Below are 57,671 nucleotides of genomic sequence, written 5' to 3' on the forward strand. Positions count from 1 at the left end.
GGCAATCTCATAGTTCATCACCGGATGTTCCGCAACAGGCAAGAAGTCCCACTTGCCCAACGTGGAAAGCATCATGTCGGGGGCCAGTTGCGTGCAATGGCGAAAATCCTTGGGCACGGCGAACGAAACATCAAATGTATCACCAACAGCAGGAGACCGCAGATGGATGAGCTGAACATCGCTGCGCCCACGCGGTCCTAACACGGCCGTATAGCGTTCACCGTGAATGTCGTAGGTTTTTACGCGCTGTGCTGCATCCGGTAGCAGACCCCAGCGGCCGAGCTTGGAGCGCATCATGTCCGGCGCAGGCTGTGTGCCATGGGAGAAATCCTCGGGAACGGTCAAGGACGCATCAAAGCTCTCGCTGGCTACGGCGGAGGTCGGATCAAGCGTGGCCGGGACCGCAGCATCTCGATCCATCATCCGTCCAAAGTCTTCTTCAAAGAGAGGATTCTGCGGCCGTGAGCTGGGCTGCCAGATCGCGGCATCGAAAAGATCCGCTCGAAGAACGCTTTGCACGGGCAGTTGGGTGGCTGGTCCCATCGCCGCCCAAACCTCGGATGCATCGAGACCGAGAGCAGGCACAGCGCCGTTCCGATCCGCGGCATCGAACAGCTCTCCTTGAGCGACACTTTGTGCGGGAGGGCAGGCAGCTGAGTTGGTCCCTGGCCAAAGCCCACGAGCGCCTGGTTGATTGAACGGCGTGGCTGGCAGCAGGCCCTCGCGATCTGCGGCATCGAAAAGCTCGTCCTGGGCGACACTTTGCACGGGCGAGTGGGTGGCGTAACGCATTCCCTGCCAAGGGACCGGCGCATCGAAGGTAGCGTCCGGAAGCACGCTGCTCCGATCCACAGCGTTGAAAAGCACATCCCGGGCGCCACGTTGCGCGGGAGAATGAGCGGCTAAATCCATTCCCTGCCAAGCCTGCGGAGCATTGAAATCGTCGGCCAGCATGGGGCCGTCTTGGTCTGCAGCGTCCCCCGAAGACTGCGCACGATCAAAAAGCTGCACGGGCAAATCGGCGGTAGGCTGCATTGGCAGGCGCGAGACGCCTCCTTCGCCACCCAAATTGTCCGGTCCGGCGATCGCGCGGTACTCGCTCAGCCTATTCAACGCGTAGATGACTTTCTTGTCATTCGGAAATAAAGCGTCGGCATGGCCGAGCAGCGCTTTGTCGCTGAGCTTGGCAATTGACAAAGGTCGAAGGGCTGCTGCTAGCTTCCGAAGGCAGCTAGCATAATTTCCGGCAGTCTTTGCGTCGATGGTTCGACCAAAGCCTGCTGCGGTCGCCTCTCTGATGAGCCGAGCGTCTTCCTTGGACGGACGGTAATGTGTTGCGAGAGCGCTGGCGCTCCGCTCGCGGTACTTGCTAACCAGCGACAATGCGGCAACGATGACCTTGTCTGTTGGCAGTAGCTTCTTGGAGCACTCAAGCAACGTATCGTCATCGAGCCCAGCAATCGACTGGCCAGACTGCTTCAGCGCCTCGGCCAATTTGCGAAGCCGACGGTCGTAAATTTCGACGGTGGTCGCATTCGGCGGTGGCCCTCGCTTGAGAGCAGCGCCAGAGGCTGCTTGGATGAGGCGATCGTCTTCTTCAGTGATGTCATGAAGCTCCCTATGAGGATATATCGGGCCGAGCTGTCGCGCCTCTCCCAAGTGTTGCTCAAACGCCACTTGCGGTCGTTGCGACTGTTCCACGGTGGCATCGGACGCAACGGAATCGTTATCGGCAGGATTGATCGTGTTGTATCGGTCCATGGTGCATTCAGTCCGCTGGCATCGCTTCCTCGTTCTTTCGCTACTCACGTTAGCTTTCCAAAACCTGACGTGGCCGAGCGGAAAGATAGAATGAATGATGGCCAGCAAGTGCCTTCTCCAAAGCGTAGCAGCATCGTGCGTGCCGCCAGAAAAAGCGCCAGCTGCCAAAAGAGCGTCTTCAACTGAAGATTTGAGGCATTGGCTCCTGACGATGGCGATCGCCTTGATCTCGATTGCGGCGATCACAGGGCTATGATCGCGACGACTGGGATGTCACTCGGCGGGCTTTCGAGTGGTCGGAGGTCCGGGCGGGGCGACGTATCGCTCGCGCCTTCAAATGAATTAGATATTCATTCCGGTGGCATCGGAACCGTGAATTGAGCGCACTCTTGTGCGCTCCTGACCAGTTTTCGTAGAAATGTGAGTTTTCAATGAAGCTCGCAAATTCCGCTTTCTGGTCGATGGCCGCGAGAATAGTCGCGTAACGAAGCCATTCTTATACCAAGTCGGTCATTACGTGTTCGGTTTTTGACGCCGGTGCCGACACACAGGGCAGAACGGCAGCAGCCATCGGAGCAGTCTCCGCGGCGGCCAACCTCGGGCCTCTCTCGACCTCCAACCCGCCGCAAAGCCGGCGCAGCCTCCCTCTTTCTTTTTCCGGCGGCTTTACAAAATCACGGCGAAGACACGCGTTACTTTGGGAGGCCTCGGACCGAGTTTGCAGCAAGCGGTTGAAGGTGATTGTTCCGGTGCTGATCGAGGCGATGGAACGACATGGTCAGCTAGTCGAAAATCCGGCGTGTGAAGACCGGCGTCTCCATCGAGGAGCTGGCAGAATATCCCCCGCTGTACCTTGCTCCACGCTACTCGCCATCTTCACCATCGGCTTGTTCTGTTGGCTGGTGTTCCTGTTTGCTGCTTTCGCACTACCAGCAACGGTGTGTTGATCGGAGGCCGGAAATGAGCCTGATCCCCTATTCCCAGAAAGATACGCCGCCGGGCTCGAAATACGTTGTCCCGACGGCGCCCTGTTTCAAAGCTGGACGTGCAATTCCAGCAGCGAGAGATTCAGCAAGGGATATGCCACGCGTTAACTTCGCCTGATGTGAGGGCTGGCGGGCCAGAACGTTTGCTTGCGTCAGGCTGGAACGAAGTACCGCGCGAGTGCAGTCTCGGCTCTGGCCCCAAGCCACGCAAACTCTCCTGGCGACGATAGAATCTACTGCCGAGGTCCGGGGTTCAGGCGGCCAATGAGAGCGTTTCAGGTTTGATAGAAGCGTATCCTGCATTTTGGAAATAGTTGCTGCATTCGTTGGGCTGGATGGTTGAGATAAGGCCGCCGATATGGCGGCAAATATCGTCGATCGCGAGCTTCTGGGCGGAACGCATCCAGTGCTTGATCTTGGCGAGGGTCTGTTCGATCGGATCGAGGTCTGGCGAGTATGGCGGCTGGTACCAGAGTCTGGCGGCGGCGGTTTGATCAGGCTGCGCAGGACAGCGGACTTCTGGCTGCCGAGTTGTCTGAGAGGGCAGCCAGATCGGTTCCGGAGCGAGATCGTAGCCGCAACCGGTCCTGCGGACGCTGCTGAGTACCATTGAACAGAGCAGACCAGCGCGTCTCGGGCAGGCGGGCAAAGCGAAGATCAAGGACGTCTACGACATCCAGGCATTAGGGGGCTACTACAAGATTCGGTAGATGGCTAAGGCCAACTTGAGGTCCTAGGGTCCGGCCGCCTTCCCCGCCGATCATCATCGATGAACAGAGTGAAGGCAACTGCACGTGAAGCCGCTGCCCGTAGCGCCTGCCGGTCACCTTCCGCCCTTCGACCGCTTAGAGAGTGAAGTGCCACCGTGTCCGAACAACCCTTGCCGACGCTGCCGATGTGGCGCGTCGATCACATCGAGCCCTCGCCCGAGATGTTGGCGCTACGCGCCAACGGTCCGATCCATCGCGTGCGTTTCCCGTCCGGGCACGAAGGCTGGTGGGTGACAGGCTACGACGAAGCCAAGGCGGCGCTATCCGACGCGGCGTTCCGGCCGGCGGGAATGCCGCCGGCGGCATTCACCCCGGATTCGGTGATTCTCGGCTCGCCGGGGTGGCTGGTCTCGCACGAGGGGGACGAGCATGTCCGGTTACGCACGATCGTGGCGCCGGCCTTCAGCAACCGCAGGGTAAAGCTGCTGGCGCAGCATGTCGAAGCGATCGCCGCGCAATTGTTCGAGAACCTGGCGGACCAGCGCCAGCCCGCCGACCTAAAGCGCCACGTCTCGTTTCCGCTTCCGGCCATGGTCATCAGCGCGCTGATGGGCGTGCTCTACGAGGATCACGCCTTTTTCGCCCGGCTATCCGACGAGGTGATGACGCATCAGCATGAAAGCGGCCCGCGCAGCGCGTCGCGCTTGGCCTGGGACGAACTGCGCGCCTACATTCGCGGCAAGATGCGGGACAAGCGCCAGGATCCGGGCGACGACCTGCTGACGGATCTGCTCACGGCGGTCGACCAGGGCAAGGCAACCGAGGAAGAAGCGATCGGCCTGGCGGCGGGCATGCTGGTGGCGGGGCACGAGAGCACCGTCGCGCAAATCGAATTCGGCCTGCTGGCCATGTTCCGCCATCCGCAAGAGCGCGAACGCCTGGTCGGCGATCCATCCCTGGCGGATAAGGCGGTGGAGGAAATCCTGCGCATGTACCCGCCGGGCGCGGGCTGGGACGGCATCATGCGCTATCCGAGGACCGACGTGACCATCGCGGGCGTGCATATTCCCGCGGAGAGCAAGGTGCTGGTCGGCCTGCCGGCAACGTCGTTCGATCCGCGCCATTTCGACGACCCGGAAATGTTCGACATCGGCCGCGAAGAAAAGCCGCATCTGGCGTTCTCCTACGGGCCGCACTCCTGTATCGGCGGGGCGCTGGCCAGGCTGGAACTCAAGGCGGTGTTCGGTTCGATCTTCCAGCGCTTTCCCGCGCTGCGCCTGGCCGTGGCGCCCGAAGAACTGAAGTTGCGCAAGGAGATCATCACTGGCGGGTTCGAGGAGCTCCCGGTGCTCTGGTGATGCGCGGACGCCGCCGGGGATCGCGATCTTCTCAGCGATTTGCCGGCGCGCCTGCCGTGCGCCGGTCAGACCAGCCAGCCAACAGATAACCAAGATGGACGTGCAAGAAACCACGGCAGCATGCGCCGACGCCTTCGCCGAACTGGCGTCGCCGGCGCGCATCCAGGACCCCTATCCATTCATGCGGTGGTTGCGCGAGCACGATCCGGTGCATCGCGCGGCGTCGGGCCTCTTTCTGTTGAGCCGCCACGCCGACATCTACTGGGCGCTCAAGGCAACGGGCGATGCGTTTCGGGGACCGGCGCCGGGCGAACTGGCGCGCTATTTCCCGCGTGCGGCGACCAGCCTGTCGCTCAATCTGCTGGCCTCCACGCTAGCGATGCAGGACCCACCGACGCATACGCGTCTGCGCCGGCTGATCTCACGCGATTTCACCATGGGCCAGATCGACAACCTGCGGCCGAGCATCGCGCGCATCGTCTCAGCGCGCCTGGATGGCATGGCGCCCGCGCTGGAGCGCGGGGAGGCAGTGGACCTGCATCGGGAATTCGCGCTGGCCTTGCCCATGCTGGTCTTCGCCGAACTGTTCGGCATGCCCCAGGACGACATGTTCGCCCTCGCCGCCGGCATCGGCGCCATTCTGGAAGGCCTGAGCCCGCACGCCAGCGATCCCCAGCTCGCCGCGGCGGACGCGGCCAGTGCCAGGGTGAAGGCCTACTTCGGCGGCCTCATACAGCACAAGCGCACCGATCCCCGCCACGACATCGTGTCGATGCTGGTCGGCACACACGACGATGATGCCGACATGCTGTCGGATGCGGAGTTGATCAGCATGTTGTGGGGCATGCTGCTGGGCGGCTTCGCCACCACTGCTGCGACCATCGACCATGCGGTCCTGGCGATGCTGGCGTATCCCGAACAGCGACACTGGCTGCAGGGAGACGCCGTGGGGGTGAAGGCGTTCGTCGAAGAAGTCCTGCGCTGCGACGCGCCCGCCATGTTCAGCTCCATTCCGCGTATCGCCCAGCGCGACATCGAACTGGGCGGCGTGGTGATCCCGAAGAACGCGGACGTGCGCGTGCTGATCGCGTCCGGCAATCGTGACCCGGACGCTTTCGCCGATCCCGACCGCTTCGATCCCGCGCGGTTCTACGGCACCAGTCCTGGCATGTCGACCGACGGGAAGATCATGCTGAGCTTCGGCCACGGCATCCACTTCTGCCTCGGTGCGCAACTGGCCCGGGTGCAGTTGGCCGAGAGCTTGCCGCAAATTCAGGCGCGCTTCCCCACGCTGGCATTGGCCGAGCAGCCGACGCGGGAGCCCTCCGCGTTCCTTAGGACGTTCCGCGCGCTGCCGGTGCGGCTGCGTGCGCAGGGGGCTGAGATGCGCGTCATGGTCGACCAGGATCTGTGCGGAACCAGCGGGCAGTGCGTGCTGACGCTGCCGGGCACCTTTCGCCAGCGCGAATCGGACGGCGTGGCCGAAGTGCGCGGGGCGACAGTCCCGCAGGCGCTGCACGCCGCCGTGCGGCTCGCAGCCAGCCAGTGCCCGGTCGCCGCCATTCGGGTCATCGAAAGCGATGCTGGCGATGACGAGCGCGCCAGCGCCAACAATGCGCCTTCTCCGACGAAGGCCGAGCGGCATGCCGCGAGAGACCAACGCAATCTGGAAGGACATGATGGGACGATTTGAAGGCAAGGTGGCCGTGGTGACCGGCGCCGGCGCCGGCATCGGCAAGGCATGCGCCCTCGCCATCGCGCGCGAGGGCGGCAGAGTTGTGGTCGCCGACATCGATGGCTCGGCGGCCACCGCCTGCACCGCGCAGATTGCGACCGAAGCGGGCCACGCGCTGGCTCTCGCCATCGACATCGCTGATGCGCAGGCGGTGGCAGCGCTGTTCGAGAGGGCGGAGCGGCACTTCGGTGGGGTCGACCTATTGGTGAACAACGCGAGCGCCATGCATCTGACCCCGCGCGACCGCGCAATCCTCGACCTGGATCTGGCGGTCTGGGATCAGACCATGGCGACCAATCTGCGCGGCACGTTGCTCTGCTGCCGGCAGGCCATCCCACGCATGATCGCCCGCGGCGGTGGCGCGATCGTCAACATGTCGTCGTGCCAGGGGCTTAGCGGTGACACTGCGCAGACGTCCTACGCCGCGTCGAAGGCGGCGATGAACATGCTATCGACCTCGCTCGCCACCCAGTACGGTCATGCGCAGATCCGCTGCAACGCGGTTGCGCCGGGTCTCATCATGACCGAGCGTCTCCTCGCCAAGCTGGACGAGTGCATGCAACGGCATCTGCGCCGGCACCAGCTCCTGCCGCGCGTCGGCCGCCCCGAGGACGTATCCGCGCTGGTGGCGTTCCTGCTCTCCGACGATGCTGCGTTCATCACCGGCCAGGTCGTGTGCATCGACGGCGGCATGCTGGCACATGTGCCGACATACGCCGACGGTGGCAACAGCCGCGCCGCGCGGCCTTCCGGCGAGACCGCCGAAGCGGCCGCCTCGCCGCGCTGCTGATGGACATGCTGCTCAACCCGCTGAACCGTCGGCATCGGCTGCGGCACGACATCCCGGTCGTGCCCGGCGCTTTCCCGCTGGTCGGGCATCTTCCCGCCATCGTCTGCGACCTGCCGCGCCTGCTGCGGCGCGCGGAACGGACGCTGGGCACCCACTTCTGGCTGGATTTCGGCCCTGCCGGACAGCTGATGACCTGTCTGGATCCGGATGCGTTCGCAGTACTCCGGCACAAGGACGTGTCCTCGGCGCTGATCGAAGACATCGCTCCCGAATTGTTTGGCGGAACGTTGGTCGCCCAGGACGGCGGCGCGCACCGGCAGGCGCGCGATGCGATCCAGGCGCCATTCCTGCCCACGGGGCTGACCCAGGCCGGCATCGGCGAGCTGCTCGCACCTGTCATCCAGGCGCGGGTGCAGAGGTGGCGCGACCGCGGCGACGTAACCATCCTGCGCGAAACCGGCGATCTGATGCTCAAGCTCATCTTCAGCCTCATGGGAATCACTGCGCAGGATCTGCCGGGATGGCGTCGCAAGTACCGGCAACTGCTGCAGTTGATCGTCGCGCCGCCGGTCGACCTGCCCGGACTGCCCTTGCGGCGCGGCCGCGCCGCCCGCGACTGGATCGATGCGCGGTTGCGTGAGTTCGTCCGCGACGCGCGCGAACATGCCGCGCGCACCGGATTGATCACCGACATGGTGAGTGCCTTCGATCGCAGCGACGATGCGCTCTCCGACGACGTCCTGGTCGCCAATATCCGCTTGCTGTTGCTTGGTGGTCACGACACCACCGCCTCGACGATGGCCTGGATGGTGATCGAGCTGGCGCGGCAGCCTCTTCTGTGGGACGCCCTGGTGGAGGAGGCGCAACGCGTGGGCACGGTGCCGACCCGGCACGCGGACCTGGCGCAGTATCCGGTCGCCGAGGCGCTGTTCCGCGAGACGCTGCGCGTGCATCCGGCGACGCCGCTCCTGGTGCGTCGTGCAGTACGTGAATTGCAACTCGGCCAACGGCGCATTCCCGCGGGCACCGATCTGTGCATCCCGATTCTGCATTTCTCGACCTCGGCGCTGCTGCACGATGAGCCTGATCAGTTTCGCCTGGCGCGATGGCTGCAACGCACCGAGCCGATCCGGCCGGTGGACATGCTGCAGTTCGGTGCCGGCCCACACCTGTGCATCGGCTACCACCTGGCATGGCTGGAACTGGTGCAGTTCTGCATCGCCTTGGCGCTGACCATGCACGAGGCCGGGGCGCGGCCGCGGTTGCTGAGCGACGCCGAAAAAGGCCGGCGCTATTACCCGACCGCACATCCATCCATGACCGTTCGCATCGGATTCTCATGAGCTGGCATCGCATGCCCCTGTGGCGAGGCAGCGGTGCCGGCGATGCGCGGCATTGCTGCACTCGGCGTGCGCGGTGTGACGCCGACAACACCGCGGCGGCTCGCCTGTCAGGCACAAGGACATGATGCCGACCGGTTCGACGCCACAGGACGACAGAACTGGTGATTCCGCGCTCGGCGGATTGGGCGCGCAGGCGCGCGGCGCATCCACCGGGCTGCTGCCCGAAATCTGGATGCAGGACGGCGCAAAGCGGGTCGAACAGGTGCTGGCGCGTCTTCTCTGCGCCGAACATGGTGGTGAGACCGAACTGATGACGGCGATGCGCTACGCCACCTTGCATGGCGGCAAGCGCACCCGCGCCTTGCTCTGTCTGGCTGCCGGCGCACTGGCCGACGCGCCGGCGCAGATGCTCGACGACGTCGGCGCCGCCATCGAGATGATGCACGCCTGTACCCTGGTCCACGACGATCTGCCCGCGATGGACGACGACGTGCTTCGCCGCGGCCTTCCGACCGTGCACGTCAAGTTCGGCGAAGCTACTGCGATCCTGGTCGGCGATGCGCTGCAGGCGCACGCCTTCCTGACCCTGGCGAGCCTGGATGCGCCGGGCGACAACCGTATCGCGCTCGTGCGCGAACTGGCGCAGGCGGTGTCCGCCGAGGGTGCGGCAGGCGGGCAGGCCATGGATCTGTCGCTGGTTGGAAAGCACGTCGAGCTGGACAGGATCGTGGCGATGCACCGGATGAAGAGCGGAGCGCTCGTGCGCGCGTCCGTTCGCATGGGCGCGCTATGCGCTGTCGTGGAAGATGCCGCGCACGCTGCGCTGTACTGTGCGCTCGATCGCTACAGCGCCTGTTTCGGCCTGGCCTTGCAGGTGATCGACGACATTCTCGACGTGACAGCGGATACCGCGACGCTGGGCAAGACCCCCGGCAAGGACGCGGCGGCGCAGAAGCCGACCTGCGCGTCGATCATGGGAGTTAAGGCCGCACGCCAGTTCGCGCTGGATCTGTTGCGCGATGCCGGGGAGGCCATCGCGCCGCTGGGGCCGGGTGCGGAACGGTTGGCGCAAATCTTACAGCGGGCCCAGGCGTATCTGTTCAAGCACGCGCCATGCACATGAGCGCGCCCGTCCGCATGGAGACGCCCCTGTGCCGCGGCGATCGGCTGGCGGCAGCGGTGCATGCTGCACTGTGTCCGAGTCCGCCGCGCCGATCGAAGCGGTTGCCCAGCATGGCCCTCCGGGCCCACGCGGCGCGCTGCGCGCAAGCCTATGCGGCGGACCGGTGCCAGCATCGGGCGCCTCGCCGCGCCGGAGCAGGGCGGCCGTCCGGCGCTGCCTATGCGAGGGCCCTGCGGCGACATGCGCGGCGTCTGCCCGATCCCGGCTCTCGTCAACCGTTTGCAGAAGGAACATCCCGCGTGAACGCGCTGTCCGAACAGACCCTTTCGGAATTGCGCCGCCTGCTGAGCGAAATGAGCGATGGCGGCAGGGTCGGTCCATCCGTCTACGATACGGCGCGAGCGCTGCGGTTCCACGGCAACGTCGCCGATCGGCAGGATGCATACGCGTGGCTTATCGCGCAGCAACAGGATGACGGCGGATGGGGAAGCGCGGACTTCCCGCTGTTCCGCCATGCGCCCACGTGGGCGGCGTTGCTGGCATTGCAACGTGCCGATCCTCTTCCCGGCGCCGCCGACGCGGTTAAGGCTGCAACCTGGTTCCTCCAGCGCCAGCCCGATCCCTACGCGCATGCGGTGCCGGAAGATGCGCCAATCGGCGCGGAGCTGATCCTGCCGCAGTTTTGCGGCGAGGCCTCATCCTTGCGGGGCGGCCAGGCGTTTCCGCGCCACTCTGCGCTGTTGCCGTTGCGGCAAGCGCGCCTCGCCAAGCTTGGGGCGGAGGCGAGGTTGCCGAGCGGCCATCCGTTGCTGCACTCCTGGGAAGCATGGGGGACGTCGCCCCGCACCGCATGCCCGGATGAGGACGGCAGCATCGGCATCAGTCCGGCGGCCACTGCAGCGTGGCGTGCGCGCGCCGTGGCACAGGGGAGTACGCCGCAGGTCGGGCGCGCCGACGCCTATCTGCAGGCGGCATCGCGGGCGACGCGCAGCGGCATCGAGGGTGTCGTTCCCAATGTCTGGCCGATCAATGTGTTCGAGCCATGCTGGTCGCTGTACACCCTGCATCTGGCCGGGCTGTTCGCGCATCCCGCGCTCGCCGAGGCGGTGCGCGTGATCGTCGCGCAGCTCGACGCCCGCCTGGGCGTGCGCGGTCTCGGCCCGGCCTTGCACTTCGCGGCCGATGCGGACGACACCGCCGTTGCGTTGTGCGTCCTGCGCCTTGCAGGCCGCGACCCGGCGGTCGATGCCTTGCGCCATTTCGAAATCGGCGAGCTGTTCGTCACCTTCCCCGGCGAGCGCAATGCCTCGGTGTCGACCAACATCCATGCCCTGCATGCGTTGCGACTGTTGGGAAAGCCCGCCGCGGGCACCAGCGCCTATGTCGAGGCCAATCGCAATCCGCACGGTCTATGGGACAACGAAAAATGGCACGTTTCGTGGCTGTATCCCACCGCGCATGCGGTCGCTGCGCTGGCGCAAGGCAAGCCCCAGTGGCGCGACGAGCGCGCGCTGGCGACGCTGCTGCAGGCGCAGCGCGTCGACGGCGGCTGGGGCGCCGGTCGCGCGTCCACATTCGAGGAAACCGCCTATGCGCTGTTCGCGTTGAATGTGATGGACGGGAGCGAAGAGCCGACAGGCCGCCGGCGCATCGCGCAGGCGGTGGCGCGTGCGCTGGAGTGGATGCTCGCCCGCCACGCGGCGCATGCATTGCCGCAGGCGCCGCTGTGGATCGGCAAGGAACTGTATTGCCCCACCCGGATCGTGCGCGTGGCCGAACTCGCCGGCTTGTGGCTGGCGCTTCGTTGGGAGCGGCGCGTCCTCGCCGAAGGAGCAGGAGCGGCGCCATGATGAAGACCGAACGCGCGCTGCAGCAGGTGCTGGAGTGGGGCCGTTCCCTGACCGGGTTCGCCGACGAGCACGCCGTGGAAGCGGTCAGGGGTGGCCAGTACATCCTGCAGCGCATCCAGTCGGGCCTGCGCGACACCAGCGCCCGCACCGGCCGCGATCCGCAGGACGAAACGCTGATCGTGACGTTCTATCGCGAGCTGGCGCTTTTGTTCTGGCTTGACGATTGCAACGACCTCGGCCTGATCGCGCCGCAGCAGCTCGCCGCGGTGGAGCAGGCACTGGGGCAGGGCGGGCCGTGCGCGCGACCCGGATTCGAGGGCTGCGCTGTGCTGCGCGCTTCGCTCGCCGCGCTCGCCTACGATCGTCGCGACTATGCTCAGCTTCTCGACGATACCCGCTCCTACTGCGCGGCGCTGCGCGCCGGACGCGCGCAGGCGGCAGGGCCGGAACGCTGGTCCTACGCCGAGTACCTCCACAACGGTATTGATTCGATCGGCTACGCGAACGTGCTCTGTTGCCTGTCGTTGCTGTGGGGGTTGGACATGGCGACCTTGCGCGCGCGTCCGGCGTTTCGCCAGGTCCTGCGGCTCATCTGCGCGATAGGGCGCCTGCAGAACGATCTGCATGGACGCGACAAGGACAGGTCGGCCGGCGAGGCTGGCAACGCGGCGAACCTGCTACCGCAGCGCTATCCGGCTATGCCAGTGATGGAGTTCCTCAACGACGAGCTGGCCGGTCATACGCGCATGCTGCACCGGGTGATGGCGGAAGAACGCTTTCCCGCGCCGTGGGGATCGTTGATCGAGGCCATGGCGGCCATCCGCGCACAATACTACCAGACCTCGACCGGCCGCTACCGCAGCGACGCTGCGGGGGAAGGCCAGTGTGCGCCGGCCTGAACGCCGGCAGGCGGCGGCATGCGCGCGCTGCCGTCTGTCCGATCCGACGCAGCGCCGTCGCCCGATGCGACGTATGGAGCGAGCATGAGCGAGACCGCCCTGAGCCGGCGCAAGGACCACCATCTGGACATCGTGCTGGATCAGAGCACGCGCCGGGCACGATCGCCGCCGGCATGGCGAAGCGACACGAGCTGACGAATGCGCAGTGGCGGGGGGTGGCTCCTTTTGCAAGGAGAGCGGTCCCGGACGCAGTGCGGCCGACAAACGCCTGTGTGTGAATGCCTGCCTCTAAGTGCCGCGCTCGCGCCGGAAGCGCAGGAACAACTTGCCTTCGCCGACATCATTCTCGTCAACAAGGTCGACCTCGTCGATGCGTGCGGCCTCGCAACGGTCGAACGACGCATCGAAACATCAACCCATAAGAGCTGCCTCGTGGTTAGAAGACGGGCCTGTCATGACCGTGTGAAGGGCGGGACTAAGGAACCGATCCTTCAGAAGGCCATGGCGATACGACGTCTTAAAGCTGACACACGCCGCGTACTTTTCGCGGGCGGCGAGGCTCGGAAGGTTGAACGGAAGCGCGACAACGACTTCACCAATTCGGCGTGACCTTGATGCCGTTCTAAGTGTCGACATCATCGAAGATCGAACGAGAACTTGGAGTCGCGACTTCTCCGCTGCTTCGATTGTAATAGTCGCCGTAATCGGGTTCTTCCGATCCCCGGGTCTCGAGAGTAGTGATCGCCTCGTCGACGGCTGCAAGAACGCGCTCGACGCGGGAAACCACGTCCAGGTCGTCCGCCATTGCGGTTTTGAACGCCGACAGTGCGCTCCTGAACGGTTCAAAGTAGTCGCCCGGGGTCTCGCGCGAAGAATAATTGTCTTTCCAATTTTCTATGTCGATGTCGACGAACGGAAGTAGCTAATCGCGGAAATCGGCAAGAATATCCTCTATCTCCTCCTGTTTTACGAACGAGATGATGCGACGGTCGAGAAATCCCGCATCAGGTGTCTAGATAGCAAATTTTCGGACGGTTGAGGCATGCACAGGCCAATGCCGAGGCCATCAAAGAGGCACAACGCGGCGGCATCGCCCTCGCGAAGGCGACAGCAGGTGAGACGAAGTACCGGGGGCGCAAGCCCAGCTACACGCGCGATCAACTGAGCCTTGTTTCGGACATACTCAGCCGGAGCGCACGGATTGGAGAGATTGCAAGGAGCACCGGACTGAGCCGTCAGGCGATCTATCGTATCAAAGCTGATCCTGCATCGGCTGAGGCTGCTCTCACGAGCTGGGCTGGGTGACCGGCCGGTCTGCGGCTATAGTACTTTTCAGGCCAGATCAGTGTTTTCCGCGTCGGTGCATGAGGGGGGGGCCATGGATGATGTAGTGAAGCTGGTGAACTTGCCGTGGGCGACACTTGTAACCCTCGCAAGCGGGTATGCTGCGTACTACATCGCCAATGTAGGCGTGAGGGATCACCACAAACCCATCGACGTGGCCTTTTCGACCCTCGTATTCGGGTTCTTCTCGGCGTTCGCGTATGCGGTCTGCCGCAGACGATACGGTGCCGACCTGTTGGCGGCTTCGGTCTTCGCCTTTGGGGCCGCTCTCGTGATCGGGGCGTCGTGGAGCCTATTCGGCAGAGCAACGTTCGAGCGCCTATTGCGAAGATCGCAGGTTAGTCTTTCGGACGATCTTCCGAGCGCTTGGATGGCGCTCTTCAGAGCAAAGACCTACGCTACGCAACTTTCGGTCAAACTCAAGGATGGCTCTTGGGTCAAATGCGAGGACCTGAACGCCTTCACCGAGTGTCCGAACGGACCGTGCGTTCTCGGCGCTAAGGGCGACGTTCTAATGTACGTCACCCACATCAAGAGCCCAAGCGACGAGGACTTCGAGCCATGCACCGGACTGATCGACAAGGAGTGGGGAGATGAGGTGACCTACATCCCCGCCGATCAGATCATGATGATTGACTTCAGACGCCGAAAGAAGTGATCACTTCTTCTTCGGGCTCGGCGGCGGTGTGCTTGGCCTCTCGTTAGTAGTCGGAATGTGGTTGCCCTGCACTTCACGTCCGGTTTGCGGAACGAAGTTCTTCTTGATCGTTTCGGAGGTGTGGTTCCTCTGTGCGGGTGACGGTGTCGGTATCTGTGGCTTCTTCTCAGTCATCGGTCAGTTTCTCGGCTGGAATGGAAAGGTGAAAATCGGATCGAACTTGCCGTCCGTCAAAAAGCCTACACGCCAGCCGGCAAACACAAGGGCTCTCGCATGCGCTGGCGGCCTCTCCAACGCGCCGCTACGAACATTGAAAGTGTAGTAGTCGCCCAAGTTCAGGTAAGCACGCATGTAGAACTCGCCGGCAGCACTGATGATTGCTCCAGGGACAGACTGGTTGTCTGCTATGCTGGAGAGATCGCCTCTCATCACGGCCCGAGGGAAGCTGACGATCAGGTCATTCGGCAAGCCACCGACCGCGAGCGATACGGGTCGGCCGTGCTTTTCAGAGGAGAATACGATCGCGCTCTTGGTGTGGCCGTCAGTGACGCACATCCCGAAGACTGGTTCACTGCGCCTCGCCATGAAGAACCCGCCGAGCGGAAGATCGTCGAAACCGCAGCCCACGCCGGGAAGGTCGATATCCATCGCAAATTACCTCAAAATGACGAGCTACAATCGCACGGGAACGGGAGCAGATCGCAACTTGGGCGGGCATACAAGGGAATTGGCGGACGTGTTCTGGTTGTCCACCGAACTCATGACTTGATCACTTCGGGCGTTTACTCAGCCGCGTCAAGAATGCGCGATTCTTGGGCTATTTGGTAGCGCCGCAGCTTGCAAACCTCGGCGTACAGACCTGCGGGATCGCCGTATACTCGCTCGTCTACACGCTCGCCAGCGTGGTCGGTGATCATGCGTCGCTTTTCCTGATCCAGTCCATGCTTTCGGCTCTTTGTGCTGAAGCGATGCCGCCAGCCGTGGTTCGGTGCGACACGCTTATCGGAGACGATACCCCGCACGAACTCCCCGAGCCGGTTCTTCAATGCCCGCAGCTTACCCTGCACTTCCGCATTCTTGGCGACAGTCAGGAATAGATAGCCTTTGGCCGACGACGTAACGAACTCGATGAAGCCCAACTCGATGAGATGGGGATGCAGCGGCACCTCCCGCGCCTCCTTGTTCTTCACCGGGCCAGCCTCTGGCGTGATCGTCGCCACCCAGTGATCACCCTCGCGGCGAACGTCTCGCGCCGGAGCTGTGCCATCTCGCCAATCCGAGCGCCGCCGTAAGCGCACAGCCAAGGAAGCCACCGCTTTGCCGCAGCAGTCTTTGCGTGCTCTTGCGCAGCCCCACTGAGCGCCTTGGCTTGCCTCGCTTTGGCTTCCCGAGGATCGTGGGTCCGTAGCGACACCTTGATTGTAGCGGTGCGGCCGACCTGCACCGCCGCATTTCTCATTCCCCACGGGGACGCGCAGCACCAAGCCGACCGCCTTGTCGATCAGATCAGCGGGAACGCGCTTTCGGAGGTAATGAACGGATGAGCCGTCGCGGCAGTTCGGAGAGGCCATTCGCAGAAGCATTGTGTACCGTCTCTGTGTACCAGTTGAGACGGTCGATCACCCTTGAATAACAAGGACTTCAGCGAAACCAACAACATCGCGGAGCGATGGTGCCCAGGAAAGGATTGGGGGACGATCCGTCAAACTGCAGCAAAAACAGCCACTTGCCTCTGCGCCAAGTGCGACGCTTGTACCACTGGACTGTGCTCGTGTCGACCCTGCTCTGATCGCCAACCCAGACGCACGGCCGGGGCAGCGAGACTGCGCCTGAAAGAGCGGCTTGGGACAGTCTGGCCTGGCTCGGCTCACTTCGTCCGAACGGTCTTCGCGCTCGCACCCTTCAGGATCTCGGCGATCCTCTCGGAATCCTCGCCAAGGAAGTCGACCGACACCCTGAGCGACCCCTCCAACTTTCTGGTGTTCCTCCGGCTCCGGCGCGGTCTTGGCCTCGGTGCCCGCAGGACGCGTCCCGGCCGAGTTCGTGCCGCCGGCGGGCTGAACGAAAACATCGCTTCGCGGCACGCCGCACTCCCGCATTCGAAGCCTCGCGCTGCATCGATGTATTTCCGTCACCGCCATGCGATCAGTATTCGCTCCTGGCCTGCAGGAAAGGCAGGATTCCCGGCCTGGCCAACGCGTGCCGACGGCCTGTCGCACGACGACAATTGACCAGCGTCACATCGGCCAGATCGAAGAAGCCGCCGTCGCGCACGGCCTGGCAAGCCTGTGCCACCTGGATCGCGGCCGCGGCGGCCGCGGTCGAAGGCACTGCAAGGCTGCGGCCGGCGATGGTGACGGCGGCGCATCGATCGATGCGACCAGCATCGACGAGCTCCTGAAGGGGCGGGTCGAGAGGCATTTCCGGTCGGGAGTCGGGTTCGGGCCACGCCTGCTTCGGCGAGCGCGTCCCCGGAAAGCCGTGGATGCGAATGTCGAAAATCTCCGAAGGCGTGGCGCCGAGGCCGGCATCGAGCACGAGGTTGAAGTTCGAACCCGCCGCGGCGTGCCGCGCCGCCAGTTGTCCACTCCGACGCCAAGCCCGACTCTTCGGTCGAACGTTTCGTGCCCTCGACGAATCTGCTTTCGATTATCGTTGTCCGGAAACCGCGCTTCTCCCCCCACACCGCTGCGCTGCAGGCCTTCTTGCGGCCGATCCAACCCGGCTTGGTCAGGACCTGAATGGCGACATGGCAATTTTAGATTGAGCATCACGCATTTCGCGTGTATCTTGGTTGCCTTCATTTCGTACTAGCTGTCTTTCGAATGACGCAGAATTTTTTGAGGATTGCAGTTACGGTTTTGAGCTGAGGTGATTGAAGAGTCCGGATCGCCAATCGTGTTCGAGCGATCGCGCTCGGTTTTGATTGATCCGGCATCATCGTCCGGGTCGCGAGCGCCGGCTCGATCCATTTGAGAAAGCGCAGGTGGTGAGCCGGCGAATTTCGCCGCGCGATACGCGGCGTATGCACAGATGAATCGCGAGACGATGAATGTTCGATTTTCAGCGCGCCAGAAACATATCTGAAACGGCATCGAATCAAGTCCACGATATCCTGCCCACGCTTGCGAATGAGATACCGGAATGTCGGTATTTGCCCGTTGCAAGACTTTGTAACGAAAGGAGGTGAATAAGATGGCAGAAGCGATCAAGAGTGCGATTGATATTCTTTCCGCCAAGTCCGTCACACAAGTGATGACAGAAGCCGTCACAAGAGACGTGACAGCCTCGGCGACAAAGAGCGCGACACTGGCTTTGACATCCGTCTTGCAGACAGCGTCCGTGACACAGAGCGTTACAGCCAGCGTTACACAATCCATGACACAGGGCTTCACACAGGCGTTGACACAGGCGCTGACACAGGCGTTGGCCACAATGGCCAAGCTGCCTGAGCTGGCTCTGACACTCGCTACAGAGATGTCAAACACACTGGCGGGCATGTTGCCGACCCGCGTGTCCGAAGCCCTGACATCGGAAGCTGTGACAGCTGCGATTCGTCGCTAGTCATCTTAGCCGCGGCCGATCGATCAGCCGTTATCGACAGGCCAAGGCGCAACAGACGAGATCGATCCGAGCGCCGATGGATCGACTCAAGAACAAGTCGAACGGTGCATCACCGCGCCAAGGTTGCACCGTTATCGCCTAACAAAGGCGAACTCCACCAGTTGCGGAAGTTTCGCCGCGAAGATCAATGCTCTGGAACTATACGCCCATAGCTCAATGGAAACGAGACGAGGCAAGAACATTCGGGTCGCTTCAACAATTTGGCCAGCTTTCGATGACTGGGCCCCACCCATGCTAGCTGGGTATCGAAGTCATCGTTGAGGGAACTCGCAGCTGGCGCGGCGCAATGCTGGAAGACTCGAAGCCTATTTCGACGCCAAGTCTCCAAGAGCCACGGTCTTGTAAACCGTAGATGCGGGTTCGAGTCCCGCTGGGCGTGCCAACATCGACGTAGTTCGCCACTGGCTGTGGAGTCGACGAGGATGTCTGTCCCGAGAGTAAAGTCGAGGACGCCATATGTGGAAGCGCCGCACCCGCTCGAGATTGCGGGCTGCCGGGCACTCGTTGGAGAGACTGTTACCCTCCACGGCTTTCTCGCGGATATTAGGCGATACCCGAAGGTCACCTTCCTGTCGCTCCGCGACCGTACCGGCGCGATCCAGATCGTATGCAAGCGACAGGATTTGCTGGAAGAAGTCCACTCACTGACCCGCAACAGCGCGATTCGTGTCAACGGCATCATTAAGGCCGGGCGCGGCGAGGAGATCGAACTCGAGGCGTTAGGTATTGCGGTGCTCACCGTAGCCGAGCCATGCGCGCTCCGCGAAGCATCAGCTAGGTCTCCCGCAATGCGGTTCCTGACGATGCGTGAACCGCGTGAGCAACTTATTTGCGCGGTCCGAACCACGCTGCTCAATGTGCTGCGCGGGACGCTGCTAGAGCAGGGGTATCGCGAGATCCAAACACCGAAGATCACCGCCGCTGGAAGCGAGTCGGGAGCGGCTGTGTTCAATCTCAGTTTTTTCGGAGAACCCGCCTGCCTCGTGCAGTCCCCCCAGTTCTACATGCAAATGGCGATGGCTGCCGGGTTTGGCCGCGTGTTCGAGATCGGTCCGGTCTTCCGCGCAGAGCCGTCGCAGACAAACCGGCACGCGGCCGAATTTTCCTGTCTCGACGTCGAACTGTCCTGGATCTCCTCGCATCACGACCTGATGGACGTCGAGGAGAGCCTGCTTTGCGGACTACTGGAGGAACTCGCGCGGCTCCATGGTCACGATATCGAGCGCCAGTTCGAAATACCGGTGAGCCGCATCGATGCGCCGATTCCGCGCATCTCGTTCGAAGAGGCGCTGTCGATAGCGCGCAACGGTTCACTCGCGCTCCGCACCGATCGACTGTCGCCTCAGGACGAGCAAATCATTTGCAAGAAGCTGAGCCAGCGTACTGGCTCCGACTTCGTGTTTATCACCGATTATCCGGCGGACGACCGGCCTTTCTACACGATGCGCGACGATGGCTCGCGCAAGGCGAGCCGCAGCTTCGATCTGCTCTGGCGCGGCGTGGAGATCACCTCGGGATGTCAGCGCGAGCATCGCTTCGGCAATCTAGCGACGCAAATCGAGACTGCTGGCATCGACGAGGAAACGCGAGCCCGCTATCTGGCTCCGTTCTACCTGACGATGTTCCGGCACGGCTGCCCGCCACATGGCGGCTTTGGCGTGGGCATCGATCGTTTCCTGTTCATGCTCCTCGGCTGTTCCTCCATCGCCGATGTCTCGTTCGTCTTCCGCGGACCGGAGGGCTTGATGCCATGACGGCTCAAAGTCCGCTCGCGAACAGGAGAGGTCCGATCCAAAGGGCACTGGCCGCGCACGTGGCGGCGCGCTTCGATCTCCCGTTGGCCGTCGGTGTTGCTGCGCGATCACCCCTTGGCTGCCGCGCGATCCGCATACAGCCTGTCGCCACCACCCCAGAGCGGTCGAGACAATTGTGCCGCGAAATGCATGGCTGGCTGACCCGGCAGCACTGGATCGCCGGCGCGATTGCAGCGCCAACCTGCGTCTATGTCCGACCGGACGATGAATGGTTGCTGAGCTCGTCAGTTCTACCGGGCGACGCCGCCGCCTTCGCGGTCACCTCGTCCGCGGTGCACACCGTCCCTCCAGCATGGAGCGACGTCAGGACGTTGCACGATTGGCGCGTTCTGCATGTCGGCCGCGCGGTGCGACGCCTGGTCCCGCTCGACGTAGGCTCGAGCGGCAACTCTCCTTCCAGACCTCTCACCGTGGGGGCAGGCCGGCGCGACGACGCTGGGCTCATTGCGGTTGCACCGGTCGATGTCGAAAATGGCGCCATGAAGGCAAGCAACGCCGGCGTGGTCACGCCGGATGACGTGTTGCTTGCCATTCGATCCATCGCACGTCGCGCCGACGATGCGGGCAGCCGCACGCTCGAGCGCGAGGCGGATCTCGCGCTCGCCTTCATTGTTGGTCGCGTGCCGCGTCTGGATCACGTACGGATCAGCCTGCAGCGCATTCAGAGCGACGTCGCGGCCTGCATGTCGATCGTAAGCGCCTTGACCGGACGGGTAGACGGGCCGCCAGGGATTCAAATCCACAAGAAGGCTGGCGGCGACGATCCTGCCGAACTTGCGATCGAACTCGACCTGCTCGGGGTTGCTCTGGATCAAGCGGCGGAGCGGCTCGATCCTGCGCCCTTGCTTCGATATGTCCATGCGCTGTCGCGGCGCATGCTTGATTCCAGCCCGTTTCTCCGCCGCGACGTCGCTTCGGCGGCTCGCGCAGCGCTGCATGCAGCCCTGAGCCATGCCGGTTGCCTCGAGGCCGACGCCTCCGCTCTTTCCGCAACATCCCAACCATGGAGCTAGATGATGTCGACCGAATTTGATGCTGCCTACACGTGGACCGCGGACGTGCTCGCTTCGCTGCGTCACTCGCTCAGCCGCGGCAAGTTCGACGAGATCCTTCCCGCCATCCTGTCCGACCGTTACGAACCCGGAGCGAGGCACAGCATCGCGGTCCTTGGCGACCGAACACGGCCGCAGGTGTCCAAGGGTCCTGACGGCGTCGTCGTCCGAGGCGCGGAGTTCTACTATCTCCCGGTTAGCCATTGCGTCGAGAAGCAGCTGTCGCTGGAATACCTTGATCGCGTGTACTGCGTGGCGCCTTGCGTTCGCCTGTTGATGGCCGGTGAGGACATTTCCCGGCGGCATCTTTACAGCTTCTTCCAGGTCGAGATCGAGTGGAAGACGACTGATGCCGATGATGTCTACACCGCCATCGAGACCCTGCTGCAGGATTTCTCCACGGATCTGTTGGCACGGCGCCGCGCCCGCGGCGAATTGCCGGAGGAAGCCGAGCGCCGGATCGCCCAGCTCGGCCGGGTGCCATATGAGCGACTGCCGTTCGCCGCGGCGCGACAGCGGGTCCAACATGTCGGAGGCGCAAGCAATCCTCATGCGGCCGGCGATCTCACCCATTCCGAGGAGACCGCATTGTCCAATGCGGCCGATGCACCGTTCTGGCTGACCGAGTATCCGGAGGGTGTTCGGGACTCATTGTATCTCCGGACTCCGAACGGGCTGTTTGCCACCTACGATCTGATCCTGCCGCACGGATATGGCGAGGTCGCAACCGGTGGTCTGCGTCCGGACTCCGCGGACGCGATTCTCGCCCAGGCGCGCACTCTCGGTGAGGAACCGCATCCGCACTACGCCGACTGGAAACGTCGCACTGCCATCCAGACCGGCGGCCTCGGCTTCGGCCTCGAACGCCTCGTTCGCTACTGCGCCGGGGCTGAAAGCATTCTCGATTTGCGGGTGGCGCACGACCAGGGGCCGAACGCCAAGATCGTCCCCCGGTTTGCAGCCGCTGCGGAGTAACGGCCATGGATATCGCGCGGGCGCTCGAAGTGGCGGATTTCGAACGAGCGGCGGAGGCATTAATGGCGCCGCAGTACTGGGCGTACCTAGCCGGCGGCGCGGGCAACGGTGGCGCGGTCCGCGCCAATAGCGATGCTTTTGGCCAGGTCAGCCTCGTGCCGCGCATAGCGACGGAGGATTGCTCCTCGCCGGCAACCAGCCGCAGGCTTTTCGGCCGCATCCTAACGATGCCCGTGTTGCTGGCGCCGACCAGTCCGCAACGCCTCTTTCATGAAGACGCCGAGCTCGCCTGCGCGCGCGCTGCCAGAGCCGCCGGAACACTCATGGTCGTCAGCACCGACAGCCATTTCGGGATGGACCAGATTGCCGCGGCCGCCGGCGGCGCCTGGTGGCTCCAGCTTTACGCCTACCAATCGCGCGAACATGTCGAACGCCTCGTCAGGATGGCGGAGCAGCATGGTGCAGAAGCTCTCGTCGTCACCATGGATGCACATTTTGCCGCGCGCCGCCTCGGCACCGAACGCGCAGGATTCGTGACGCCGGCATTCGTCGACTTCGGCATCATGCGCAGCATCGGTGTCGAAGGCAAACCGGGCGCGGGCCATGCGAGGATCGCCCGATTGCCGCTGACCTGGAAGGATGTCGAGTGGCTGCGCCGCCTGACGCGGATCCCGATCCTGCTCAAGGGCGTTCTGCATCCGGACGATGCACGGCGGGCCGTCGAAACCGGCGCTGACGGCATCGTCATCTCCAATCACGGAGGACGTCAGCTCGAGGCGGCAAGCGGGACGCTGAATGCCCTCGCCGACATCGCGCCTGCGGTACCCGGCCAGTTTCTGCTCCTACTCGACGGAGGCGTCCGCTGCGGAAGCGACGTCGTGAAGGCGCTTGCGCTAGGTGCACGCGCCGTGTGCATCGGCCGCCCCTATCTGTGGGGCCTTCATCTGGCCGGCGAACAGGGTGTGGCAGCTGTGCTGGCGCTGCTTGCGGCCGAGCTCAGGGGCACCCTTCAACAGTTGAATCTGCCGGGTATTGACGCCATCGACGCGTCGATCGTGCGTCCCGCGTATTCGCCGCGCTTCTGGTCCGGCTACAGATCCATGGAGGTACATAGCTATGCGTAGTTCGGCCAGTTTGTTTCGAAACCCCGCGTCGTCGCCCATCTATTTCACGCGAGGCGTGCCGCCATCTGAGGCAATTCCTTCGGAGGAGCTCGGTGTCATCGCGCGCAGTCTCGTCGACCGGCCGCCGCAGCAGCTCTTCCAGTACGCGCCTTCGAACGGATATCTCGGCGACCGCGTGTTGCGCGCCGCCATCGGCGAGGCAAACCGGGTGAGCCCGGATGAGGTCTTCATTGGAAACGGCTCGCTCCAGGTGCTCGACCTACTCGCCGCAATACTCGTCAAGCCCGAGCGTAGCACGGTCTTGGTCGAGCAACCGACCTATGACCGTTCGATACGCATCTTCGGCCGGCACGGCGCACGGGTAGTCGGCGTTCCCCTGCAGGGCGACGGCATCGACATTGCGATGTTGGCTGAGCAGATGAAGCGCCTTCGAGCGGCAGCGCTCTACCTGATCCCGGACTTCCAGAATCCGGCCGGAATTACCACGAGTCTTGTCAAACGTCGGCAGATCTTGGACTTGGCCGCCGAGTTCGACGTTCTCGTCATCGAGGACACGCCCTATCGCGAACTGCGCTTCGAAGGTGTTGCCCAGCCGCTGTTCAAGGATATTGCGGGACGCGCCCGTGTCGTCACAATCGGCTCCCTGAGCAAGACGCTGAGCCCCGGATTGCGGATCGGCTACGCGATCGGCTCGGGGGCCCTCATGCGACAACTCGCCGAGCTGGCGACCGACACCTACCTGTCGCCCGCCCCGATCTGCCAGTCGATTGCAGCGGAGTGCTTCCGCGCCGGCTTGGTCGAACGGAATATCGTGCGGGTGTGCGACCTGATCCGGCCGAAATGGGCGGCGGCGATCGGCGGTGCCTCCGAGATCTTCGGCCGCGACTGCATGTGCCTGCCACAGGGTGGCTACTTCCTCGGCATTACCGTGAATTCCGATCTTTCGGAGCCCGCTTTCATCGCCAGTGCATCGACGGCCGGTGTGATCATGACACCAGGCTCCGCGTTCTTCCCATCCGAGGGGCAGCCGGGAAGCGGGACGCTGTTCCTGCGTCTGCCGTTTCACGCGCTCGACCCGGGCGATTTCAGATCCGGCCTCGAGATCCTGCAGAACATCCTGGCAAACGGACGGCAGCGTTCGCGAGGCGCGGACTTGGAGGCTTCCAATGGCAAGTTTACTGGGTAGCGAACTCGAGTGTCGCACAGCAGGGGCGTTGGGCGGTCACTTGGCGGTTTACTGCGAGCCGCGCGCGAACGCAGCCTCACTGCCCTTGCTGTTGCACCCATCGCTCCGCAACGCGGGTACGGCGCATGAAGCGTTCATGGAGGCGGATCCCGATCGCGATCCCAAGCGCTGGGAAAGCGGCGCCGCGGCCAGGTTGCAACGAATGCTTGGGCAATCGCAGATCGGAGAGATCGCAACCGCCTTGCAGCGCGATGATGTGATCCACCTGCGCGGGCTTCCGAGGGATCCGATATCGCCTCCGACACCTTATGAAGGCGATCCTGACATGTCGTCGCTGCGCCTGACGCTGGCCAATGTGGTCGGTGTGATGGCCGTGCTAGGTCTGCAGGCATTCTCCTACGATTGCGAGAACGACGGCCGCATCGTTCGTCACGTCTGCCCGCGTCTTGCCGCGACCGGCGAGGCAAGTTCGCAAGGTTGGGCAAAGGAGTTGCTGTGGCATGCCGATGGCGCCTATCGCGCTATCGGCGACGAGCGCAACGCCGTCAGGTCGCCGGCGCCGCGGTGGCTGTGCTGGGCCGTCATCCATGATTCGCCGTCGATCCCGATTACATTCGTAAGGCTGGTCGATGTTCTCGCGAGTCTCGATCCGGCGACAGTTGAGGCGCTACTGCAGCCGCAGTTCGTGGTGGGCGCTCCCGATTCATTCCGCGATCGAACCGAGGCCCGCTCGGTGCCAATCCTGGTGCGGGACGGCAAAGGCGGCTTCTACTCCCGCTACAACCAGGCCCTTTGTCGCGGGACAACGGCTGCCGCATGTGCATCACTGGAAGTCATGGCGCGCGCGTTGGCCGACAGGAGGCTGGTCCACCACCTCCCGATCGAGACCGGCGATATCGTCATCCTGGACAACTGGCGGACTTTGCACATGCGTCCCGATTTCCAACCGCGCTGGGACGGCCGCGACCGCTGGCTCCTGCGCATCTACGGTGCCGAAGGTGGTACGTCTGCCGTTCGTGCGCGAGAGCATTTCCCATATTGTTGGAGGTAAAGCCATGCGTGCAGAAGCTCCCGTGAAGCTACGCCTAGCATCGGTTTCGAGACTTCAGGTCACCACTCCCCAGGAATGCCCCAGCGAAAGCGCGATCCCGGCCATCAACATCCGTCTATTCGGCACCTTCAGCCTGGGCGTCGGCGGCAACCGCGTCGACATCTCGGCGCGGCTGGCGGCGATCCTGGCGTATCTGGCGCGCCGGTCGGGCAGCGAGATTCCGCGTGATCGCCTCGCGGGACTATATTGGGGACGCATGCCCGGCGAGCAGGCGCGACGCAACGTTCGCGTAGCACTGTTCCGGATCAACCAGTTGCTGCATTCCGCACACCCGGCCGTGCCTGCGAGACTGATTCAATCCTTCGGCAATTTCGTCAGCCTGCCCCGACGTTCCTTTCTGCATATCGATGCCAACGAATTTGAGACCGTCTTCGACGATTGCTGTTCGCACCCGGAGATACTCGCCGCCGACTTGCTGAGGGTGCAGCGCGTTGTCGAGCTCTACAGGGAAGATCTGTTGCCCGACCTCGACGAAAGCTGGATCATTGAGGAGCGGGAAAGCCTGCGCTCGAAATATCTGTCGGCGCTGAAGTTCCTCATCCTCGCCTGCCTCAACGAGAACGACCGCAGGAGCGCCCTCTATTGGTGCGAGCGCGCGATGAAGGTTGACATTGGCGATGAGGAGACTACGGCGCTTGCTATGAAGATCGCTTCGCAAATGGGCAACCGATCGCACGCCGTAAAGACTTTCCGCGCGCTCGCACTGGTGCTGCGCCGTGAATTCGGCATTGCACCCTCTGCCGAAATGGTCGACCTGCTGCGGGGGCTCACGTCGGATCCGCCGAATCCTATCAGCTTCGAGATTGACGTCGGCGCGATAAAGCGCAGCTTCTTCGGGTACGCCAAACGCCCGGTACGGTGAGATGTCGGGTCCAATAGATGCCGCTGAAGCGGAGTTCAATGCAATGCCGTGCCTGTCGCCATCGTCGCGAGGCATGAGCTCCCTACTTCGCTCGCTTTCACAAATCGATCGGTGCGATTCGCAGTGCTCCAATCGGTATGCCCCTTGCGCAATATGAAGTCTGCTTCGTCAGACAACCTAGCGATATCCGCCTTACGAGCATTCCGACGGATGAAACAAGGAGTACCCTGCGCACAGTCGGACTGGATCAAGCGCGTGGTTCGAAAGCGGACGGCATTGTCGCCGGGGTAATTGCTTCTTGGCGACGTCAGTTGAGAGCAACCGCAGCTGGTCAACGAAACAGAATTGCAATTTGTGCCGGCCGTCACGGATCGCGAGGACCGGCACCCCCGCTTTCGATGCCGGCACACTCGCCAGCCGGCATGCAGCTAGCTATCCGCTGCAGATTTGGCCCCGACGCCACGACCGAACGCGAGCGACGGCCGACGCATCCGCGCCTTCACAGGAGGCGTCAATCACCAGCGGCCTGAAAGGCCCAGCTCACTGCATCCTTTGCGTCGTGATCGTCGACAAATGCTGCCCGTTGGGATTCCTGTAACGATTAGCGAGGCTTTGGAATAACGAAGCCATCTCGTCCGGATCTGATCGAACGGTAAATTCTCCATAGTTAGGATCGAAAAGCGTGGTCCTTCCATTCGAGGCCGACGTCGCCACTGTGTGTGCGCCGCCTTCGGCGAAATACAAGCTGAGCAAATGATTTGATCCATCTTCGTTGATTTCGTTCACCATCCGCTTGATGTTCGAAGACTTGCCGAATGCGAATCTCTTCTCTTCTCCAGCCGGTTCCAAGCCTGCGTCCTCCAACATGGTATTTTGTGCCTGAAGGTCGGCCTGAGAAGATCCTGCTCCCCTCCTCCGCAACAAATCCTTGAGAGTTTGATATTGCTGCTGCCGTTCAGCCGCTGAGGCATGCGTTCCCGATCCGGGTGTGAGCGCACTCATTCGGGTAGATGGGCTGTTGTTAAGATGGCGGAACCATTCCGCAGTCAGCCCAACGCAGATGCCGTCCACATTCGCATCACGCAGGCCGGCCGTTCTGTACTCGAACAAGGAGGTGGCCGAACTCTCTGAAGAGGATGTACTGGGGTCGGAGGCGCTAGAAGTGTGAACGTTTGCATCCGAGGTATGTGGCTTGCTGCAGCAGGCTCCCATCTTGTCAGGCAATTCCCCCGGTTGTGAGCTCCACTGAGGCGCGAGATCTGCAACTATCTTCGTAAATCTGCCGCTATCCACCGACTGGCTCGGTTCGTCAGCTTGTCTAACGCGTGTGGATAAGCCACTGATTCGATCATACATGACGATTCACCTTTCTGTGCTGCGCTAGTATCTACGCATCAATTCGGGCTGCTTAGGCCCTGCTGCGAGGATACCCAGACAAGCTGATGGCGAGCTGACGGGCAGCTGTCGTCCGGCTTGAAAAACGTCCTTTGTCGGACTTCTGACAATGTCTGATGTGGCGCGGCGGAGCGCTGTGCCAGATCCTCCCGCGCGCAGGCTGCCAGATTCCGGAACGTCACCGACAGGCTATCGCTGCGATGCTCTCGCGGCATGCCCTGCCGGGGACGGGGACGCCATGGCGATCCTGAACAAGCTGGTGCGAGCAGCCGGACTTCAGTCGGCACTGGTTGGTCCCGGGGGGACTTTCTTACCATCTTATGGCTTTCGCCACCAATGCCGTCGCGCGTTGGCGAGACTCATGATCGCTGGATACCGGCGAGACGAACGCTCGCCGGGATTATGTCCGTTCGATCATCGATGCAGTCGATGGCGAGGCCATCAGGATCATCGGCAGCAAGGATGTCCCGCAAGCAGCCACCGCCCGCAGACAGACCGAGAATGAAAATGTTCGCGGTTTTGTGCGCAAATGGCGCGCCCGACACGATACGTGACCTTCACCTTCTGAGGGGCACTCAAACTCAGGCGGAAAAGCGCAGCGCCTCCCAAAGGCGCTGCGGCTTCTATGCAAGGGCAAAGATAAGTCTGCTCATTATCCACGCTTTAGCCCTCCAGCGACCCAATGAAAGTAACCCGCTAGGCTTCTGTTGCGACATCGTCGTACCAGTGTTGCCGGTGCTCGCTGTCCTTGTCGTATCCTTGCTCCTCGGTTGGCGCTAGGTGATTTCAAAATCCTCAACGCCAGCGCGTTGGAGCTACCGCTCTGGAACACGTAGCCCATGCGCCGGCGCGAGCGAACCGGATCGACGTTACGGACGTCCTTGCGTTCCAGCATGAGGCGGCCGCTGCGGATCGAGCAGGCGGTTGACGAGCCACAGCAAGGTGGATTTGCCGGAGCCGGATGCGCCGACGATCCCCAGGAATTCCGCCGCGGCAACATCGAGCTGGACATCGTCGACGGCCACGACGCGTTCGGCGTCATGACAGTTGGTAAAGCTCTTCCCGACATGGGCGCAAGCGGTCAGGGTGCGAGTGCCATGGTTGGACTGGACCACTGCGCTAGTGTCGCAAATCCAAAGCTCGCTTTATTCTGCGGGAAGCACCTTCGCGACTCTACGCGGATTTAGGACCCGCTGAGCGGACATACAGCCGTGGAGTATCCAGGGCGCGATTATGGCTCGCCATCGAGGCAATAGAAGGCAGCGGCCTTACAGTCATGGCGCGCCAGTTGCTCCACTCGCCAACTTTTGTAGCTGAGGATGGCGATTGCGACGGAGGCAAGGACCGCTCCGCCGACAATCTTGGTTGTGTCCGCGCCTCTGAACGAATTAGCGGCCAAAGCGACGGCCAGGGCCGACACCAAGAGATAAATACCGCGAGATTCGAACATCCTAGTCGTTCTTTTCTCCAGTACTATTGATCTAGAAAATTGAGCCATGGAGAACAGCTAGAGTCGACCTACGGCCCGGGCCATGGCAGAGAACTCAGCGTCAAAGGTGGCGATGCGCCGGTCCAGTTCCTTCCCAGCGTATGTGCATATCTCCGAGCAGGAACGTCATGCGCCGGCTCAACGTGCCGGAGCCGCAATCCAGCAGTCCGCCGAGCAAGGTGGCGTAGTCGAGCGTGGCCCTGCGCCACGATGTGCCTACGCTCTAGCAGAAGGCTCCCGATCTGGTTCGTCAATGACGTGCGTTCGGCGACCAGGCGGTCGCGCGCCCGATGCAGCGTCTGAACGTCAAGCTGCTCCTCGCGTTCAACGAAGCGCACGATGGGGCGGGTCGCAGCTTCAGCGATAGCCTCGGCATCGCGATGGTCGTTCTTCTGGGCCTTGACGTAAGGGCGCACATACTCCGGCGACAGCAGCCGAACCTTGTGCCCAACGCCGCCAGCCACCGCCCCGTATGATGGGCGCCGCAGCATGCTTCGATCGCCATTGTGCAGGCGCCAGCTTGCGGCGAACGCGATCACCCCGTCGCGACGCATCCGCCGCCGCACAACGATGGTCCCGCGCTCGTCCAACCCGACGACACTGCAGCTGTGCTTGCCCAGGTCGATGCCAAGGATCACTATGGTCCGTTCCCTCTATTTCTGAACACCGACATCCTATACCGACGTCGGCGGGAGGGGCGGGCCATCCATAAAGGGCGCGCGACCAGGCTCTGGGGCGTTCCAGAGGCGGATTAACCCACCGAGGTCCACACGCTCGCCGACGCGCGGGCGGCCACTCAGGGTGATAATCACCCCCGGTCAGCAGTGCGAAATCACCGCGGCACCCGAACTCCTCGAGGGCGTCGTGGCCCATCATGTCCTCGCCGACAAATGATGCGCTAACAGATCGTGACATTGACAAATGCAAGCGGACTTTGATACCTTTACGTTTCTTTTAGGCACTAGAAGATACGAAAACAGATCATGGAGCGGAACTCAGAAGCAATCAAACAGCTAGGACGGCTCCTCCGGGACGCAAGAAAGCAAGTGGGCCTGACCCAAGGGCAGGTGGCCGAACGCGCGGGCATTTCTCGACCGCGATACCGCGATATTGAGTTGGGCGACGCCGCTGCACGGGCGACCACGCTGATTAACGTCGCGCGCGCGCTCGGCATGGAGCTGATGCTGATCCCACAGGCGACGGTACCCGGCGTCAATGCACTCCTTCGTCCATCCGAAGACGAAGATCGGCCGGCATTCACTACCGACATGGATGATGATGATGAGCACCCGGGTCCGCGCCCCTGACACCATTCAGTCGCTGGACGTGTTCCTTCAAGAACTCAAGGTTGGAACGCTCGTGCGCACGCCGGGTGATTTCAATGCGTTCAGTCTGGATCCGACCTATCGAGCTATGGCGCGGCCCCCGATATTGAGCCTCTCGTTCCGCTCCGCTGATGGCGGCCTTCGTAAAGATCCGAAGCCCGCAGCACACATACTGCCGGCATTCTTCGCGAACATGCTGCCCGAGGACAAGCTTCGCGAGGCGATGGAAAAGCACCACGCGGGCACAGTGAGGCAAGGAAACGATTTCGACCTCCTGGCGGCGCTTGGCGAGGACCTGCCAGGCGCGGTGCGTGTCGTGCCGAGCGACGGCAGCACAACGATAGCGGTTCAAGAAAACCCACATGAGATCAAAGCTCGGTTCTCCTTAGCGGGAGTTCAGATGAAGCTTTCTGTGATGAAAAACACGGACAAGGGCCGACTGACTTTGCCCATCGGCGACGAGCAAGGTCAGTACATCGCAAAATTCCCTTCGGCCAACCTTATCGGATTGTCGGAAAACGAGTTCGCCATTTTGGCAATGTCCGAAATCCTCGGAATGGATGTGCCCGAGCGCGAGCTTGTCGATAAATCCGATTTCGAGGGAATTCCCGAAGAATTCAATACTCTGTCGACCGGCAAGGTCTTGCTGGTGAAGCGTTTCGACCGGCGGCCGGAAGGCGCCCGAATTCACATCGAAGATTTCGCTCAGGTCTTTGGCCGGCAGCCATCCAAAAAATATGATGCCGCATCATACCACGACATCGCCTCAGCGCTGAACGTGGCGGTTTCGACCGACGCCGCACTCGAATTCGTTCGTCGACTGGCCCTTGCCGCGCTCGTCGGCAATGGCGACATGCACTTGAAGAACTGGTCCACAATATACCCGGGTGACGGTTGCACCCCGGCTATCGCCCCCGTTTATGACGTCCTATCGACCACTGCTTACTTTCCGAAGGACGATATGGCCCTCTCTCTCGGAGGAGAGAAGTCTTTCAAAGCGCTTACTCCGGACTGCTGGCGCAAGTTCGCCAACCGCGCGCGTCTACCCGAACCGGCGGTCATCTCGGCTGTCGAGGAAGTCGTATCGTCGCTAAACGACCATTGGTGGAATCTCCCAGAGCGGGATGTCGTTCCGGCCGCCGTTCTCAAATTGATCGATGCTAAAATTGAAGAAATGAGCCCGATTCTAGATCCCGTCCACTTTCCAAGGCCTTCCCTATCTAACTCCTAAGCTTGGCGTTCCTCGGCTCTAGTCCGCGGGCTCGCCGATTGCGCTTCTGAACGCTCCGTGTACGTCGCGTCGGCCCGGCGGATTCTGTTGTAGTCGTCTCCGCCGGTTTGCATCTTTCACCTCGTTCTCTGAAGTCGGCGACCGCGACGGTCGTATCAAAGATGCCTTCTGTCGTATCGCCATCGCAAAAGGCAATCGCGATTGCCCGAGATATTCGTCCCGCTAGCTTCGGTATGCTTGTGTTTTGGAGTGATCCTAGTCACTCCGGCAAAGGCGCAAACTATCTGGACCTGGACCACCAACCAATAAGCTCAGCATTGAGCGTCAACAGCTTTGACCGGGATACAGGCCCAATCTCCGGCACTTGCACGAATGACCTGCCACTGCGTAGTCCCACCAATGCCGATCCTAAGACGCGCTTCGGTGTTCCGATCTGGCCAGCCGGCGTCGTCGGATCTTTGGCACACCACGATACAGTCGTAGCCGCCGCTATGGCAGCGACGAAAAGGATTGCAGCTCTCGGCATCGATATTGAGCCTAATGAACCTCTGCCGGAGAACCTGATCGAATTGATCGCCACCCGCACGTTTTCGCTCGAGCTAGTTATTTCCAAGAATGTAATCGGGTTGGCGTATTCACGGCCGAGTAAAGTGGACGGGGCCGACTACCCAATCAACCTCCGAGGGCTGAGATCGTCAATCGAAGATGGCGAAGTTGTCTTTGTTTTTGGCGGTCAGCCCTTCAGCCTTGAACCCGCAGTTGCTGACGTGGCGGCAAGGTCGATCAAGTCGCCGCGATTGGTGGACGCCTTGACAAAGACGAAGACTGCCTGCGCAGCTGCAAAACTCTGACAAGTTTGAGGCTTGTAGCATCGCTGTTCTAAGTTGACTGGAGTGCATCGGGCCCGCAAGTTCCCGACTTCGAGAAATTGATCGCGGCGTCAGCTTTTGGTCAGGCAATGGGGTTAATCAGCCGCTGCCTGAAAGGTGCCTGGGCAGCCGCACGAAGTTCCTTCACGGGTCATGCTCGATCAGGTGGAAGGGCAATGTCGTAGCGTTTGACGAACACGTATCGCACCTCGCGCGCCACGTTTGATCGGCAGCGCGTTGATAGACCAATCACATATCTAGGTGTCCAAATGCCGCATGAATATCGCAGCCTTAGTGTTATCGTTCGCTCCCCGTCGGGCGCGAAGGGCGATACCGGCGAGATAGCGGAAGGACAATACAAGGTCGAGGATGGATACGTGCTGCTTAACAAGTTCAAAGATAGTGGCGTTGCGTATCAGGCCGCCCTTGGCGACGACGATGATCCCACCGCGGTCGCGAAACGACTCTTGAAATCCTGGTGGCAGGCGCAGGACGTTTCGGGCGGGAGCCTGGAGCCGCCTAAGCGGATTGCTTGAGCCTATCTTGGCGCGCTCCGGACCGGCACGCCGTGTGGCTGGACCGCACCTGGCGCAAATGAATCCGCGATGGCCGCCGTTCCTGAGGGCGCTCTAATGGTCCAATATGCCGTCACGGCAGACGATGCCGATATCTATCTGTCATTCGCCGCCGAGCTTGCGGATTCGGTCAGGCCCATCGTGCTGTCCTATTTCCGCACGCCGCTGGATGTCCTCGCCAAGTCTGATGCCAGCCCGGTGACGATCGCCGATCAAGCCGTTGAGTTGCGTCTCAGGGAAAGGATCGAGGCGCGCTTTCCGGAGCATGGCATCATCGGCGAGGAGATCGGAGCCAAGCCCGGCGGAGCGTTCACGTGGATCGTCGACCCGATCGACGGCACCAAGAGCTTTATCAGCGGCTTTCCCTTGTTCGGCACGCTGATCGCGTTGACCTATCAGCAGCGACCATTCTGCGGCCTGATCGACGTCCCCTTTACGAGTGAGCGGTGGATGGCGAAGCCCGGCGTGGCGTGGTTCGGCGATGGATTGGCACGGACCAGCGCATGCGAGAGCGCCACCGACGCGCGTTTCTACACCACATCGCCTGACATGTTCCGCAAAGGCGAGATGGAGCCATTCGAGCGGCTATCGCGAGCTGCACGGATGCGCCGTTTCGGCGGCGATTGCTACGTCTATGGCCTGCTTGCGTCGGGACACTGCGACATCGTTCTCGAAGCGGGGCTTCAGCCATATGACTACATGGCACTGGTGCCGATCGTGCAGGGCGCCGGCGGCTGCATCACCGATTGGGAGGGATGCCCGCTCTCGATTCGCTCGGAAGGGCGCATCTTGGCAACCGCAACTCCGCGGCTTCATGCCGAAGCGCTCGCCTTGATCCAGGGATAACCACCGATCCTGCCCTACAGGACAACCATCAAAGTGACGGTCTTCGGCTTTGCCGACCTCAGGGATCTCATGACCAAGGCGACGCCCGAGCGGTCGAGCGATCAGCTTGTCGGCTTCGCCGCTGACGGTCCGGCCGAGCGGCTTGCGGCCCAGATGGCGCTGGCCGATTTGCCGCTCACGAACTGATCCGGCCGATACTAACGGCGCCTGACCTTGGATCGACATGATCCGGCGGTCTTTGCGATCGTCTCATCGCTCACTGTCGGCGAATTCCGCGAATGGCTGCTGAAGCCCGAAACCGGCCAACAGCAGCTTGAGGCGGTGGCGCCGGCCTGACGCCTGAAATGGTCGCTGCGGTCTCGAAGATCATGCGATTACAGGATCTGATCTCGGTGGCGTCGAAACGGGAAGTGGTCACGACATTTCGCTCGACGATCCGGCTCATGGGACGGCTTTCGACGGGCAATCCAACCACCCAACCGATGATGCCTATGGCATTGCCACGTTGGCCGTCGATGGGCTCGGTGACGCAGTGATCGGGGTCAATCCAGCTACCGATACGGTGGATGACTATATCCGGATCGTTTCTCTGCTGGACCAATTGCGCAGCCGCCTATCGATCCCGACGCAAATCTGCTGTCTGGCCGTGTGACGACGGCCTTGAAGGCCGTCGCAGCGAACGCGCCTGTCCATATGCAATGGCGAGTTCGCGACAAGGTTGGCGGGCGCCGAACAGCTGGTGCCTGCTTTCACACACAAGGGCTGCCGCGCGTGCATGGTGCGTTCGGCCCGTTGCACGTGTGCGCAAGCGTGAGGGGATTGGCCCGGCTTTTGCTCCACTGCCGCCCGATTGCGTGCAGGATGCTGTTTTGTCGGGAGTCTCCCCTGCGGAATACAGGACCTTCATGCGATCGGAGATAATAGGAGCTCGCATTGTTGACGGTACCGTGGAAACGACCGACGCCGCGCCGGCGACGCAGGCATCAGGCGGTGATATCCGCTCATCGCGAGCCGCAGCTTAGCGGTTTGCAAATGGCAAGCGTGATGCGTCCAGAGTCTGAGCTCCAGGAAGTTGCTGTCAAAGACATCGGAGATAGCAACGACGCGCCTCTTGGATCTCGATCCATCAAGGTCGCCACAGAGGAGCGGCCGCTTTGATATTGCGGCGCTGCCGTCAGGTTATGGCCGCGAAGGCTCGCGGCCAATGTTTGACCAATGACGGCCGCGCTTCGCTCGCGCATCAGCGCGCACTCGCGCCCGAAGATGGACGACATAGCACACCTGCAACCAAAGCTCTGAAATAGAACGTGTAGTATGAGAACGAAGACGATCACAATCACCGTGCTGGCGGTTCTCGCGTTGCTCGGCTCGCCCAGCAGGGCCGTTGAAATTTACGATGTCGGTGATTCGAGCGGTGTGCCGTTCATGCGGGTCCGCATACTCAGTGCCGACGAGGCCGATCCGGGATCTTCATCGCGCAATTTGTCCCGTTGGGAGATAGATCAGGTGCTTACCGGGATTCAGTATTGGGCTGAAATCATCAAGGTCATCCCTGGTCAATCGCCAGCGATTATTAGTATCAGCGCGAACTACGATAACAATGCCTGGGGCATGTCTCCTTCTCATGGAGCCGGCACGAAGGTGCAGGCTGCGCTCACCGGTCAGGATCCGGGCGAACTTGAATCTGGTGCTCATGGCGCGATCGGCATCGGCCAGATGGGATTTTCACCGCACACTTACATCCCGTCCCAAGTGTCTATGACACCGAGCACAAACCTTTCAGCCGTTAGCGTGCACGAGAACGCGCATCTGCTCGGCATGACGGGTGCTGACTTCATTGGTCGTGCCGGCGGGCTGTATTTTCCCGAAACGATAAATCGGTGGACGAGTCATTTGTACGATGACAATGGCAAACAGGCTCAGCCGGGGCAGGCGATTCATTGTTCCCAATGCCCGAACCAGCCAGCTGCCGACGTTTTCGATCTGCGACGTGATCAAGGCTATTTCAAAAGGGAGCATGTGAGCGAAGTGATGGCCGGTGCCATGCCAGGTATTCCGCTGCGATCGAAGGACAGCATGACGCACAGCGAACTAAAGAACAGTTTGATGAGCCATCAGCGATACCGGAACTACACCGCCCTGATGGAAGCGGAGATCGCCGCGTTTCAAGATATAGGTTACAGTATCGATCGGCGCAATTTGTTCGGGTACTCCATCTATGGAAACGGCCAGAATCTGGTAAACGACAATCCCTTCTTCGCTCGCAAAGCCGACCGCACCGCCTATCTGCCAGATACATACAACACGGCCACGCGCGGACTCGGACTGCACGTCTATGGCAGCCACAACACTCTGCTCCAGAGCGCCGACCTGCTTTCGAAAGGAGCAGGGGGGGCCGGCATCCGCGTCGACGGCGAAAACAATCACATCATGGTTCCGCCCGGAACCCGCGTGTACGCCGACGGCGCCTATGGGCGCGGCGTCATGTTCGCCTATGGTAAGGATCACACACTGACTCAGCGTGGCGACGTGCAGGCTCTCGGCGAGCATGGCATCGCGGCAAGTTTCGACTTTGGCAACAATGTGTTGGGCAATGACCGTGAATATCGTGGCTCGTACATTCACACGATTGGCAATAGTCCGGCGCCGATGCTGAACGAAATCGACGGTCCGCTCGTCAGCACGTATGATCTGACCGGGCGCCTAGCCGGTAGTTATGCCGCGATGTACATGTCGAACAATGGTTATGTGGGCCAGATCAATGTGATGCGTGGCGCAACATTGTCAGGGGACATCCTGTCTGATTACGCCCAGCCTGACGAGAACGGTTCTCCGCGCCTGACCAAATTAACCTTCGGCATGGCGCCTGACGCGAATGGTCATTCCACGGGACGGCCCGACGCAAGCTTTGCAATCCGCTATGAAGGAAACATCGTTGGACGCAACAACCTATCGCTGGAGCTGTCTGGTGGCGCCGTGCTGTTTACCGGCAATCACGAAGTGTACGGCGCAACCGTCGCGCAAGGCGCAACCTTGTCCGGCAACGGCAGTTATCTCCTCAATACCAATGGCCGCTTCACCAATAATGGCGCGGTCGCGCCGCTCATCGATGGTCTTGACAACAGCATCACGGTGAATGGCGACTATCTGCAAACCTCGACCGGTCGCTTACAGGTTGCGGTGAACGATATCGGTGCGTTCAGCCGCCTCGTGGTGAGCGGCAATGCGACGCTCGACGGTGCGCTCGCGATCACGCCCCTGCGTGGCTGGTATGGCAACGATTTTAGCGTTTCCTCTAATCGATGGTTGAATGCAACAAATCTGACGGGTTCGTTCACGAACGTGACGGCATCGCTGCAATCGCCAACCTTGCTGGCGAGCGCTACAGCCCAGGGCGACAATACCTACGCGTTGACACTCTCCCGCCCAACCGATGCCTATTCGCGTTATGGGGCTGATGCCAGCAGCCGCCAGGTGGGCGCGGCGCTCGACCGAGTAGCTGGCAACGCTGCTCTGGGACTGCACCCGCTCGTCGCGGCGCTCGACTTCTCCGCCTCCGACGGCACGGTGGTGACATCTGCGCTGGGTCAGCTTTCGCCGTCCGTCTATGCGTCGGAGAAGGGCAGGCGTGTCAATGACAGCTTCTATGCACGTTCGGCAGTCTATAACCGTCTCGAACAGGCGTTTGGCGGGGCGCCGTCGTCGCCGATGGCGGTGATGGGTTATGGTGCCGGGCAGAGGACAGGCGGCAATTCTGCCTCTGCCATCGGTGCTATCGGCGCTGCTTCCCTTGACCTGCCGTCCTATGACTTGCAGCCTTATGCAGCGTGGGGTTCTACCTTTGGCGGATGGGCGACCCAATCAGGTGATCGCAATGCTGCAAGCACCAGATCCAGCATTAGCGGCGTCATGACCGGTATCGACGCGTCGGTACTTGACGACTGGCGTTTCGGTGTATTTGCAGGCTATAGCCGTTCTACTTTCAACGCTAGCGGTCGTTCGTCGTCGGGCCGCAGCGACAATTACACGTTCGGCACCTATGCCGGCACCGAGTGGACCGTTCCAGAAGGGGCCATCGCCTTCCGCTCAGGTCTTGCCTATACATGGCACGATCTTGAGATGAGCCGCAATGTTAGGTTCCCGGGGTTCAATGACAATCTGATCTCGGATTACGATGCAGGCACTTTCCAGATTTTCGGAGAGCTGGGCTACAAGGTCCATGTCGGCAACGGGTCGGTGATCGAGCCTTATGCCAATCTCGCCCATGTTCGTGTCGCGACGGATGGTTTTAGCGAGAGGGGTTTGGGCGGAGCGGCGCTAAATATTCAAGCTAACACGATGGAAACGACGCTCTCCACCCTCGGCGTCTACGCGACCAGGCGTTTTCAACTTGGCCAAATCGCCACGACTGCCCGAGCCGATATTGGTTGGCGCCATGCCGTTGGTGATCGCATTCCACTGTCGACGGCCAGCTTTGCTGCCGGGTCCAGCGCTTTTGCAGCTTCGGGCTTATCCATCGGCAAGGACGTGGCACTCGTTGAATCGGGTCTGGACTTCCAGCTTTCCAGCAATAGCACCCTTGGCATCGCCTACCAGGGCCAGTTTGGCTCCGGCATTACCCAGAACGGACTCAATGCCATCTTCAGCGCGAAGTTCTGATGCGCATGGTCAATCGATTTTTCGCCAGGCGCGCGACACGCAGTGGAGTCATGTTGGTTACCATCCAGATATCGTCGACAAAAAACGCCGCCGGCGATTCGGGGCTAGGCTGCATGAACGAAGCGCTGGCTGTCCAGGCGCGATGCCCGTGGGAATCCAGGGTCTGCGGCGGACAGACCTATGCCGCCGATGCATGGCATTTCAGGGGCCAGAAATTGCTCATGGCGAGCTGACTTGCCTGAGCCAGGCGCCCATTCGCCCGACACGAAGGAGAAACGCAATGAATCAGCGGGATGTAGCCGAAGTCAATCTTCACGACTTACAGGTATCGGATCCGCTGATTGGGAACTTCCAGCAAGTGGTGATTGAAGTGGCGATTCCCTATCAATGGGACACGCTGAACGATCGCAATCCCGAAGTAACACCGAGCCACGCGGTCGAAAATTTCCGTATTGCCGCCGGACGTTCGAAGGGTGAGTTCTACGGCACGGTTCTTCAGGACAGCGATGTCGCAAAATAGTTGGAGGCCGTTGCCTGGTCGCTGTGCCAGACGCCCGATCCGGACCTGGAGAAAGCCGCCGACGAGCTGATTGAATTGATTGCGGCCGCGCAATGCGGCGACGGCTATCTCAACACTTATTTCATGCTAAAGGGCCCTCAGGAGCGCTGGAGCAATCTCGCCGAATGTCACGAGCTCTACTATGCCGGCCACTTGATTGAAGCCGGCGTCGCTTTCTTTGTGGCTGGAGGCAAACGACGCCTGCTTGAGGTCGTTTGCAGGCTTGCTGACCACGTCTGCACGGTTTTCGGCCCTGAGCGTGATCAGTTACACGGTTATGATGGTCATCCAGAAATCGAACTTGCGTTAACGCGCCTCTACGAAGCGACGCAGGAACAGCGATATCTGACGCTCGCCAATTATTTGGTGGAGCAACGTGGCACAGAGCCGCACTTCTATGACATCGAATACGAGAAGCGGCGGCAATCCGGCCACGTCAAATCATACGGCCCGCCCTGGGCGGTGCGCAATAAAGCCTACAGCCAGGCGCACCTGGCAGCTTCGAAACAGCGGATCGCAACCGGTCATGCGGTTCGATTTGTATACCTCATGACCGCGGTCGCTCACCTCGCGCGTCTAAATCAGAATGAGCAACAACGCCAGGCTTGCCTGAGGCTATGGCAAAACATGGTGCAGCGGCAGATCTATATTACCGGAGGTATCGGCAAAGCCTGGGCGAAGCGTTCAGCTGCGATTGCGATCTGCCGAACCATACTGCACATGCGGAAAGCTGCGCGTCGATTGGTCTGATGATGTTCGCGCGCCGTATGCTGGAGATGGAAGCGGACGGCCGCTATGCCGATGTGATGGAGCGCGCACGCTACAATATTTTTACGCTAACCCGCTCGAAACTCATCCGAAAACGCTGACGTCCAATGGCTTTTACAATCATGTCGCGCCGGTGCGGCAGCGCTGGTTTGGCTGCGCGTGCTGTCCGCCGAACATTGCGCGCCTTTTTCACATCCCTTGGACACTACATCTATACGCCACGCGCTGACGCGCTCTACATCAATCTCTACATTGGCAATAGCGTGGCACTATCGGTCGGTGGGCATACGCTGCGGTTGCTGATGAGCGGAAACTATCCCTGGGAGGGCGAGGTGTTAATCGCTGTGGAATCTGCACAGCCGATTGCCCACACGCTTGCTCTGCGCCTGCCGGAATGGTGCAGCGCGCCGCAGGCGAGCCTGAACGGAAGGATGACTTCAATCTCGGGCCGGAAAGCGCCTCCTGGTGAAAGGCGGGAAATTCAACCAAGCCTATCAAATCACCATACCGGAGGACCGAAATGGCGTTCGCTGAAGCCTCTACAGCACGGATGGCGATTTCGCCCCGCTCAAGGACCTGGTCGCACTCGCAGACCGGCACGATGCATTCCTGATGGTACTGAAGCTCATGCCACGGGGAGGGACGAGGGCTCACCGCGCCCTACGAGACGTTCGAAAATCTCCTGGTCGTCCATACCTGCGGCAAGGCGCTGGGTGCTGCTAGGAGCGCTTGTTCCCGCCTCCGGTGTGCTCCGTCATGATCAATCGTTGCCGTCCGTTCATTTTCGCCACCGCGCCCTCACCGTTGATGGCCGTCACCATAGGAGAGGCACTATTGATCCTGCAGCAGGAGCCCGAGCGTCAGCAACGGCTAGCCGAGCTGGTCGCCGTTCACGCATCGGGCGATCGTTGCGCGCGGTGAGCGAAGTCCTCGGGACTCGCGGATCGTGCCATACGACAACGCGCGCGCGATGAAGCTTGTCGTTGCATTGCAAGTTCGCGGCTCTGATGCCCGCGAAATCCAGCCACCAACAGTGCCTGCTGGCACGCCCCGTTGGCGGATTTCACTGACACTCAATGTCGCCGAGGGCGGCATGCGTGGAAATGCTCGATGTTCTATCGCGCGATTTGGCTGGCCGACCTCGTCGGACCGTATCGGCAAGCGGATTTTTTGCGATAAAGGATGGAACCACTTGGAGTACGAGAGGGGTCAAAGATGAGCGGGGCGATCCGTGCCGTGTCGTCTTGCTGAATAGCAACGTTTAGCCTGCACGCGTCTCCGTCCGAAAGCGGACGGGCTTCATGCATACAGCCCGCCACCCCTGTTACGAACCTGACATTGCGTGTCCCGAAAACACGCGCGTCTACCGCTGCGCGCAGTGGCCCAAATCCTGCACGCTAGGTGGCCGTACGCTCGAGCCGGTCGTGAGACGCCGGAGTTGCAGGACAATGGAATCGCAAGGCTATGGGCTTCGGGAGTCACCTAGTCCGAAGCTTCTTAACCTCATTTCCACTGCGGCTTCGTTCGCCTTGCGATCGTAGCTGTCCGTATGGCTTTGGAGAGAGGAGTAATTATGCAATCCGCGTCAAGTGAGAACGGATCGATCAAGATCGTCGCCCCTGAGGACCGCTCGAGGGTCATCGCCGTTCTCACGACAGCCTTTACGATGTGTCCACTGCTGAGATGGTTATATCCCGAGCCAGAGCGTTACTTGCGCCATTTCGTCGGCTTCCTTGAGTATTACGCCGGTGATCCGTACACGGATCGAAGTGGCGCGTGTTTCGAGGACGGCATTAAAGGCGCGCTTCTGTGGCTAACCGACAAAGTGCACCGCGATGACGCGCGCATGATGAAGTACTTGCTCGGGAGCGTTCCAGAGTACAGACGAACGGAAACTGAAAGGATATTCGAAGAGTTCGGCAAGTATCACCCTACGGAGCCGTACTGGTATTTCACCATGCTGGGCATCGATCCCATGCACCAGCGGTCCGGGTGGGGAGGCCTTCTATACCGATACGGTCTTGCCATCCTGGATGAGGCGAATGGATTGGCGTTTACAGAAGCCACCAGCCTTAGCTCGGCACGCCTATATGAACGCCTGGGATGGAAGATCGTGGGTGAGGTTCAGGTCGGCAGTTCGCCGCCGTTTTTCCCGATGCTCCGCCGTCCTTCTTGAGAGGGAGCGCCGGTTGGCCCGGTGCCCAAGGCGGGCCTTTGTCCACACGTGAACCAGAACCGGAACAGGCCGCAGGATCTAGTGATCCTGTCGCCTGCAAGACGCGCATCATGCTACAATCCCAGGATCTCAAAAGACTGGATAAATTATTCTCCTCCATGCAGGAGGCGAACGGATGTTTTCTAGGCTACCCGTTTGCGAGGGGCTTCGATTATGAGCCGTTGTGGCGCTTCATGCGCCTCACAGGCAACAACCTCGGAGATCCGTTCGAACCAGGGACCTATCGTGTCAATTCGCATGAGTTCGAATGCGAAGTTATCGATTTCTTTGCCCAGCTGTTTCGCGCGCCTGCTCGCGAATTTTGGGGGTACATCACCAATGGAGGGACCGAGGGGAACATTTATGGGCTGTATCTCGCCCGCGAGCTCTATCCGGATGCTGTCGCGTATTTCTCGCAGGACACACACTATAGCGTGAGCAAAGGGGTTCGTCTGCTCGGGCTGGATCACTGTGTGGTGCGTTCGCAGTCAAATGGAGAAATGAGCTATGACGATCTAGCGCAGAAGGCGACCCGTACCCGAAATCGCCCGGCCGTTGTCGTCGCCAACATTGGCACTACAATGAAGGAAGGCAAAGACGATACGCTAAAAGTTCGTGCGGTCCTTCGCGATGTCGGCATCGGCGCGATCTATATCCATTCCGACGCGGCTCTGTGCGGGCCGTACGCGCCCTTCTTAGATCCGAAGCCCGCATTCGATTTCGCGGATGGAGCCGACTCGATCACGCTCAGCGGACACAAGTTTCTTGGCGCGCCGATGCCTTGCGGCGTCGTTCTCTCGCGCAAGCGGCACGTTCAGCGCGTCATGCGCGCCATCGATTACATCGGCAGCTCAGATACGACATTGAGTGGATCGCGCAATGCGTATACGCCGATCATCCTTTGGTATGCGATCCGCAGTCTGGGTATCGAAGGAATCAAACGGATGTTCCACCAATGTGAGCAACTGGCTGCCTACACAGCCGATGAGCTTAATGCCCGTGGCGTCAGCGCGTGGCGGAATCCCAATGCGCTTACGGTTGTGTTCCCACCCGTCGAAGGAAGCATCAAGGCCAAATGGCAAATTGCGACTCAGGACGTTAGCCATTTGGTGATCACGCCAGGCACGACCCAGCGCCAAACAGACGCGCTGATCGAGGCGATCACGAATAGAGGCGGATGATCTTGGTGGACGCGGCGGCGCGCTCGGGCAAGCATGCCGGTACTCACTAATACCGAACCGGAATATGCCCCCGAGCAGATGCATGATGCCACGGAAGATCACATCGTGACTGATGACCCTCACATTTGCCGTGGCGGCCACAGCTTCCAACTGGCACGTATTCTCACGGAGTTTAGCCGTAGTGCGGTCTTCCCGGCCGGATCCGTCGTCGACGCCATGCGCAAAAATGCTCTGGAGCTCATTTCTTACACGACCACTCGTTGTGGGAGATCTTGGTTTGCGTAAGGTTGGGCAATCGGATCAGAAGCGTCGAGGAGCTCTCAAGGGAAGACCCGCGCCGCAACAGCGTTTGCATGCCGCGATGGGGATGGAGACGCCGCCACTCGACGAGAGAATCGGCGGTGTCATTCGACGTATTCGGCTCGAGCGGGGGCTTACGCTTGGTGATGTCGCATCGGCAGCAGGTATTTCGGTCCCGATGCTCAGTCGGTTCGAGACTGCGCACTCTAGCGCCAGCCTGTTGCTGCTTGCACGTATCTGCGCGACACTCGGTATGAACCTTTCGACCTTGTTCAGTGAGGTCGAGCAAACGAGGGGGGAGGCCGGACTCATCAAGACCTCCGATCAGATGGAGGTCGTTCGCTCAGGCACTAAGTATGGGTACACCTATCGATTGCTGTCCCATTGGCCACGGAGGGTGTTTGAACCCTTCCTCATCAACATAGACAAGAGAAGCAAGACCTATCCGCGCTTTCAGCATCAGGGAACGGAATTTGTCTACATGCTGAGAGGGAGGATGCAATATCGATTTGAAGATAAGACGTTACTGCTCGAGCCGGGTGATGCATTCACGTTCTCTGGGTATGTTCCTCATGGTCCGGAAAAGCTCTTGGACGATGACATTCAATTTATCACGATGATCATTTATCCAGAATAGTTGCGGGGGCCCCCAGGAGCTGCGACAGGTCATACGCAGGAGCATCGGGTCTGGTACTGGGCCCGAAGCTGAAGTTGGGTGTCGAGTGGGATATAATGGCAAGCGTCGCCTCGGCGTGTGAGTTGCCGATCGAACTGAACTGCGATCGCGCAACTCCGCCGCTGCGCCGGCGGTCGCCAAAGCCCAGTGCTCCGCGACCGCTAGTGGTCCGGCGGAACACGCAAGACGGCCCATACACCTTCGCAATTGTCACCTGCACGTCCTTCGACCGGTGCCTTCATTCGGCCAAAGAGGGGAGCGGCTATTTCGAGAACTTCATCCGGCGCGAACTTCGTGCACATTGCGAGCAGCTCGCAAGTCACAAAGGATCATCGAAAAGAGCCCGGAGCTCGTTGGAGCTTCGGGCAGTGGAGTGAGGAGCGCCCGATAGGGCACCTGCCGCCATTCGCTAGATGTATTTAGCTCGCTAGGGGCAAGCGAATTACAAGCCCAGTCAGGCTTGCGTCAAATGTCGACCTAGATATGATCGTCTGATTCCCGCAGGATCAGATGAGTACCTCATCCAATTAACGCATACGCCTCGATCTCAACCAGTTGCCAAGCGCGCAACATCGATGTGACTTGCACCAGAGTTGAAGCTGGCCGAATGGAGCCGAACGTTTCCACGTGAGCTCTTGCGACTTCGTCCGCGTCAGCAATGTCGCGAACGTACACGACGGTGCGTACGACATCGCTGAGCTCCGCTCCCGCAGCCCTAAGCGCCATCGAAATTGTCCTTATAGCGGCTGTTGCCTGCTCATAAGCGCTGCTGTCTTGGAAGTCGGCCGGGGCGCACGTGCCGGACACGTGAACTTGACCATTCTTCGCCACAGCTCTCGAATAGCCAAAGACGTTTTCGTAAGCTCCGCCCGAAGATATGTTTTGTCGCTGCTGTTGTGCCTTCACGTAAGTGGTCATTTCACCTCCTTCTAAAGTCCTGTGAAATCGCGCGCGCGATACCATGTTTCAACGGCGGGTACGGCCGGTCTTGCGACAGCGTGGAACATATGAGTTGGGAAGGTCAGCTCGTCGAACGCCGATCGACCTTCCGTCTCGCCGAGCATTTGGAGCGCAATCTTTCGTCCAAAATGCGTGGAGCGCGAAACGCCCGTTCCGCAATATCCCATTGCGTAATGGATGCCAGCAGGTGTCCGGCCCAAGTGCGGAAACTCGTCGAATGTGTAACCGATGAGACCGCTCCAGGCGTAGGAAACTCTTACGTCTCTCAATTCCGGAAAGGTACGCAAAACGTCACGCGCCAGGTGCGAGTACGCCGCGAGCACGGTGTCGCCGGCAAAATGGTTTGCGCGCCCACCCCAAATCAGCCGGTTTTCGTCTGGCGCCGGACGAAAATAGAAGAACACGCGATTGCTGTTCCCGTAGACGCGCCGTCGTGGCATCAGTTGATCAAAGAGTTGCGCGGGAATTGTCTCGGTCGCGAGCTGCGCCGACCGGATCGGGACGATCCGCTTTTTAAAATATGCGCCGACATTTTTGGTGTAGCCGTTCGTCGCAACGAGGACGTCTTTGGCCTGAATTTCGAAACCATCGAAGTGTAGCGTGTGCTGAGCGCCTTCACTCGTGATTCCACGTACCGGTGCACCGCCGTGAACCGCGGCCCCAGCTTGAACGACTCGGTCCAGGAGGCCCGCATGGTACTTGCCCGGATGAAGGCTCGCATCGTTCGGTAGCAGCGATCCCCCATAAAACAAATCCGAGCCAATCTCGCTGTGCTGCTCGGATCGAGTGATCATGCAGGACTCGACACCGACGTAGCGCCTCAGATCCTCCATGTCGCGAGCCATATTTTCGTAATGCTCTGGCCGCATCGCGCCGCGGAAGCGCCCGCAGCGCGTAAACGAGCAGTCGATCCTCTCTCGCTGCGTGAGAGCTTCCAGTCCGTCGAGCATTTCGATCCCTTCACGAAGCAGCTCGACAGCCTTCCGCTCCCCTTTCATTTGGATGAGGGTCTTCACGCGAACCTTCTGATTGCCGCTGCCAACCTGTCCGCCGTTGCGAGTGCTGGCACCAACGCCGGGCGCGCCAGCGTCAACGACCACAACCTGGCGCCCTGCGCGAGCGAGGACCAAGGCGGCAGAAAGGCCGGTAAAGCCGGCTCCAATGACGACAACATCGGCTCTCTCGGCCGGAGTTGGCCAGGGACCAGCCATCGGCGGGGCCGCGCGCCACCAGAACGGAGCGGCCGGCGTCGACCAGTACTTTGCCCAGCCTTCAGCAAGCTCACACAGGCGAATTCCCATGGGCTCATCATCTGAGTTGGCACTCTTGATGGAGTTCGACACGTGGCACCTTACTTACGACTTGCATATAATAAAAAGAAGTTGCATGAAATGCAATAAGGCAATACAAGCATCTTTGCCGGCATGGGCAACTCGCCAGACCTGGTGCAACATGGCGGGGCTGCCAACCAAAGGAGAAGTTCGAATGCATCTCCCGAACGCGTGGACGGGCGCAATGTCACCAGGAAGCCTCGCGACCCCTAAGGGGTTGGACCTTGGCGGGGCTCAGGCTTTCCTGAAGCAGGCGGGTATCCGCTACGTGCTTGCGCAGTTCGTCGATCTGCATGGCGTCGCGAAGAGCAAAGCCGTTCCGGTCCAGCACCTTGAAGACCTCTTGAAGGAAGGGGCCGGATTTGCTGGTGGGGGCGCTTGGGGGCTTGGCCTGCTTCCCCATGAAGCCGAATACATGGTGGTCTGCGAACTCGATACCCTGTTGGTGACCCCATGGGCCCCGGGATATGCACGCATGATGGGTGTCGGCACGGTGAAAGGGACGCCTTATCCAATCGACACGCGTAATGTCCTCAAGAGGCAGGCCGCGCGACTTGCGGAGCGGGGCTGGACATTCAATACAGGCCTGGAGCCTGAGTTCATTCTCCTACGACGCGAGCCGGATGGGAAGCTGTCGCCGTTCGACGGCACGGACACGCTCGCCAAGCCTGCTTATGATTATCGCGGCCTCATGCGCGGGCGAAGCTTCCTTGAGCGGGTGACGGAATGCCTACAAGCGGTCGGGATCGACGTCTATCAAATCGATCACGAAGACGCGAACGGGCAGTATGAAATCAACTTCAAATACGCCGACGCACTGAAGACAGCAGACCAGATCGTCTACTTCAAGATGGCGGCCTCGGAAATCGCGCATGATCTCGGCGCAATCTGCTCGTTCATGCCTAAGCCGCGCAGCAATTCGACCGGCAGTGGTATGCATATCCACTGCTCGATTGCCGATCGAGACGGGCAGAATCTCTTCCACGATGACGCGGACCCGCGTGGAATGGGCTTGAGCAGGCTCGCCTATCATTTCCTGGGCGGTGTGCTTGCCCATGCAAAGGCGCTGACGGCGCTTCTGGCGCCAACCGTGAACTCTTACAAGCGTCTTGTCGTCGGTCACACGGTGTCCGGCGCGACATGGGCTCCCGCCTTTATTGCTTATGGCGACAACAACCGCACCGCGATGGCGCGGATTCCCTACGGCAGGCTCGAGATTCGCACTGGCGACAGCAGCATGAATCCGTACCTCGCAACCGCGGCCCTCATTGCCGCCGGTCTCGATGGCATTGAGCGCAAGCTCGAGCCAGGCGCGCCCAGAAATGTCAACTTCTACGGTCTCTCGCTCGAGGCCATCAAGGAGATGGGCGTAGATCTTCTTCCGCAGACGCTCACTGAAGCGCTCGATGCGCTTGAGTCCGATCAGCTGTTTGCAGGCGCTCTCGGGGAGCAAGTCATCAAAGAGTTCACCTCGCTGAAGAGGTCGGAGTGGCTGGAATACCACCGCCACGTGTCCGACTGGGAAGTTGAAAGATATCTCAGCTTCTTTTGATCTCACCTGTGCCGGAGAGAAACATGTGTGGAATTGCAGGCCTGTTTATCAAAGGAACGCGACTTCAGCCGCGCCTCGGCGAGCTGCTTGCGTCAATGACGTCGACCTTGTGTAGCCGGGGGCCCGACTCTGCCGGTTTTGCGCTGTATACGGACGGAACCCCAGAAAAAGCGAAACTTACGCTGACCTCTGTGGAAGGAAGATCCGACTTCGAGGCGCTCGGAGTGATGCTCTCACGATCAATTGGTGCTCCGCTTTCGGTGACGAGCCGTTACACGCACGCGGTTGTGACCGTGCCAACCGATCTCGTGAGACTGTGCCGCGATTGGCTCTTCGAGAACGCTCACGACGTTCGGATTCTGAGCGAGGGGTTCAATCTCGAGATCTACAAGGAAGTCGGTTATCCCGACGATGTCGCGCGTTCGTTCGACATTGCCTCGCTTTCTGGCACGCATGGCATCGCGCACACCCGCATGGCCACCGAGTCCGCAGTGACCACGACGGGCGCTCACCCGTTCTCGACCGGCCCCGATCAATGTCTGGTTCACAACGGTTCGCTCTCCAATCATGCATCTCTTCGGCGTGAGCTTAAGCGCGACGGTATTGCCCCCGCGACCGAGAACGACACCGAGGTCGCCGCCGGCTATCTGACCCGTGAGTTGAAGCGGGGCAGAACGCTTGGAGAGGCGTTAAAGTCGAGCGTGGACGATCTGGACGGATTCTTCACCTTTGTGGTCGGGACCAAGAACGGCTTCGGCGTGCTGCGCGATCCAATCGCGTGCAAACCTGCGGTGATGGCAGAAACCGACGACTATGTGGCGTTTGCCTCCGAGTATCGGAGCCTGACATCCCTGCCGGGAATCAAAAGCGCGCAGGTTTTCGAGCCGAAGCCCGCAACAGCTTACTTCTGGGAGCACTAGGGAATGAACCAGATCGACATCGGCAACTGGTCGCAACGCGATCTGAATCAGCTCCGGTCGTCTAGCTACACCCGGAAGATTGATCTTCTGACGACGCCGCTTCGTGATCTCAACGCGATGTTGCAGGCGCTCGGCAGCGATACGAAGACCGACCAGACGTCCGTTCGGGTCTTGAACCCCAACGGAGCACACGCGATTGCGGTCGGGATCGACGCGCCGCTCGATGTCGAGATCGCCGGCCATGTCGGCTACTATTGCGGCGGCATGAACAAGTGGGCCAGCATTGTCATCGATGGAAATGCCGGCCAGGGAGTCGGCGAAAACATGATGTCCGGTCTGATCCACGTCAAGGGCGATGCCAGCCAGTGTGCCGGCGCGACGGCTCATGGTGGCCTCCTTTTGATCGAAGGCAATGCGAGCGCCCGCTGCGGCATCTCCATGAAGGGGGTGGATATTGTCGTAAAGGGCGGTATCGGCCACCTGTCAGGCTTTATGGGCCAGGCCGGCCGCCTGGTTGCGTTTGGCGATGCCGGCGAAGCCTTGGGCGATTCGATCTACGAGGCCCGCATCTATGTTCGCGGTAAAGTCGAGAGTCTCGGCGCCGATTGCATCGAAAAGGAGCTGACGGACGAACATCGCGCCGAGCTTTTTGCGCTCCTCAAGCAGGCTGACGAGGCTCACAAGGTCGATGTATCGGACTTCCGGCGCTATGGGTCTGCTCGCAAGCTCTACAACTTCCACATCGACAATGCTGGGGCCTATTGATGAACACGATTGAGAAGACGTGGGGCTACATTCCGCCGCGCCCGTCCGCTACCTTTGACGAGCATGCGATTGCGGAAATCCGCCGCGCGGCCGCGACCGGCATTTACGACATTCGCGGTGGCGGCACCAAGCGGAAGGTGCCGCATTTCGATGACCTTCTATTCCTCGGCGCATCAATGTCGCGCTATCCTCTGGAGGGCTATCGGGAACGCTGCGAGACCAGCGTGGTCCTTGGGACGCGTTTTGCCAAAAAACCGATTGAGCTCGCGATCCCCGTGACCATCGCAGGCATGAGCTTCGGCGCTCTTTCGGCCCAGGCCAAAGAGGCGCTCGGCAGAGGAGCAAGTCTGGCCGGCACGTCCACCACGACAGGGGACGGAGGCATGACGCCGGAAGAGCGGGGCCAATCCAAGACACTTGTCTACCAATATTTGCCCTCAAGATACGGCATGAGCCCGGACGACCTGCGCAAGGCGGATGCAATCGAGATTGTCGTCGGGCAGGGCGCCAAGCCGGGGGGCGGCGGCATGCTGCTCGGGCAGAAGATCTCCGATCGCGTTGCCAAGATGCGATCTTTGCCCAAGGGAATCGATCAAAGATCGGCCTGTCGGCATCCGGACTGGACGGGGGCGGACGACCTGGAAATCAAGATACTCGAGCTGCGCGAACTGACAGGCTGGGAAAAGCCGATCTACCTGAAAATGGGCGCAAGCCGACCCTATTACGATGTTGCTCTCGCCGTGAAAGCCGGGGCGGACGTCGTGGTTCTCGACGGGATGCAGGGCGGTACCGCTGCGACACAGGATGTCTTCATCGAGCATGTCGGGATTCCGATTCTTGCGGCGATCCGGAGCGCGGTTAAGTCCCTGCAGGATCTTGGCATGCATCGAAAGGTACAATTGATTGTCTCGGGCGGGATTCGTAGCGGTGCCGACGTCGCCAAGGCTCTTGCACTGGGAGCGGATGCGGTCGCAATTGGGACCGCCGCGTTGATCGCACTCGGTGACAACGACCCCCGTTATGAGGACGAATACCGTGCGCTGGGGACCACCGCCGGCTGCTACGATGACTGGCACGAGGGCACAGATCCGGCCGGAATCACCACTCAGGATCCCGCTCTCTCGAAGCGGCTCGATCCGGTGCTCGCGGGCCGTAGGCTAGCGAACTACCTCAGGGTCCTCACGCTTGAAGCGCAGACGATCGCGCGTGCGTGCGGCAAGAGCCGCCTGCACAATCTGGAGCCGGAGGATCTTGTCGCGCTGACCGTCGAGGCAGCCGCCATGACACGGCTTCCGCTGGCGGGGACAGATTGGATACCTGGATACTAATCTGGCTTTCCTTTTAAGCCTGAGCTCGTGGCCTACCAGAGATCGCGACCACGGGCACACTTGGCAGGTGTCTGAGCAAGCAACCGCCCCTCGGACATGGTTTCGCCAGCGAGCTGGGCCCGCGAGACACATCCCATCTTTGCAAGGATGTCCTCGATGTGAGTCGAGGCCGTGCGCGGCGAAGTGTAACACTCTGATCACTTTGATGATTGACGAGACATTTCAGTCAGCTTCGTCAGGATGTCACCTTGGTTGTCGACCGCCTGCCTGCATGAACTGAGAGCTTCCCTAATGGCGACAAGAAACTTCCCGAGGGTGCTTGGAATTGAAGTTTTCCTGATGAGGTCTAGCAGGCTGTTGAAGAAGTCGGTAGCGAAGCGCTTCGTATCGTGATTCTCTAGGACGGGGATTCCATTGGGGACGCGATGCGGGGAAGTGACGAACGGTCCGGCTCGCTATTCAGTTATGTGGACCTGGAGGCCCGGGTTCGCATCGACCATCCGCTGCGGGTAATCCGCGACTTGGCGAATGCAGCGCTGTGCGACCTTTCTGGGGAGTTCAGCGAACTCTATACGGACTTCGGTCGCCCCTCGATCGCCCCCGAGAAGTTGCTTCGGGCGATGCTCCTCCAGGCGTTTTATGGGGTTCGCTCGGAACGGCATCTGATGGAACGGATGGAGTTCGATCTTCTGTTCCGCTGGTTCGTTGGGCTCGGGGTGGACGATGCGGTTTGGAACCATTCAACCTTCTCGAAGAACCGCGACCGGCTGCTCGAAGGCGAGATTGCGGCCAAGTTCCTGAACGCGCTTTTGGCGCAGCCAAAGGTCAAGCGTCTGCTATCGAACGATCACTTCTCGGTGGATGGTACGCTGATTGAAGCCTGGGCTTCGATCAAGAGCTTCCGGAAGAAGGATGGCAGCGACAAAGACGAGGATGGTCCGGGACGCAACGCCGAGCGCAGCTTCCACAAGGAGAAGCGATCCAACGAAACGCATGCGAGCACGACCGATCCTGAGGCGCGGCTCTACAAGAAGGGTGACGGCCAGCCAGCCAAGCTGAGTTATATGGGCCATGCTCTGATGGAGAACCGCAATGGTTTAGCGGTTTTGGGCAGAGTGAGCCAAGCGACGGGTACCGCCGAACGGGAGATTGCGCTTGCCATGATCGACAGGCAGAGGCGCGCGAAGCGGATCACTCTGGGAGCGGACAAGGCCTATGATGTCACGCAGTTCGTGCAGGACCTGAGAGATCGATCGGTTACCCCGCATATCGCGATTGATGGACATCTGAGCAAGACTGGCAAGCGGCGCAAGACGGCGATCGACGCACGTACCACGCGTCACAGCGGCTACGACGTCAGCCAACGCTGCCGCAAACGCATCGAAGAAGTCTTCGGTTGGATCAAGAGTTCCGCTGGCTTGGCCAAGGTCAAGCTGCGAGGCCGCGACCGCGTGGATGCCGCCTTCGTCCTGGCGCTTGCGGCCTACAATCTGATCCGGCTTCCTAAGCTTCTGGCGGCACCGGCATGAGCATTCGGGGCAGATGGCAGGTCGTCGAGACGCCGGGCTACGACATGGCCTTGGCGGGCGCCTACATTCTGTTCGACGAGGCCGGCGGCGAATTCGCCTTCGACTGCCTCACTGGCTCCATTCATGGAGCCTGCCACGCAGATACCATCGAGTTCGGCTGGCAGGGCAACGACGAAATGGAGCCAGCCGAGGATGATGGTTGGGCCGAACTGCAAGATGACGGCTCACTCGAAGGGGAGATCTGCCTCCTCAACGGCGACAACGTCCCATTCATCGCGCGCCGTTCAAAAACTTCTTCAACAGCCTGCTAGGTCCTGTAATGAGAGGACTAAGTATCTCGATTTTCCAAGCCTTTTCAGTCGCTCATCGTGTTTTAGCACCATGCGATTATAGTAAGCATTAGCTTCCTCTTGGTCTTTTCGTGTCGCGACGAGACTCGACAGCGCGATGTTCAGTATCTCGTTCTCGTACAATCCTCCGATAGTCAGAAGTGCTACGCGTGGGCCCACCCAGCCGAGGTTGATTGTAGGTAATCCGTTCGGCTGAATTTGCATAAGGATAGTGCCGACATGCTCTTCAACGAAGGCGACAGGATCATTTTGGAGCGCTTGTGCTGTGGCTGAGTTGGACACTCGTTCCAATGTAGGGATGATCCATTCCCGCTCGATCAATCCGCGGTTGATTGCGAAGGCCATGCTGATGACGTCGTCGGTATTCCGGCGCGCTATGCTATCCAGTAGAGCTTTCGCGCCAACGGCTGGACTGCGCGAAATAAACAGCGCAGCAAAATACTCCTGAAATGAGCGGTGGGTGAAAGCGTAATCAGTTCCTTCGATTTGAATGAGACAGGTCGACTCGATCATATCGCTAGTAAGATCGTCGATATTGATTTCGAGTCGTTCAAGCTCAAGCGCTTTTTGCAGGGCGGCCCTGAACTGCGACTTGGTGAAGATAAAGAGCTCCTGCAGATAAGTTACCATGCAGAAGGCCGACATGCAGTTTCGGAATTCATCTACCGAGAGGTTTGAATAGGTCTTTCTTTTATAGACGCCTTCCTTTGCGGCGTCGTGTATTGAGAACAGGGCGTCAAACGCTTTCTCGTAGAAGACGTGACGCTTCGTTGGAATGTGACCCGTCTGTTCAAAGGTCACGAGCATCATGATGCACAGGAGAGGATTGGACAAGAAAGTCTTATGAGTAACAAAGAGCCGGCTCTTCGCTTCCTTTAAGAATTTTTCCTTGATCTTTGCGTCATACTCAAGCTTGTCGATCAGTTCGGTCGCTTGTGGCTCCTCCAGGGGCTCAACGTAGACTGTGTCGAACGCTTCCCAACTTTCCAGTCTGCGGTCGGCATCTGGCCTACTAGATACAATGATCTGGAGGTCGGGGCACTGTTCTCTGAGCTTTATGATCTGCGTTTCGATTTCCTTGCGGTCTTTGTGATTGATTTCGTCGAAGCCGTCGAGGATCAGCGAGAAGACGCCAGCCTTGAGGCTGTCCAAGAATTGCGATTCCGTAATCGTCGCATTTGAGCCGATGAGATTGTAGTAGAGGAATTCCTTTATATCTTTCTTTTCAGATGCGTTAATTTCCCTCAGCTCGAAGAAGAGTGGAATCTTGGAGCGTTCTGCCTTGCAAAGCTCGAGAAATAGATGGCGCATGAACATCGATTTCCCGCTGCCAGCATTGCCAGCAATCACAAAGCTGGCCCTATTGGACAAGCCAGCGATGAACGTCCTGTCGGTGACCAGGTTGCGGCGCATCCGTAATCTGGTTTGGACATAAATGTTGTAGATGTGGGTGGAATGGTCGCGGTTGATGATCGGTGTTCGAACATAGGAACACTTCCTGATTTTTGCTTCGGTGTATTTCGTAAGGTCCTTGGTGATGGTCGCAAGGACTTTGGCGACTACGCTTCTGATGCCCTTGGAAGCGGCGGCCACGGCGTTGTTGATTTGACCTTGGATGACCGAGGCGGCGAGCTTCGCGAAATCGATTTCCGGCGTCATTGCTTCTCTTGAATAAATAGAACGGACTAAAATGCGCGACTGATTCGGCTTCGTAGTGTTACGAATTCAACCAACAGGAGCAACAAAAGAGCGCGGTTTCCCGCGCCTCTTTGGTCTAAAGCGATGCTGCATTTCTCAGTATATCGGCCCATGCTCTAGACCGGCGAGCATCACGTGCGCCCAGATGCTAGTCGGCCAGATGTTGCCATGCTCGCCGAGGTAGACTTTCACCTCGTTGTCGGTCACGACGCCACTGAATGGACAAACGTTCGAGTTTGGCGAACCGTTCGGCCAAGCTCCCGAGGGGCCGGGCTCGAAAGGCCGCTCGCGCTCACTAATCGAGCTTGCTACGGTGCAGCGCCTGTCCCACGCCGCCTTGGAGGCACAAATCCAGGCGTCAGAGGCGCCCTCCGAGAGGCTAGAGCTGAAACGGATTCGGTAAGGGACGACGCGAACACCATGACCGAGGAGGTCGAGTCGTTGGCGCTCCGCAGTGCGGAGCTGGAGGAGCAACTCGATGTCGTGGCCAATGAGCGCGCTCTTCTCGACGCCAAGCGTCAAGAGACGAAGTCTTCGCTGAAGAATCGCGAGCAAGAAATCGGGTACATGCAGACCCGCATGACCAACCAAGGGCGTCTGGAAGAATTCGTGAGGCTGGAGCTGGAGACAAAATTACCTCGCTGGAAGAGCGTCTCTTCGGAACCGTCCCTTAGCTTGATGGCTGGGGTATAGAACAGCAAAAGTATCAGGCTAAAAGTCGGCGGCACACGGCAGAAGCTGCTGTTTCCTTAACTTCCGTTCGATAAGTTAGTGATCTTTTCGATCTCGCGAATGGCCTGATCTACCATTCGTTCAAGCCTCATAGCCTGTCGAACAATTTGCTTGGCGCCGAAAGCGTCGCTGCGTACCGCGCATACTTGGAGAAGTTGCGGGCTCCGACCGGAGCAAAACGCTTGCGCAACCTCTTAGTGAAGATCTTGTTCGCGCGACCTTCCGCGATCGCCTTTTCACCAATCTTTGTTGTAGTTGTGATGGCGCGTTTGGCTTTGCGCCACTGCCGCGCCATCGACGAAGGCCGGATCGAAGCCCCACTCTTCGACATGTTAAAGCCTAGATACTGAAAGCTCTTATCGCTCCCGGTCCCGAACTCGGCGCGCTCGGTCTTCTCGTCCTTGATCTCAAGCTTGTGGTCAGCAATGACCGCTTTCAGTGTTTTCGTGATCTCGGTTTCCTGATGGACCGGACAAATCACAAGAATGTCGTCCGAATACCGCTGATACAGGCCGCCGATCTTCGCGCAAGCACTGGCCATCGTGGCATCCACATCCATCATGTAGAGATTCGAAAACGCGCTACTGATGGGCGTTCCTTGCGGAATACAAAATTTGTCGGGATTGGTGACGATCGCGATGCCCGCTTTATGGAGCTCCGCGATCGTCGCAATCGGCTCGCGACCGCCTCCCTTGATCCTCTCGGAGAACACCGGATGGGCCTCCAGCGTCTTCCGGTCAACCTTGCTGAATTTCGTGACGTGCCGGAAAACAGCGTACCAATCCGAGGGAAGTTCCTTGACGCCAAGCAGCCGCTTCAGCCGGCTTTTAAGGATGGCATGGTCAAGATTGTCAAAGAATCCGGTAATGTCGAAGCAAAGCACCACGCAAGGCTGATGGTCCTGGACGAAACGGTAAGCCTTCGCCGAGAAATCGTAGTTGGCCTGCCCAAGCCTACGATAGGCGATAACGTGATCACTTAATTTCGAATGTTCGTAGTGCTGATCAAGCAGTTTGCCCGTCTCATGGGCGTATTTGGCAAGGATGCAGGTGTCGCGGTGCGACGCGAACATGATGTCGCGATCCTTGTAGACCGTCTTGCCATCCTTCGGTTTGTAACGTTTGACGCGCTTGACGTAGTGAATCAGTGGAAGCCAAGAATGCTTCGCGACAAACGCCGGACTGCACACTGAAGACACAAAAGAAAGACCAACTGGCGCGTCAAAGTGGCGATAGCCCCGCTTCTTGAACCATTCGTGCCCCAAGCAATTCCCCAATTTCGCAGTGATTGGGAGGCTGGCTCGAACCCTGAACCTCGGCCTGTGGCCGAACGCCCCCCAATCGCACGCATCAATCCGTCGGCTTCTTTCCCATTGTCTCGAACAGGCTTTCCCCCAACGCGGGTTTCAAAAACGCGATGCAGTATAGTCTAGTCGTCGAGGTGCGAAGCATGTTCACAGTCTCATGGCGCGACTTCGCCGGACCGACGATGTTAATCGTCGTGGCCTGCGCAGCAGTCATGCTACCAGTTGACATTCCAAACGACCGTGCCAACTGGCCAATTCCAGCGGCGATGAAGGACATGGGAGCACCTACGTTCTTCCGCAAGTGCGCTCGAATCCTTTTCCGTAGTTGACACGCGCTTTAGCGTGTGATCATGACGAATCGTATCGGCTGATTCGCGTTGGTTCGGCCCCCTTTACACGAGCTCGGGCTCTTCGATGATCGCTGTTTGACCAAAACTTCGCGGCGAGTCCCGCCAAGGTCACGTTTTCCAGCATCGCATCATGCGGGATAAGCACATAGCACCATGGCTTGCCGCCGTAGGTCTTGGCGTGATCGTTGGCGTGCCCCACCCATGTCCGGGCGGCCTTCGCCTTGGCCTTCACCGTCCCATCCTCGAGATCGCGCCGGACCTTGATTTCCACGATGAGCTTTTCGGCTTTCGTCTCCACCACAAAATCGGGCTCGTAATGCTCGCCGCGCCGGAGTTCGATTTGGAATTGTTTGCCACCCGGCTTTACCCACCGCAGCACGCCGGCTCATGGTCGGAGTCGATCAAGCTTGAAGCCGCCATAGACATAGCGCCGCGTGTCGCTTGGTGGCACGACAGG

50 protein-coding genes, 1 tRNA gene and 5 pseudogenes (1 of these 56 running past the window's edge) are annotated in these 57,671 nt (G+C 60.4%); 41 read left to right on the plus strand and 15 right to left on the minus strand.

Annotated elements, in window-relative coordinates:
• A protein-coding gene (locus P6U25_RS09340) for a hypothetical protein (protein ID WP_280973349.1) crosses the window boundary here: on the minus strand, positions 1–2,007 show its 5' portion. The gene continues 465 nt to the left of window position 1, outside the view; the window shows 2,007 of its 2,472 coding nt (coding positions 1–2,007); its start codon is at positions 2,005–2,007; the stop codon falls past the left edge of the window.
• Between the two features lie 993 nt (positions 2,008–3,000).
• Positions 3,001–3,278, minus strand: a pseudogene (locus P6U25_RS09345) (transposase); the annotation flags it as partial.
• A gap of 334 nt (positions 3,279–3,612) precedes the next feature.
• Between P6U25_RS09345 and P6U25_RS09350 the strand changes: the two are divergent.
• From P6U25_RS09350 to P6U25_RS09385, 8 genes are all read left to right on the plus strand, one after another.
• Entirely contained in the window at positions 3,613–4,815 is a 1,203-nt protein-coding gene (locus tag P6U25_RS09350; RefSeq protein ID WP_407151079.1) for a cytochrome P450, read from the plus strand.
• Between the two features lie 94 nt (positions 4,816–4,909).
• Positions 4,910–6,508, plus strand: a complete 1,599-nt coding sequence (locus tag P6U25_RS09355; RefSeq protein WP_407151080.1) for a cytochrome P450 — start codon at positions 4,910–4,912, stop codon at positions 6,506–6,508.
• On the plus strand, positions 6,495–7,340 hold the full coding sequence (locus tag P6U25_RS09360; protein ID WP_407151081.1) for an SDR family oxidoreductase: 846 nt from the start codon (positions 6,495–6,497) through the stop codon (positions 7,338–7,340). Before P6U25_RS09355 ends, P6U25_RS09360 begins: the two co-directional genes overlap by 14 nt.
• Positions 7,340–8,683, plus strand: coding sequence for a cytochrome P450 (locus P6U25_RS09365; protein ID WP_280973346.1), 1,344 nt, complete (start codon positions 7,340–7,342; stop codon positions 8,681–8,683). Before P6U25_RS09360 ends, P6U25_RS09365 begins: the two co-directional genes overlap by 1 nt.
• 124 nt (positions 8,684–8,807) lie before the next feature.
• Positions 8,808–9,806, plus strand: a complete 999-nt coding sequence (locus P6U25_RS09370; RefSeq protein WP_407152475.1) for a polyprenyl synthetase family protein — start codon at positions 8,808–8,810, stop codon at positions 9,804–9,806.
• Between the two features lie 299 nt (positions 9,807–10,105).
• Positions 10,106–11,656, plus strand: a complete 1,551-nt coding sequence (locus P6U25_RS09375; RefSeq protein ID WP_407151082.1) for a hypothetical protein — start codon at positions 10,106–10,108, stop codon at positions 11,654–11,656.
• The gene (locus tag P6U25_RS09380; protein ID WP_280973344.1) at positions 11,653–12,555 is read left to right on the plus strand and encodes a terpene synthase family protein; all 903 of its coding nucleotides are present in this window, start codon (positions 11,653–11,655) and stop codon (positions 12,553–12,555) included. Before P6U25_RS09375 ends, P6U25_RS09380 begins: the two co-directional genes overlap by 4 nt.
• A 270-nt stretch (positions 12,556–12,825) precedes the next feature.
• On the plus strand, positions 12,826–13,164 hold the full coding sequence (locus P6U25_RS09385) for a GTP-binding protein (RefSeq protein ID WP_407151083.1): 339 nt from the start codon (positions 12,826–12,828) through the stop codon (positions 13,162–13,164).
• Positions 13,165–13,177: 13 nt separating this feature from the next.
• Here the strand turns inward: P6U25_RS09385 and P6U25_RS09390 are convergent, their stop codons facing one another.
• Positions 13,178–13,360, minus strand: a complete 183-nt coding sequence (locus tag P6U25_RS09390) for a hypothetical protein (RefSeq protein ID WP_280973343.1) — start codon at positions 13,358–13,360, stop codon at positions 13,178–13,180.
• Positions 13,361–13,590: 230 nt separating this feature from the next.
• On the opposite strand from P6U25_RS09390, the gene P6U25_RS09395 reads away from it, so the two are divergent.
• Positions 13,591–13,860, plus strand: a complete 270-nt coding sequence (locus P6U25_RS09395; protein ID WP_280973342.1) for a helix-turn-helix domain-containing protein — start codon at positions 13,591–13,593, stop codon at positions 13,858–13,860.
• 73 nt (positions 13,861–13,933) lie between these two features.
• Entirely contained in the window at positions 13,934–14,557 is a 624-nt protein-coding gene (locus P6U25_RS09400) for a hypothetical protein (protein WP_280973341.1), read from the plus strand.
• A gap of 177 nt (positions 14,558–14,734) precedes the next feature.
• Here P6U25_RS09400 and P6U25_RS09405 read toward each other — a convergent pair whose 3' ends face one another.
• The 4 genes from P6U25_RS09405 to P6U25_RS09420 form a co-directional block, all read right to left on the minus strand.
• Complete coding sequence (locus tag P6U25_RS09405; protein ID WP_280973339.1) at positions 14,735–15,205, minus strand: hypothetical protein; 471 nt, start codon at positions 15,203–15,205, stop codon at positions 14,735–14,737.
• A gap of 134 nt (positions 15,206–15,339) precedes the next feature.
• A complete protein-coding gene (locus P6U25_RS09410) occupies positions 15,340–15,777 on the minus strand; it encodes a hypothetical protein (protein WP_407151084.1) in 438 nt (145 codons plus the stop codon).
• A gap of 925 nt (positions 15,778–16,702) precedes the next feature.
• Positions 16,703–17,095 (minus strand): hypothetical protein, encoded by a 393-nt coding sequence (locus P6U25_RS09415; protein WP_407151085.1) that lies wholly within the window; start codon positions 17,093–17,095, stop codon positions 16,703–16,705.
• Between the two features lie 272 nt (positions 17,096–17,367).
• Entirely contained in the window at positions 17,368–17,652 is a 285-nt protein-coding gene (locus P6U25_RS09420; protein ID WP_280973336.1) for a hypothetical protein, read from the minus strand.
• Positions 17,653–17,752: 100 nt separating this feature from the next.
• On the opposite strand from P6U25_RS09420, the gene P6U25_RS09425 reads away from it, so the two are divergent.
• The 9 genes from P6U25_RS09425 to P6U25_RS09465 all read left to right on the plus strand — a co-directional run bounded on the left by P6U25_RS09425 (position 17,753) and on the right by P6U25_RS09465 (position 26,305).
• Positions 17,753–18,121, plus strand: coding sequence for a hypothetical protein (locus P6U25_RS09425; protein WP_280973335.1), 369 nt, complete (start codon positions 17,753–17,755; stop codon positions 18,119–18,121).
• A gap of 373 nt (positions 18,122–18,494) precedes the next feature.
• Positions 18,495–18,563, plus strand: a tRNA-Thr gene (locus tag P6U25_RS09430).
• Between the two features lie 76 nt (positions 18,564–18,639).
• On the plus strand, positions 18,640–19,935 hold the full coding sequence (gene aspS, locus P6U25_RS09435; RefSeq protein ID WP_280973334.1) for an aspartate--tRNA(Asn) ligase: 1,296 nt from the start codon (positions 18,640–18,642) through the stop codon (positions 19,933–19,935).
• A 59-nt stretch (positions 19,936–19,994) separates the two neighbouring features.
• The gene (locus tag P6U25_RS09440; RefSeq protein WP_280973332.1) at positions 19,995–21,008 is read left to right on the plus strand and encodes a hypothetical protein; all 1,014 of its coding nucleotides are present in this window, start codon (positions 19,995–19,997) and stop codon (positions 21,006–21,008) included.
• A gap of 3 nt (positions 21,009–21,011) precedes the next feature.
• Positions 21,012–22,022, plus strand: a complete 1,011-nt coding sequence (locus P6U25_RS09445; protein ID WP_280973331.1) for an amino acid--tRNA ligase-related protein — start codon at positions 21,012–21,014, stop codon at positions 22,020–22,022.
• 5 nt (positions 22,023–22,027) lie between these two features.
• Positions 22,028–23,146, plus strand: a complete 1,119-nt coding sequence (locus P6U25_RS09450; protein ID WP_280973330.1) for an alpha-hydroxy acid oxidase — start codon at positions 22,028–22,030, stop codon at positions 23,144–23,146.
• 178 nt (positions 23,147–23,324) lie between these two features.
• Positions 23,325–24,332 carry a PLP-dependent aminotransferase family protein gene (locus P6U25_RS09455; RefSeq protein WP_280990706.1) on the plus strand — a complete coding sequence of 336 codons (1,008 nt, stop codon included), beginning with the start codon at positions 23,325–23,327 and terminating at the stop codon, positions 24,330–24,332.
• Positions 24,333–24,468: 136 nt separating this feature from the next.
• Positions 24,469–25,383 (plus strand): TauD/TfdA family dioxygenase, encoded by a 915-nt coding sequence (locus tag P6U25_RS09460; RefSeq protein WP_280973328.1) that lies wholly within the window; start codon positions 24,469–24,471, stop codon positions 25,381–25,383.
• Between the two features lie 4 nt (positions 25,384–25,387).
• On the plus strand, positions 25,388–26,305 hold the full coding sequence (locus P6U25_RS09465) for a BTAD domain-containing putative transcriptional regulator (protein ID WP_280973327.1): 918 nt from the start codon (positions 25,388–25,390) through the stop codon (positions 26,303–26,305).
• Positions 26,306–26,845: 540 nt separating this feature from the next.
• Here P6U25_RS09465 and P6U25_RS09470 read toward each other — a convergent pair.
• The 3 genes from P6U25_RS09470 to P6U25_RS09480 form a co-directional block, all read right to left on the minus strand.
• Complete coding sequence (locus P6U25_RS09470) at positions 26,846–27,415, minus strand: YopT-type cysteine protease domain-containing protein (RefSeq protein ID WP_280973326.1); 570 nt, start codon at positions 27,413–27,415, stop codon at positions 26,846–26,848.
• A 1,154-nt stretch (positions 27,416–28,569) separates the two neighbouring features.
• Positions 28,570–28,815, minus strand: coding sequence for an ATP-binding cassette domain-containing protein (locus P6U25_RS09475; RefSeq protein ID WP_407151086.1), 246 nt, complete (start codon positions 28,813–28,815; stop codon positions 28,570–28,572).
• A gap of 403 nt (positions 28,816–29,218) precedes the next feature.
• Entirely contained in the window at positions 29,219–29,827 is a 609-nt protein-coding gene (locus P6U25_RS09480) for a transposase (RefSeq protein WP_407151087.1), read from the minus strand.
• 345 nt (positions 29,828–30,172) lie between these two features.
• Here P6U25_RS09480 and P6U25_RS09485 point away from each other — a divergent pair, with 345 nt between their 5' ends.
• From P6U25_RS09485 to P6U25_RS09555, 15 genes and pseudogenes are all read left to right on the plus strand, one after another.
• Complete coding sequence (locus tag P6U25_RS09485; protein WP_280973323.1) at positions 30,173–30,496, plus strand: helix-turn-helix domain-containing protein; 324 nt, start codon at positions 30,173–30,175, stop codon at positions 30,494–30,496.
• On the plus strand, positions 30,471–31,745 hold the full coding sequence (locus tag P6U25_RS09490) for a type II toxin-antitoxin system HipA family toxin (protein WP_280973322.1): 1,275 nt from the start codon (positions 30,471–30,473) through the stop codon (positions 31,743–31,745). The genes P6U25_RS09485 and P6U25_RS09490 overlap by 26 nt, the downstream gene beginning before the upstream one ends.
• Before the next feature lie 161 nt (positions 31,746–31,906).
• Entirely contained in the window at positions 31,907–32,596 is a 690-nt protein-coding gene (locus P6U25_RS09495; protein WP_407151088.1) for a hypothetical protein, read from the plus strand.
• 287 nt (positions 32,597–32,883) lie between these two features.
• On the plus strand, positions 32,884–33,150 hold the full coding sequence (locus tag P6U25_RS09500; protein WP_280973320.1) for a hypothetical protein: 267 nt from the start codon (positions 32,884–32,886) through the stop codon (positions 33,148–33,150).
• 96 nt (positions 33,151–33,246) lie between these two features.
• Positions 33,247–34,035 carry a histidinol-phosphatase gene (gene hisN / locus P6U25_RS09505; RefSeq protein WP_280978218.1) on the plus strand — a complete coding sequence of 263 codons (789 nt, stop codon included), beginning with the start codon at positions 33,247–33,249 and terminating at the stop codon, positions 34,033–34,035.
• A gap of 69 nt (positions 34,036–34,104) precedes the next feature.
• Positions 34,105–34,687: pseudogene (eutB, locus tag P6U25_RS09510) on the plus strand (ethanolamine ammonia-lyase subunit EutB).
• A gap of 662 nt (positions 34,688–35,349) precedes the next feature.
• Positions 35,350–38,694, plus strand: coding sequence for an autotransporter outer membrane beta-barrel domain-containing protein (locus tag P6U25_RS09515; protein WP_407151089.1), 3,345 nt, complete (start codon positions 35,350–35,352; stop codon positions 38,692–38,694).
• Entirely contained in the window at positions 38,694–38,927 is a 234-nt protein-coding gene (locus P6U25_RS09520; RefSeq protein WP_280973318.1) for a hypothetical protein, read from the plus strand. The genes P6U25_RS09515 and P6U25_RS09520 overlap by 1 nt, the downstream gene beginning before the upstream one ends.
• Positions 38,928–38,974: 47 nt before the next feature.
• A complete protein-coding gene (locus P6U25_RS09525) occupies positions 38,975–39,214 on the plus strand; it encodes a hypothetical protein (RefSeq protein WP_280973317.1) in 240 nt (79 codons plus the stop codon).
• A pseudogene (locus P6U25_RS09530) lies at positions 39,215–40,250 on the plus strand (glycoside hydrolase family 127 protein).
• Positions 40,144–40,407, plus strand: a pseudogene (locus P6U25_RS09535) (hypothetical protein); the annotation flags it as partial. The pseudogenes P6U25_RS09530 and P6U25_RS09535, both read left to right, overlap by 107 nt.
• Before the next feature lie 148 nt (positions 40,408–40,555).
• Positions 40,556–41,286 (plus strand): annotated as a pseudogene (locus P6U25_RS09540) (aminotransferase class I/II-fold pyridoxal phosphate-dependent enzyme); the annotation flags it as partial.
• Positions 41,287–41,594: 308 nt separating this feature from the next.
• Complete coding sequence (locus P6U25_RS09545; protein WP_280973315.1) at positions 41,595–42,197, plus strand: N-acetyltransferase; 603 nt, start codon at positions 41,595–41,597, stop codon at positions 42,195–42,197.
• Positions 42,198–42,307: 110 nt separating this feature from the next.
• Positions 42,308–43,417, plus strand: a complete 1,110-nt coding sequence (locus tag P6U25_RS09550; protein WP_280973314.1) for a histidine decarboxylase — start codon at positions 42,308–42,310, stop codon at positions 43,415–43,417.
• 277 nt (positions 43,418–43,694) lie between these two features.
• Positions 43,695–44,354, plus strand: coding sequence for a helix-turn-helix domain-containing protein (locus P6U25_RS09555; protein WP_280973313.1), 660 nt, complete (start codon positions 43,695–43,697; stop codon positions 44,352–44,354).
• 558 nt (positions 44,355–44,912) lie between these two features.
• Here P6U25_RS09555 and P6U25_RS09560 read toward each other — a convergent pair.
• Together P6U25_RS09560 and P6U25_RS09565 are read right to left on the minus strand one after the other, a co-directional pair.
• On the minus strand, positions 44,913–45,311 hold the full coding sequence (locus P6U25_RS09560; protein ID WP_280973312.1) for a Rid family hydrolase: 399 nt from the start codon (positions 45,309–45,311) through the stop codon (positions 44,913–44,915).
• A gap of 11 nt (positions 45,312–45,322) precedes the next feature.
• Positions 45,323–46,654 carry an FAD-binding oxidoreductase gene (locus P6U25_RS09565; protein WP_280973311.1) on the minus strand — a complete coding sequence of 444 codons (1,332 nt, stop codon included), beginning with the start codon at positions 46,652–46,654 and terminating at the stop codon, positions 45,323–45,325.
• Positions 46,655–46,838: 184 nt separating this feature from the next.
• On the opposite strand from P6U25_RS09565, the gene glnT reads away from it, so the two are divergent.
• The 6 genes from glnT to P6U25_RS09595 all read left to right on the plus strand — a co-directional run bounded on the left by glnT (position 46,839) and on the right by P6U25_RS09595 (position 53,089).
• Positions 46,839–48,236, plus strand: coding sequence for a type III glutamate--ammonia ligase (gene glnT, locus P6U25_RS09570; protein ID WP_280973310.1), 1,398 nt, complete (start codon positions 46,839–46,841; stop codon positions 48,234–48,236).
• Between the two features lie 23 nt (positions 48,237–48,259).
• Positions 48,260–49,156, plus strand: coding sequence for a glutamine amidotransferase family protein (locus tag P6U25_RS09575; RefSeq protein ID WP_280973309.1), 897 nt, complete (start codon positions 48,260–48,262; stop codon positions 49,154–49,156).
• Positions 49,157–49,273: 117 nt separating this feature from the next.
• Positions 49,274–49,921, plus strand: coding sequence for a protein glxC (locus P6U25_RS09580; protein ID WP_280978217.1), 648 nt, complete (start codon positions 49,274–49,276; stop codon positions 49,919–49,921).
• Positions 49,921–51,249 carry an FMN-binding glutamate synthase family protein gene (locus tag P6U25_RS09585; RefSeq protein WP_280973308.1) on the plus strand — a complete coding sequence of 443 codons (1,329 nt, stop codon included), beginning with the start codon at positions 49,921–49,923 and terminating at the stop codon, positions 51,247–51,249. The genes P6U25_RS09580 and P6U25_RS09585 overlap by 1 nt, the downstream gene beginning before the upstream one ends.
• A gap of 425 nt (positions 51,250–51,674) precedes the next feature.
• On the plus strand, positions 51,675–52,778 hold the full coding sequence (locus P6U25_RS09590) for an IS5 family transposase (RefSeq protein WP_407151090.1): 1,104 nt from the start codon (positions 51,675–51,677) through the stop codon (positions 52,776–52,778).
• The gene (locus P6U25_RS09595) at positions 52,775–53,089 is read left to right on the plus strand and encodes a hypothetical protein (protein ID WP_407151091.1); all 315 of its coding nucleotides are present in this window, start codon (positions 52,775–52,777) and stop codon (positions 53,087–53,089) included. The genes P6U25_RS09590 and P6U25_RS09595 overlap by 4 nt, the downstream gene beginning before the upstream one ends.
• Here the strand turns inward: P6U25_RS09595 and P6U25_RS09600 are convergent.
• Entirely contained in the window at positions 53,075–54,787 is a 1,713-nt protein-coding gene (locus P6U25_RS09600; RefSeq protein ID WP_407151092.1) for an NACHT domain-containing protein, read from the minus strand. The two genes, P6U25_RS09595 and P6U25_RS09600, sit on opposite strands and share 15 nt — an antisense overlap.
• Positions 54,788–55,246: 459 nt before the next feature.
• Between P6U25_RS09600 and P6U25_RS09605 the strand changes: the two genes are divergently transcribed.
• Positions 55,247–55,519 (plus strand): hypothetical protein, encoded by a 273-nt coding sequence (locus tag P6U25_RS09605; protein WP_280973306.1) that lies wholly within the window; start codon positions 55,247–55,249, stop codon positions 55,517–55,519.
• A 127-nt stretch (positions 55,520–55,646) separates the two neighbouring features.
• Here P6U25_RS09605 and P6U25_RS09610 read toward each other — a convergent pair whose 3' ends face one another.
• Both P6U25_RS09610 and P6U25_RS09615 read right to left on the minus strand, forming a co-directional pair.
• The gene (locus P6U25_RS09610; protein WP_407151093.1) at positions 55,647–56,822 is read right to left on the minus strand and encodes a reverse transcriptase domain-containing protein; all 1,176 of its coding nucleotides are present in this window, start codon (positions 56,820–56,822) and stop codon (positions 55,647–55,649) included.
• Positions 56,823–57,212: 390 nt separating this feature from the next.
• Entirely contained in the window at positions 57,213–57,593 is a 381-nt protein-coding gene (locus P6U25_RS09615) for a hypothetical protein (protein WP_280973304.1), read from the minus strand.
• Positions 57,594–57,671: the final 78 nt, after the last annotated feature.

Source organism: Bradyrhizobium sp. ORS 86 (assembly GCF_045571475.1).
Lineage (GTDB): Bacteria > Pseudomonadota > Alphaproteobacteria > Rhizobiales > Xanthobacteraceae > Bradyrhizobium.

Excerpts from the sequence above, each read along its gene's own strand:
- P6U25_RS09450 (WP_280973330.1), top strand. The coding sequence starts at position 22,028 with ATGGATATCGCGCGGGCGCTCGAAGTGGCGGATTTCGAACGAGCGGCG.
- P6U25_RS09565 (WP_280973311.1), bottom strand. The coding sequence starts at position 46,654 with ATGGGAATTCGCCTGTGTGAGCTTGCTGAAGGCTGGGCAAAGTACTGG.
- P6U25_RS09355 (WP_407151080.1), top strand. The coding sequence starts at position 4,910 with ATGGACGTGCAAGAAACCACGGCAGCATGCGCCGACGCCTTCGCCGAA.
- P6U25_RS09380 (WP_280973344.1), top strand. The coding sequence starts at position 11,653 with ATGATGAAGACCGAACGCGCGCTGCAGCAGGTGCTGGAGTGGGGCCGT.
- P6U25_RS09465 (WP_280973327.1), top strand. The coding sequence starts at position 25,388 with ATGCGTGCAGAAGCTCCCGTGAAGCTACGCCTAGCATCGGTTTCGAGA.
- P6U25_RS09585 (WP_280973308.1), top strand. The coding sequence starts at position 49,921 with ATGAACACGATTGAGAAGACGTGGGGCTACATTCCGCCGCGCCCGTCC.
- P6U25_RS09560 (WP_280973312.1), bottom strand. The coding sequence starts at position 45,311 with ATGACCACTTACGTGAAGGCACAACAGCAGCGACAAAACATATCTTCG.
- P6U25_RS09520 (WP_280973318.1), top strand. The coding sequence starts at position 38,694 with ATGCGCATGGTCAATCGATTTTTCGCCAGGCGCGCGACACGCAGTGGA.
- P6U25_RS09545 (WP_280973315.1), top strand. The coding sequence starts at position 41,595 with ATGCAATCCGCGTCAAGTGAGAACGGATCGATCAAGATCGTCGCCCCT.
- P6U25_RS09400 (WP_280973341.1), top strand. The coding sequence starts at position 13,934 with ATGGATGATGTAGTGAAGCTGGTGAACTTGCCGTGGGCGACACTTGTA.
- P6U25_RS09460 (WP_280973328.1), top strand. The coding sequence starts at position 24,469 with ATGGAGGCGGATCCCGATCGCGATCCCAAGCGCTGGGAAAGCGGCGCC.
- P6U25_RS09525 (WP_280973317.1), top strand. The coding sequence starts at position 38,975 with ATGAATCAGCGGGATGTAGCCGAAGTCAATCTTCACGACTTACAGGTA.
- P6U25_RS09515 (WP_407151089.1), top strand. The coding sequence starts at position 35,350 with ATGAGAACGAAGACGATCACAATCACCGTGCTGGCGGTTCTCGCGTTG.
- P6U25_RS09590 (WP_407151090.1), top strand. The coding sequence starts at position 51,675 with ATGCGGGGAAGTGACGAACGGTCCGGCTCGCTATTCAGTTATGTGGAC.
- P6U25_RS09600 (WP_407151092.1), bottom strand. The coding sequence starts at position 54,787 with ATGACGCCGGAAATCGATTTCGCGAAGCTCGCCGCCTCGGTCATCCAA.
- P6U25_RS09420 (WP_280973336.1), bottom strand. The coding sequence starts at position 17,652 with ATGCCGTTTCAGATATGTTTCTGGCGCGCTGAAAATCGAACATTCATC.
- P6U25_RS09370 (WP_407152475.1), top strand. The coding sequence starts at position 8,808 with ATGCCGACCGGTTCGACGCCACAGGACGACAGAACTGGTGATTCCGCG.
- P6U25_RS09605 (WP_280973306.1), top strand. The coding sequence starts at position 55,247 with ATGACCGAGGAGGTCGAGTCGTTGGCGCTCCGCAGTGCGGAGCTGGAG.
- P6U25_RS09595 (WP_407151091.1), top strand. The coding sequence starts at position 52,775 with ATGAGCATTCGGGGCAGATGGCAGGTCGTCGAGACGCCGGGCTACGAC.
- P6U25_RS09405 (WP_280973339.1), bottom strand. The coding sequence starts at position 15,205 with ATGGATATCGACCTTCCCGGCGTGGGCTGCGGTTTCGACGATCTTCCG.
- P6U25_RS09425 (WP_280973335.1), top strand. The coding sequence starts at position 17,753 with ATGGCAGAAGCGATCAAGAGTGCGATTGATATTCTTTCCGCCAAGTCC.
- P6U25_RS09500 (WP_280973320.1), top strand. The coding sequence starts at position 32,884 with ATGCCGCATGAATATCGCAGCCTTAGTGTTATCGTTCGCTCCCCGTCG.
- P6U25_RS09495 (WP_407151088.1), top strand. The coding sequence starts at position 31,907 with ATGCCTTCTGTCGTATCGCCATCGCAAAAGGCAATCGCGATTGCCCGA.
- P6U25_RS09580 (WP_280978217.1), top strand. The coding sequence starts at position 49,274 with ATGTTGCAGGCGCTCGGCAGCGATACGAAGACCGACCAGACGTCCGTT.
- P6U25_RS09550 (WP_280973314.1), top strand. The coding sequence starts at position 42,308 with ATGCTACAATCCCAGGATCTCAAAAGACTGGATAAATTATTCTCCTCC.
- P6U25_RS09490 (WP_280973322.1), top strand. The coding sequence starts at position 30,471 with ATGAGCACCCGGGTCCGCGCCCCTGACACCATTCAGTCGCTGGACGTG.
- P6U25_RS09360 (WP_407151081.1), top strand. The coding sequence starts at position 6,495 with ATGGGACGATTTGAAGGCAAGGTGGCCGTGGTGACCGGCGCCGGCGCC.
- glnT (WP_280973310.1), top strand. The coding sequence starts at position 46,839 with ATGCATCTCCCGAACGCGTGGACGGGCGCAATGTCACCAGGAAGCCTC.
- P6U25_RS09365 (WP_280973346.1), top strand. The coding sequence starts at position 7,340 with ATGGACATGCTGCTCAACCCGCTGAACCGTCGGCATCGGCTGCGGCAC.
- hisN (WP_280978218.1), top strand. The coding sequence starts at position 33,247 with ATGGTCCAATATGCCGTCACGGCAGACGATGCCGATATCTATCTGTCA.
- P6U25_RS09575 (WP_280973309.1), top strand. The coding sequence starts at position 48,260 with ATGTGTGGAATTGCAGGCCTGTTTATCAAAGGAACGCGACTTCAGCCG.
- P6U25_RS09390 (WP_280973343.1), bottom strand. The coding sequence starts at position 13,360 with ATGGCGGACGACCTGGACGTGGTTTCCCGCGTCGAGCGCGTTCTTGCA.
- P6U25_RS09445 (WP_280973331.1), top strand. The coding sequence starts at position 21,012 with ATGTCGACCGAATTTGATGCTGCCTACACGTGGACCGCGGACGTGCTC.
- P6U25_RS09485 (WP_280973323.1), top strand. The coding sequence starts at position 30,173 with ATGGAGCGGAACTCAGAAGCAATCAAACAGCTAGGACGGCTCCTCCGG.